Annotated in this window: 46 protein-coding genes (2 of these 46 only partly in view); 20 read left to right on the forward strand and 26 right to left on the reverse strand. The window is 73.0% G+C overall.

Features of this window, described 5'->3' with window-relative positions; all coding sequences use genetic code 11:
• On the reverse strand, positions 1-219 hold the 5' end (the start) of the coding sequence (locus tag PVK37_RS25405; RefSeq protein WP_275030329.1) for a serine/threonine protein kinase. The gene continues 1413 nt to the left of window position 1, outside the view; the window shows 219 of its 1632 coding nt (coding positions 1-219); the start codon lies at positions 217-219; the stop codon falls past the left edge of the window.
• Between the two features lie 461 nt (positions 220-680).
• Here PVK37_RS25405 and PVK37_RS25410 point away from each other — a divergent pair, with 461 nt between their 5' ends.
• Positions 681-1151 (forward strand): hypothetical protein, encoded by a 471-nt coding sequence (locus PVK37_RS25410; RefSeq protein WP_275030330.1) that lies wholly within the window; start codon positions 681-683, stop codon positions 1149-1151.
• A 16-nt stretch (positions 1152-1167) separates the two neighbouring features.
• On the opposite strand, the gene PVK37_RS25415 is transcribed toward PVK37_RS25410, so the two are convergent.
• Positions 1168-1899: a TioE family transcriptional regulator gene (locus tag PVK37_RS25415; protein ID WP_275035229.1), complete on the reverse strand. Its 732-nt coding sequence runs from the start codon at positions 1897-1899 to the stop codon at positions 1168-1170.
• A 54-nt stretch (positions 1900-1953) separates the two neighbouring features.
• Here PVK37_RS25415 and PVK37_RS25420 point away from each other — a divergent pair, with 54 nt between their 5' ends.
• On the forward strand, positions 1954-3531 hold the full coding sequence (locus PVK37_RS25420) for a DUF6194 family protein (protein ID WP_275030331.1): 1578 nt from the start codon (positions 1954-1956) through the stop codon (positions 3529-3531).
• 100 nt (positions 3532-3631) lie between these two features.
• Here the strand turns inward: PVK37_RS25420 and PVK37_RS25425 are convergent, their stop codons facing one another.
• The 11 genes from PVK37_RS25425 to PVK37_RS25475 all read right to left on the reverse strand — a co-directional run bounded on the left by PVK37_RS25425 (position 3632) and on the right by PVK37_RS25475 (position 17459).
• Positions 3632-4216, reverse strand: a complete 585-nt coding sequence (locus tag PVK37_RS25425) for a C40 family peptidase (RefSeq protein WP_275030332.1) — start codon at positions 4214-4216, stop codon at positions 3632-3634.
• Between the two features lie 169 nt (positions 4217-4385).
• Positions 4386-6086 carry a fucose isomerase gene (locus PVK37_RS25430; protein WP_275030333.1) on the reverse strand — a complete coding sequence of 567 codons (1701 nt, stop codon included), beginning with the start codon at positions 6084-6086 and terminating at the stop codon, positions 4386-4388.
• An 18-nt stretch (positions 6087-6104) separates the two neighbouring features.
• Entirely contained in the window at positions 6105-7583 is a 1479-nt protein-coding gene (locus tag PVK37_RS25435) for an FGGY-family carbohydrate kinase (protein ID WP_275030334.1), read from the reverse strand.
• Entirely contained in the window at positions 7580-9784 is a 2205-nt protein-coding gene (locus PVK37_RS25440; RefSeq protein WP_275030335.1) for an alpha-amylase family protein, read from the reverse strand. The genes PVK37_RS25435 and PVK37_RS25440 overlap by 4 nt, the downstream gene beginning before the upstream one ends.
• 133 nt (positions 9785-9917) lie before the next feature.
• Positions 9918-10901: a LacI family DNA-binding transcriptional regulator gene (locus PVK37_RS25445; protein WP_275030336.1), complete on the reverse strand. Its 984-nt coding sequence runs from the start codon at positions 10899-10901 to the stop codon at positions 9918-9920.
• Between the two features lie 62 nt (positions 10902-10963).
• Positions 10964-11632: a deoxyribose-phosphate aldolase gene (deoC, locus tag PVK37_RS25450; protein ID WP_275030337.1), complete on the reverse strand. Its 669-nt coding sequence runs from the start codon at positions 11630-11632 to the stop codon at positions 10964-10966.
• Complete coding sequence (locus tag PVK37_RS25455) at positions 11629-13413, reverse strand: SUMF1/EgtB/PvdO family nonheme iron enzyme (protein WP_275030338.1); 1785 nt, start codon at positions 13411-13413, stop codon at positions 11629-11631. Before PVK37_RS25455 ends, deoC begins: the two co-directional genes overlap by 4 nt.
• Entirely contained in the window at positions 13410-14333 is a 924-nt protein-coding gene (locus PVK37_RS25460) for a ribokinase (RefSeq protein ID WP_275030339.1), read from the reverse strand. The genes PVK37_RS25455 and PVK37_RS25460 overlap by 4 nt, the downstream gene beginning before the upstream one ends.
• Entirely contained in the window at positions 14330-15187 is an 858-nt protein-coding gene (locus PVK37_RS25465) for a carbohydrate ABC transporter permease (protein ID WP_275030340.1), read from the reverse strand. The genes PVK37_RS25460 and PVK37_RS25465 overlap by 4 nt, the downstream gene beginning before the upstream one ends.
• Positions 15184-16128, reverse strand: coding sequence for a carbohydrate ABC transporter permease (locus tag PVK37_RS25470; RefSeq protein ID WP_275030341.1), 945 nt, complete (start codon positions 16126-16128; stop codon positions 15184-15186). Before PVK37_RS25470 ends, PVK37_RS25465 begins: the two co-directional genes overlap by 4 nt.
• 8 nt (positions 16129-16136) lie before the next feature.
• Positions 16137-17459: an ABC transporter substrate-binding protein gene (locus PVK37_RS25475; protein ID WP_275030342.1), complete on the reverse strand. Its 1323-nt coding sequence runs from the start codon at positions 17457-17459 to the stop codon at positions 16137-16139.
• Positions 17460-18197: 738 nt separating this feature from the next.
• Here PVK37_RS25475 and PVK37_RS25480 point away from each other — a divergent pair.
• Genes PVK37_RS25480 through PVK37_RS25490 form a run of 3 tightly spaced genes read left to right on the forward strand, consistent with a single transcriptional unit; the run spans position 18198 to position 21689 of the window.
• Positions 18198-19673, forward strand: a complete 1476-nt coding sequence (locus tag PVK37_RS25480; protein WP_275030343.1) for an FAD-dependent oxidoreductase — start codon at positions 18198-18200, stop codon at positions 19671-19673.
• Positions 19670-20563, forward strand: a complete 894-nt coding sequence (locus PVK37_RS25485; protein ID WP_275030344.1) for a cyclase family protein — start codon at positions 19670-19672, stop codon at positions 20561-20563. The genes PVK37_RS25480 and PVK37_RS25485 overlap by 4 nt, the downstream gene beginning before the upstream one ends.
• A gap of 10 nt (positions 20564-20573) precedes the next feature.
• Positions 20574-21689, forward strand: a complete 1116-nt coding sequence (locus tag PVK37_RS25490) for a Gfo/Idh/MocA family protein (RefSeq protein WP_275030345.1) — start codon at positions 20574-20576, stop codon at positions 21687-21689.
• A 78-nt stretch (positions 21690-21767) separates the two neighbouring features.
• On the opposite strand, the gene PVK37_RS25495 is transcribed toward PVK37_RS25490, so the two are convergent.
• The 5 genes from PVK37_RS25495 to PVK37_RS25515 are packed head-to-tail and all read right to left on the reverse strand — an operon-like array spanning position 21768 to position 26167.
• Positions 21768-22463, reverse strand: a complete 696-nt coding sequence (locus tag PVK37_RS25495) for an ABC transporter ATP-binding protein (RefSeq protein WP_275030346.1) — start codon at positions 22461-22463, stop codon at positions 21768-21770.
• Positions 22408-23232, reverse strand: a complete 825-nt coding sequence (locus tag PVK37_RS25500; protein WP_275030347.1) for an ABC transporter ATP-binding protein — start codon at positions 23230-23232, stop codon at positions 22408-22410. Before PVK37_RS25500 ends, PVK37_RS25495 begins: the two co-directional genes overlap by 56 nt.
• Positions 23229-24107 (reverse strand): branched-chain amino acid ABC transporter permease, encoded by an 879-nt coding sequence (locus tag PVK37_RS25505; RefSeq protein ID WP_275030348.1) that lies wholly within the window; start codon positions 24105-24107, stop codon positions 23229-23231. Before PVK37_RS25505 ends, PVK37_RS25500 begins: the two co-directional genes overlap by 4 nt.
• Before the next feature lies 1 nt (position 24108).
• The gene (locus PVK37_RS25510) at positions 24109-24993 is read right to left on the reverse strand and encodes a branched-chain amino acid ABC transporter permease (RefSeq protein WP_275030349.1); all 885 of its coding nucleotides are present in this window, start codon (positions 24991-24993) and stop codon (positions 24109-24111) included.
• A gap of 7 nt (positions 24994-25000) precedes the next feature.
• A complete protein-coding gene (locus PVK37_RS25515) occupies positions 25001-26167 on the reverse strand; it encodes an ABC transporter substrate-binding protein (RefSeq protein ID WP_275030350.1) in 1167 nt (388 codons plus the stop codon).
• Between the two features lie 590 nt (positions 26168-26757).
• Here PVK37_RS25515 and PVK37_RS25520 point away from each other — a divergent pair.
• From PVK37_RS25520 to PVK37_RS25570, 11 genes are read left to right on the forward strand one after another with little or no spacing between them, the layout of a single operon-like run.
• Positions 26758-28020, forward strand: a complete 1263-nt coding sequence (locus PVK37_RS25520) for an ABC transporter substrate-binding protein (RefSeq protein WP_275030351.1) — start codon at positions 26758-26760, stop codon at positions 28018-28020.
• The gene (locus tag PVK37_RS25525; protein WP_275030352.1) at positions 28017-29432 is read left to right on the forward strand and encodes an aldehyde dehydrogenase family protein; all 1416 of its coding nucleotides are present in this window, start codon (positions 28017-28019) and stop codon (positions 29430-29432) included. The genes PVK37_RS25520 and PVK37_RS25525 overlap by 4 nt, the downstream gene beginning before the upstream one ends.
• A gap of 30 nt (positions 29433-29462) precedes the next feature.
• Positions 29463-30179, forward strand: a complete 717-nt coding sequence (locus PVK37_RS25530) for an SDR family NAD(P)-dependent oxidoreductase (RefSeq protein WP_275030353.1) — start codon at positions 29463-29465, stop codon at positions 30177-30179.
• Positions 30176-31072, forward strand: coding sequence for a branched-chain amino acid ABC transporter permease (locus tag PVK37_RS25535; RefSeq protein ID WP_275030354.1), 897 nt, complete (start codon positions 30176-30178; stop codon positions 31070-31072). The genes PVK37_RS25530 and PVK37_RS25535 overlap by 4 nt, the downstream gene beginning before the upstream one ends.
• Positions 31069-33087 (forward strand): branched-chain amino acid ABC transporter ATP-binding protein/permease, encoded by a 2019-nt coding sequence (locus PVK37_RS25540; RefSeq protein ID WP_275030355.1) that lies wholly within the window; start codon positions 31069-31071, stop codon positions 33085-33087. The genes PVK37_RS25535 and PVK37_RS25540 overlap by 4 nt, the downstream gene beginning before the upstream one ends.
• Positions 33011-33709, forward strand: a complete 699-nt coding sequence (locus PVK37_RS25545; protein WP_275030356.1) for an ABC transporter ATP-binding protein — start codon at positions 33011-33013, stop codon at positions 33707-33709. The genes PVK37_RS25540 and PVK37_RS25545 overlap by 77 nt, the downstream gene beginning before the upstream one ends.
• 10 nt (positions 33710-33719) lie before the next feature.
• Positions 33720-34751: an LLM class flavin-dependent oxidoreductase gene (locus tag PVK37_RS25550; RefSeq protein ID WP_275030357.1), complete on the forward strand. Its 1032-nt coding sequence runs from the start codon at positions 33720-33722 to the stop codon at positions 34749-34751.
• A 27-nt stretch (positions 34752-34778) separates the two neighbouring features.
• Positions 34779-35537, forward strand: a complete 759-nt coding sequence (locus tag PVK37_RS25555; RefSeq protein ID WP_275030358.1) for a FadR/GntR family transcriptional regulator — start codon at positions 34779-34781, stop codon at positions 35535-35537.
• Positions 35538-35555: 18 nt separating this feature from the next.
• Positions 35556-36998, forward strand: a complete 1443-nt coding sequence (locus PVK37_RS25560; RefSeq protein WP_275030359.1) for an amidase — start codon at positions 35556-35558, stop codon at positions 36996-36998.
• On the forward strand, positions 36995-37939 hold the full coding sequence (locus PVK37_RS25565) for a succinylglutamate desuccinylase/aspartoacylase family protein (protein WP_275030360.1): 945 nt from the start codon (positions 36995-36997) through the stop codon (positions 37937-37939). The genes PVK37_RS25560 and PVK37_RS25565 overlap by 4 nt, the downstream gene beginning before the upstream one ends.
• Before the next feature lie 41 nt (positions 37940-37980).
• A complete protein-coding gene (locus tag PVK37_RS25570) occupies positions 37981-38667 on the forward strand; it encodes a hypothetical protein (protein ID WP_275030361.1) in 687 nt (228 codons plus the stop codon).
• 129 nt (positions 38668-38796) lie between these two features.
• Here the strand turns inward: PVK37_RS25570 and PVK37_RS25575 are convergent, their stop codons facing one another.
• Complete coding sequence (locus tag PVK37_RS25575; protein ID WP_275030362.1) at positions 38797-40755, reverse strand: flavin-containing monooxygenase; 1959 nt, start codon at positions 40753-40755, stop codon at positions 38797-38799.
• A gap of 161 nt (positions 40756-40916) precedes the next feature.
• Between PVK37_RS25575 and PVK37_RS25580 the strand changes: the two genes are divergently transcribed.
• From PVK37_RS25580 to PVK37_RS25595, 4 genes are read left to right on the forward strand one after another with little or no spacing between them, the layout of a single operon-like run.
• Positions 40917-42500, forward strand: a complete 1584-nt coding sequence (locus PVK37_RS25580) for a class I adenylate-forming enzyme family protein (protein WP_275030363.1) — start codon at positions 40917-40919, stop codon at positions 42498-42500.
• Positions 42501-43286: an enoyl-CoA hydratase-related protein gene (locus tag PVK37_RS25585; RefSeq protein ID WP_275030364.1), complete on the forward strand. Its 786-nt coding sequence runs from the start codon at positions 42501-42503 to the stop codon at positions 43284-43286.
• 1 nt (position 43287) lies between these two features.
• A complete protein-coding gene (locus tag PVK37_RS25590) occupies positions 43288-44931 on the forward strand; it encodes an FAD-binding protein (RefSeq protein WP_275030365.1) in 1644 nt (547 codons plus the stop codon).
• A 5-nt stretch (positions 44932-44936) separates the two neighbouring features.
• Positions 44937-45716, forward strand: coding sequence for an IclR family transcriptional regulator (locus PVK37_RS25595; RefSeq protein WP_275030366.1), 780 nt, complete (start codon positions 44937-44939; stop codon positions 45714-45716).
• 21 nt (positions 45717-45737) lie between these two features.
• Here PVK37_RS25595 and PVK37_RS25600 read toward each other — a convergent pair whose 3' ends face one another.
• The 7 genes from PVK37_RS25600 to PVK37_RS25630 all read right to left on the reverse strand — a co-directional run.
• Positions 45738-47651 carry an ATP-binding cassette domain-containing protein gene (locus PVK37_RS25600; protein ID WP_275030367.1) on the reverse strand — a complete coding sequence of 638 codons (1914 nt, stop codon included), beginning with the start codon at positions 47649-47651 and terminating at the stop codon, positions 45738-45740.
• 4 nt (positions 47652-47655) lie between these two features.
• The gene (locus PVK37_RS25605; protein WP_275030368.1) at positions 47656-49578 is read right to left on the reverse strand and encodes an ABC transporter ATP-binding protein; all 1923 of its coding nucleotides are present in this window, start codon (positions 49576-49578) and stop codon (positions 47656-47658) included.
• Positions 49579-49583: 5 nt separating this feature from the next.
• Positions 49584-50558, reverse strand: a complete 975-nt coding sequence (locus tag PVK37_RS25610) for a hypothetical protein (protein WP_275030369.1) — start codon at positions 50556-50558, stop codon at positions 49584-49586.
• 31 nt (positions 50559-50589) lie between these two features.
• Positions 50590-54123 (reverse strand): AMP-binding protein, encoded by a 3534-nt coding sequence (locus PVK37_RS25615; RefSeq protein WP_275030370.1) that lies wholly within the window; start codon positions 54121-54123, stop codon positions 50590-50592.
• Entirely contained in the window at positions 54120-55931 is a 1812-nt protein-coding gene (locus PVK37_RS25620; protein ID WP_275030371.1) for a hypothetical protein, read from the reverse strand. The genes PVK37_RS25615 and PVK37_RS25620 overlap by 4 nt, the downstream gene beginning before the upstream one ends.
• A gap of 322 nt (positions 55932-56253) precedes the next feature.
• Positions 56254-56649, reverse strand: a complete 396-nt coding sequence (locus PVK37_RS25625; RefSeq protein WP_275030372.1) for a VOC family protein — start codon at positions 56647-56649, stop codon at positions 56254-56256.
• 76 nt (positions 56650-56725) lie between these two features.
• Positions 56726-57671: the 3' portion of an ABC-F family ATP-binding cassette domain-containing protein gene (locus tag PVK37_RS25630; RefSeq protein WP_275030373.1), read on the reverse strand. 689 nt of this gene lie beyond the right edge of the window; only the last 946 of its 1635 coding nucleotides appear in the window; its start codon lies off the right edge, out of view — the gene reads right to left on this strand; it ends in the stop codon at positions 56726-56728.

Consider the following 57671-nt stretch of genomic DNA (forward strand, 5'->3'; position numbering starts at 1 on the left):
GAACGGCGGGACCTGGCGGGCCCGGTTCACCTCGCTGCGGAACCGGCCCCGGAACTCGTCGTCGTGCGAGAGTTCCGGGCGGACGACCTTGACCGCCACCCGCCGTCCCTGCGGCGACCGGGCCAGGAAGACGCTGCCCATCCCGCCCTCGCCGAGCCGACCGAGCAGCTCGTACCCACCGAGCCGGGCGGGGTCGCCGGGACGCAGCCCGTCGTTCACGCCGGATCCCCGCAGGCCGCAGCCGCCCCGTGAACCGTTCCGCCCCTCACCCGTTCCCCCCAGGTCACTCGGACGCCGCCCGCAGCCTACCGTCCGCCGGTCCCACCGGATCGGGGGTGGACGGTGAGCCGGTCGGACGGTACGGAACCCGGGTGTCGGCGGCCAGGTGCGCTGCTCACGGGTCCGGTGGTGCCTACGATGGTGCTCGACCGGGCGGCGTCGTCCGGACCCGGACGATCGCGGACGCCGACGACGGCACCTCCCCTACGCCGAGCCGGAGGCGTCCGACCGAACTGCCGAGCCGGAGGCGTCGGACCGAAGCGTCGGACCGAAGCGTCGGACCGAAGCGTCGGACCGAAGCGTCGGACCGAAGCGTCGGACCGGAGCACCGCACCGAGGCGTCGGGCCGAGGCGTCGGGCCGAGGCGTCCGACCGAAGCGTCGCACCGATCGGAGGAGACGATGCGCAACCCCGAGATGGCGAAGCTCAGCGGGCTCGTCGGCGAGTGGACGACGACGATCTCGGACGCCTGGTTCCTCGAACCACCGGACACCGAGGTACCCGGCACCACCATCGTCGAATGGCTCGGGGAGTCGCTTCTGGTCGTCCGGTCGGAGTTCGGCGGGGGCCGGCACGCGCACTCCGAGCTGGGTCTCGTCCTCGGCCGCAGCGACGCGAACGACCGGTTCGTCGCCCTCTACCAGGACGACCGCGGCGTCTGCCGCGAGTTCGCCATGACCTTCGACGGCGGGCACTGGACGATGAGCCGCGCCGACCCCGACTTCCACCAGCGTTTCGTCGGCGACGTCGAGCAGGACCGGATCGTCGGCCGCTGGGAGGCGTCCGAGGACGGCGGCACGTCCTGGCGGAAGGACTTCGACCTCAGCTACGAACGCGTCCCCGGCCGGCGTCCGGTGGCGCAGCCGGCCTGAGTCCCGCACCGCCGCCCTACCCTGGTCCGGCCCGGCTGTCGAGGTAGTCGGCGAGCCGGGCGGCGCCGGTGAGCATGGCCCGGCCGCGCCCGGTGAGCCGGTCCCGCCACTGGCGTAGGGACCCGGCGAGCGGTTCGGCGCCGCCCGCGTCGCGTACCCGACGCAGCACGTCGGCGATGTGGTCGAGCCGGTACCCGCCGCGGCGCAGCAGGTGGGCGAGTTCGGCGTCCCGGACGTCGTCCGGCGCGTAGACCCGGTAGCGGGTGGCCGGATCGCGGGCCGGGCGCAGGATCCCGGCCCGTTCCCACTTGCGCAGGGTGGCGGGGCGTACGCCGAGCCGGTGCGCCAGGGCACCGATCGGCAGGGCGGTGCGACGCCGCGGTTCCGGTGGGCTCCCGGCGAGGACCGCGACGGCCGCCTGAACCGCGTCCAGGGTTTCCCGGTCCCGTTGCAGCAGGGCGTGACTGTGGTCGATCACGCGTAGCGCGGTGTCGGTCTCGCCCCGGTTGACCGCCCGCATGATCTCGCCGGCGGTCGCATGGCCGTGGCCCGCGATCAGCGCGAGGTAGGCGCTCAGCGCCCGGGCGTGCACCTCGGTGAACCGCCGGTAGCCGGCCGGGCTGCGCTCGGCCGGCGGCAGGACGCCGTCGCGCTCGTAGTTGCGCACGGCCTGGGCGGAGAGGCCGTGCGGGCGGGCCAGATCGGCCGGTCGGCGTACCCCGCTGTTGGAGGGTTTCACGGCTGCCACCACGCTCGGATCGGTGAAAGTCTCAACGGGCGGTTCAACGATACGGTCGATGGGATGACGTCCTTTTCCGACCTGTTCTCCGTACCACCGGCCCTGCTCGCGCTCGGCGAGCCCACCCATGGCGAATCCGCCTTCCTCCAGATCCGCAACCAGCTCTTCGCCTCGCTCGTCGAGCGCGGCTACCGGTCGATCGCGTTGGAGAGCGACCAGGCTGCCGGGCTGATCGCCGACGAGTTCGTCCGGGGCTCCACCGCCGTGCCCCTCGACCGCGCCCTCGCCGAGGGGTTCAGCCACGAGTTCGGGGCCCTCCCGGCCAACCGCGACCTGCTGCTGTGGATGCGCGAGTGGAACGCCGGCCGACCGGCCGCCGAACGCCTGACGTTCCACGGCTTCGACGCGCCGCTGGAGATCACCGGCGCGCCGAGCCCGCGACGCTTCCTGGTCCAGGTGGCCGAGTTCCTCGGCGAGGACCGGGCAGCGGAGATCGACCTGCTGGTCGGTGACGAGGCCCGGTGGAGCGAGCCGGCCGCGGTCTGGGAGCCCGGCCGGTCGGTCGGCCGCTCGACCGACGCCCAGCGGCTGCGGGTGCTCGCCGACGACCTGCTGACCGAGCTGTACCTGCGGGCACCGGAACGTCCCGAGGGTTGGCGGGCGGCCTTCGTGCGGGCGACGGCGGCGGTCGCGGTGCTGCGCTACCACGCCGCGGCCGCCGCGCCGCTCGCACAGCAGGAGCGTTTCAGCCGCCTGGTGGCGGTCCGGGACGCGCTGATGGCCGAGAACCTGCTCGCGATCCGCTCGGTCGAGCAGCACCGTGGGCCGACGCTGGTCTTCGCGCACAACCGGCACCTCCAGCGGCACCGCAGCACGATGACGATGGCCGGGACGGACGTGGCGTGGTTCAGCGCCGGCGCGATCGTCGGGTCGCTGCTCGGTGACCGGTACGCGGTGGTCGTCGGGAGCCTCGGGGCCAGCCCGGCGCTCGGCATCGACGCGCCCGACCCGTCCAGCTACGAGGGGAAGCTCTCCCGGGGGAGCGTCCTTCCCCGGTACGTCCGGGCCAGCGAGGTGGAACCGGCCGAGCAGCGGACGCACGACTACCGGTACTTCCCGCTCGACGAGGCCACCGTCGCGGACGCGGACGCGGTACTGCACGTCCCCACCGGCACCGGCCCGGCCATGCTCGCCGACCGGATCCTCGCGCTGTCCGGCACCGAGCAGCTCGTCGCGGGCGAGGAGCACGGGTCACCCCGGGCCGCCTGGGGTGACCGGTTCTTCTACGTCGGCCCGGACCGCCGCCAGCCGTTCGCCACCATCGTGGAACACGACGTGCCCGGCTTCGACGAGGCGTCCCAGCTGGACCGTCCCGGCGTGTTCCGGCTCAACCTCGACCTGGGGCGGGCCGAGTTCGAGCGGCTGTTCGGCTTCCCTCCCCGGGACTTCGAGCAGCACCGGCACGAGTTCGACTTCGCCCGCCTGGACACCGTCGTGCCGCACCCGGGGTACGCGCTGCACGGCTTCGGCAGCATCGTCATGCCGGGGCCGCAGCTGCTGCCCGAGGTCGACCGGCTCCTCGCGGTCGCCCACGCCCGCGCGGTCGCCCGCCACCAGCGGGCCGAGCGCCGGGGCGAGTGATCCGGCCGGCGACAGCGGCGGGGCGAGTGATCCGGCCGGCGACGGCGGCGGGGTGGTGCCGGGGGCGCGCGGCACGGCCGGTTCCCGACGTCGACTGTGCCTACCGGACGAGGGCCTCCTCGACCCGGTAGTACTTGGCCAGGTCGGCCGGGGACATGTGGGCCGGGTCCCGACTGAACAGGACACCGGTGCGTTCCTGGGCCCGGGCCACCAACCCGGAGCAGATGAGCTGTCCCTCGATGAAGAAGCTGAACTTCGCGCCGGTGAGCAGGGTCAGCGCCACGCTGGCGATGGTGGCGAAACCGTACCGGCAGTGCTGCTGGACCGCCCACTGGCCGAACTCCGCCACTTCGCGGCGGTCCTGCTCGTCCGCCCGGATCCGCACCAGATGGTACGCCCGGCCGTGGTACTTGCTGGCCGGGCTCACCTGGACGCCGGCCCCTAGGGCCTCGACCAGGAGTCCGTCCGCGCCGACGACCAGGGCGGCGTGGTTCCAGCAGGTGTACCTGCGGTCCTCGCCGTGGATGCGGAGCCGCTGGCCGAACCTGATCAGCGCCGCCGTCACGCTGTCACCCCGGGTGAGCAGGAAGTCCCCGGGCTGCCACCGGTCCGGCTGCACGCCTGCGGGATACAGCTCCACCCTGGTCCGCTCGACCGGCTGGAAGCCCGCACCGTTGCTGGTCACCGACGATCACCTTCCACCCACGCCACGCTCGGTCCCGTGGCCGGCCGGAGCCTCCGCTCCCGCGGCCACCACTGGTCTCCGGCTGGCTACCCGCGATGGGCCGGCGGTAACGTCACCGCCCCGGGTCGGCCGCCCCGTGGCGTCAGGGCTGGCCGTCGGCCCCGTCACGTCAGGGCTGGCCGTCACCCCCGTCGCCCGGGTACGACGCGGCAGCATTGCCCTGGTCCGCGCCCGCCCGGATCCGTACCTCGCCGCACAGGTGCACGGTGACGCCCAGGGCGTCGAAGAGCGCCGCCTTGGCCAGCAGCGCACGGTCGGCGGTCTCGGCGTCGGGGGCGTACGCGACGTTGAGATGGTTCGCCCGGTGCCGGGCCATGAACTGGTCGCGGCTGATCCCGTGCAGCACCGCGTGCATGATCGGCCAGGCGGGGGTGGTCGCCGTCGAGCGGCGTAGGGTCTCCTCGGCGGGCAGGGCGACGGCGGTGGCCCGGCCCAGGTCCACGTGCAGCCGACCGCCCTCGACGAAGACCCGGCTCCAGACCACGTCCCCCGGCCTGGAGACACCCTTGATGGTGGAGCCGCCCAGCGGGAAGTAGACCGGGTCCTGCCGCCAGCCCTCGGCGCCGGCGTAGCCCCCGTCGAGGTGGGACGGCGGGACCGAACCGGAGATCTCCCACACCCAGACGAACTCGTCCCCGTACCGCTCGCCCCAGCGCACGTCGTGGAGGGTGGTGGCCGGGTCGAGACCCATCGCGGTCCAGATCCGGTTGGTCACCAGGGCGTCCACCGCGACCCCCTCGTCCACCTCGTTGAAGTGCGGCAACGCCTGCCCCTCCCAGAGCACCCGGGAGCCGTCGCGGGACGTCACCGGTGGCCGGTCGACGTTGTTGAGCAGCCCCTCCACCAGGTCGGACGCGGGCGACAGATCCTTGAGCCCCTGCTGGTACTGGATGCCCACCGCGTCGAGGCCGAAGTCGTCGCTGATCCGCAGCGCCGCGACGTACATCTTGTACTGCCAGCGCAGCTGGGCCGGGGTGAGTTCGGTGGCCTCGTCGGTGCCGAGCCGGAACGTCATGCCCCGGGCGGTCAGCCACTCGCCGATCGCGTCGGCCTCGGTGTCGGCGACCGTCTGCATCTCGGCCCACAGGGCGCTCTGCGAGAGCCGTTCCTTGTAGATGCCGATCCCGTTGAGCAGTTCGTCGTCGATGATCGCGTTGTACATGCCCATGCAGCCCTCGTCGAAGACGCCGATGATGGCCTTGTCGGCGAGGAGCTGCCCGGCCAGCGCCCGACCCAGGTCCACCTCGGCGGTGGCGGGCAGGGCGGGCAGCGGGCGTACGTGGCCGGTGTCGTGGTCGATGCTGCCGGTCTCGATCCAGCTCCTGATCCCGGCCCGGAACCAGGCGTCGGTGAAGTCGACGCTCCACACCGTCGAGTAGGCCACGCCCATCTTCGCCATCCCGGCGTTGAGGCCGAGCAGCCCGACCAGACCCGGCCAGTCCCCGGCGAAGTTGGCGACGGTCAGGATCGGGCCCCGGTGGGTACGCAGCCCGGCCAGCACGTGGTGGCTGTACTGCCAGACCGCCTCGGCCACGACGAGCGGGGCCTCCACCGGGATGTTCCGGAACACCTCCAGGCCCATGCGCTGGCTGGAGATGAAGCCGTGACCCGCCTCCGGGTCGTAGGGGTGGACGCGCCGCAGCGTCCAGCCGAACTCGGCGAACACCCCGGCGACGGCCGCCTCCATCGCGACCTGGGTCGGCCAGCCCGCCCGGTTGGCGGCCGGCCGCAGGTCACCGCTGGCGATCAGGTAGGCCGTGCGGGGTTCGGCCTCGGGACGGGACACGGGAGCGGGCATCGCGTACGTCATCAGAGCCTCTCGGGGATGTCAGGATGCGGGGGATGCCCGTCGCCGCTGCCGGCGGGCGAGGGCGTGGGCGACCGGTCGGGTGGCCGGATACAGGTCGCGGTAGAGCCGGTAGAGCTCGTCGTGGTCCGCGCGTACCAGCGGGTCGGGCTCGACCACCGTCGACGGCGGGTTCCACCTCGTGATCGACGCCCCGGTGAGCGCGTACGCCGCCAGGTAGGCGGCACCGTAGCTGGCCCCGATGGTGACGGTCGGCACCACCTGGGCCAGTCCGGTGACGTCGCTGACGATCTGCGTCCACAGGCCGCCCCGGGTACCGCCGCCGACGGCGACGACCCGGCGGATCTCCACCCCGGCCGCGCGCAGGACGTCGACGTTGTGCCGTACGCCCAGCGCCGTCGCCTCCAGCACGGCCCGGTAGAGGTCGCCGGGCGTGTGGTCGAGGGTCAGCCCGGCGACGACGCCACGGGCGTCGGGATCCATGATCGGGGTGCGCTCACCGGCGAAATACGGCAGCACCAGCAGTCCCCGCGCACCGGGGCCGGAGGCGGCCGCCGCCGCGAGCAGCGACTCGTAGGAGGGGCTGCCGGACAGCTCCCGCAGCCAGCCGGTGATCGCGCCCGAGGTGGCCATTCCCCCGGCGAGGTTCCGGGTGCCGGGGAAGGCGCCGACGGTCCCCCACATGGCCGGTGCGGTGGTCGGGTGGTCGGTGGTGGCGACGAGGAACATCGTGGTGCCGTACATGAGCATGAGGTCGCCGGGGTTCTGCGCGTCGGCGCTGACCGCCTCGGCCCACGCGTCGATGGTGCCGGTGACGACCGGCGTGCCGGCGGGGATCCCGGCGACGGCCCGGGTGGTGGTGCCGGCGATGTCGGCGGGCCATCCCAGGCGGGGCAGTTCCAGGTCGGGGGCGAGCCGGTCGGCCCACGGGGCGTACCAGCTCAGGTCGTGGGTGTCGAACAGCGGCGTGCACTGGCTCGCGGAGTGGTGGTCCAGCACGTACCCGCCGGTCAGCCGGTACGCCAGCCACGAGGCGGGCATGAACAGCCGGCGGGCCCGCGCCCACACCGCCGGCTCGTGCTCGGCGATCCAGGCGAGTTTCGGTCCCACCGCCTGCGTGGACAGCGCCGACCCGCAGCGGGCCCGGATCCGTTCGGCACCGCCGAGGGTGTCGGTCAGCGCGGCGATCTGCGCGGTGGCCCGGGTGTCGACGCCGTAGAGGATCGCGGGGCGCAGTGGCCGCCCCGCCCCGTCGGTCAGCAGCACGCACGGCCCCATGCCGCTGACGCCGACCGCGGTGACCTGTCGTCCGTCGGTCAGCTCGGTGGCGATCGAGACGAACTCGTCCCACCACAGCTCACCGTCCATCTCGACGTGCCCCGGGAACGGCCGGTCCACGTCGTGCGGGCGTACCGCGGTGGCGAGCACCCGGCCGTCGGCGTCGACGAGGACGCCCTTGCTGCTCGAGGTGCCGATGTCCACGCCCAGGAAGAGGCTCATGACGCCGGCCCGCGCCGCACCACGACGGTCTCCCAGTCGTCCAGGTCACGCAGGCGTACCGTGCCGCCGGCCCGCACCGGCAGCGGCACGGTCCGCCCGCCCACCACCCGTACCGCCGAGACCGTGTCCGGCGGCAGCCGCAGATCGAGCGCGGCCACCGATGCCACGTCCTCGATCGCCGCGGGTTGCTGCGCGCCGGGCAGGTCCAGGCGGGTCACCGGTGCGCCCGTCACCAGGTGCACGATCAGTTCCCGGCCGCGCCGGGCGAGCACCAGCTCGGTGGCCCGGTGCCCGCCGTCGACGGTCACCGGCGGCTCGCCGCCGACCCGGCGGACCAGCACGTCGAGCATCCGGCGGTACGTCCAGTGCCCGAGCCGGGCATGGTTGTTGCCCAGCCGCGCGGCGGAGACGACGACCCGCCCGGCGCCGACCTGACGTTCGATGATCACCGGGAGGTCGGTGTGCGCGCCGGGGCCGGGGAGGTTGTTGTGCCAGAACGTGGTCTTGTCGGTCTCCAGCACGGGGTCGGTGCGCCAGGCGAGCACCCGCGCGCCGGCGCGGAGGCCGGTCAGTTCCGCGATCGGGCCGTAGTGCGGCACGAGCGGCTGGTCGCCGAGTTCGGGGTCGGCCAGCCGCAGGTAGGGGTAGGACATGTCGCCCGGTCGGCCGAAGTCGACCCCGAGCAGTCCGGCGAGCGCGGAGGTGGCCCGTTCCCGGCCGTGCCCGTCGCGTACGCCGACGGGACCGGTGACGACGAGCCCGCCTCCGGCGCGGACGAACCCGTCGATGGCGGCCACCTCGGCGGCGCCCAGCGACAGGACGTCGGCCAGCACCAGCACCCGGTACGCGCCGAGTCCCGCCAGCCGTTCCGGCCGCTCGTCCAGGAACGCCACGGGCAGGTGCGACTCGACCAGCGCCCGGTAGGTTCCGGCGACGGCGGCGGCGAGGTCGCTGGGGCCGGGTCGCCGGTCGCCGGGCGGGAACTGCGCGGACTGTTCTCCCACGCTGGGGCTCTCGGTGGTGCCGAGGAGGCTGTCGAGTTCGCGGGCCGCCTGGCCGGTCCACAGCGCCGCGTAGGGGTACGGGGTGGTGTCGTGCAGCCAGGGTGTCCGCTCGGCGATCCGCGCGAACACCGGCGCGAGCCGCTGGTAGACCTCGGCCTGTGGCGCTCCGCTGGGGGCGGGTTGGTCGTCGACGGTGACGGTGAGGCCGTGCGCGGCGACGGTGAACGCCTCGAAGCGCAGTTGGGCGACGGAGCGCAGGGTGAAATCCCAGGTGTGGACGAAGCGGCTGACCAGGACCTCGGCCGGGCGGTCGGCGACGGCGGCGCGGACGTAGCGGGCCGCGAAGCTGGGGAAGCCGAGGCCGTGCCAGTCGGTGTAGCCCTCGCTGGATCCGATGTCGGCCAGCGCGAGGTGGTCGGCGGTGAGGCCGATGACCGCGTCGACGAAGGTCGTCGCGTAGAAGTTGGGCACGAGGGCGGCGTCCGGTCGTTCGGCGCGCAGCACCTCCCGCTGCTCGGCCAGGTAGGTCCGCAGGGTGTCCTGGGAGAAGCGCACGAGGTCGAGCCATCCCTCGTCGGCGCGGTCCATCGGCATGTCCCGCCCGTACGCCGACCGGAAGGCGGCCTCGCAGCGTGGGCAGACGCACGGGCCGGCGGTCAGGATGTCGCTCCACAGTCCGTCGACCGGGTAGCCGCGGGCGATCTCGCGGACCTGGTCGAGGGCGTGCCGGCGGTAGCCGCTGCGCAGGCAGAGGGCGGGCCAGCGGCCGGTGGCGCCCCGGGCGGGCAGGGGCCGCAGGTTCCACTCCGGGTGTTCGCCCGCGGCGGTCACGTCCCACATGTTCGAGTAGTAGGCGATGACGCGTAGCCCGTGGCGGTGTGCCGCGCGCAGCTGCGCGCCGAAGAGGTCCCGGCCGGCGAGTGCCCCGTGCTGGCGGCCGATCCGGGTCGGGTAGTAGGCGTTGCCGTACTGGCACTTGGCGAAGAGCACCACCGAGTCGGCGCCGGACCGGGCGATCAGCTCCAGGTCGCGGTCCGGGTCGGTCTCGCTCAGTACGGGGTACGCCACCGGCACCGCGCCGCGCTGGTGCTCGTCGGTCCAGTCTGGGGTGTGCGCGTCGTAGAAGATCCGACGGCGCGAGGTGGACCACCAACTCCGGTCGGGTCCGGTGATCGGGTCGAGGGGGTTGGCAGTCACGGGAAACGGTTCCTCCGCTGGGTCAACCGGGCTGATGCTCGCCCAGTCAAGTCTCTGAAATCGATTTCGTCAAGATGTCGGCAGCTCCCGACGGGAGACCTGGCCAACTACTGCCCGGCAGCGGTGATATCGATTACACGCGCGGCGTAGGGACCGGCTGAAGCCCGGCCCGCAGCACCACGGTGCGGATCGGCTGCCGGTCGTCCGCGATGCGCTCGATGAGCATCGACATGGCCGTCCCGCCCAGGTGCCGCGCGGGCAACGGGACCTGCGCCACCGCGGCCGGCGCCAGGGTGGTGAACGGCAGGTCACCCACGACGGCGACGCCGAAGCCCTCGGTGGAGATGCCCTCCTCGGCGAGCACCTGCAACGCGCCCACCGCCATCAGGTTGTTGGTCGCCACGATCGCCTCGGGCCGCCGGTCCAGCCGCAGCAGCGCCTGCATCGCCGCCCGGCCGCCGTCCACCCGGAAGTTCGCGTGCCGCAACAGGTCAGGGTCGGTGTCACCGCCCCGGGCGGCCACCACGTGCCGCCAACCGAGCAGGCGGTCCTCGGTGGCCTCGATGCCGACCGGGCCGGCGACGCAGGCCACCCGGCGGTACCCCCGGTCGAACATGGCGGTCGTGGCGGTCTCCCCCGCCGCGAAGTTGTCGATCTTCACGGCGTCGACCGGATAGGGCGTCGTCCGGTCCACCGCGACCACCGGCCGGCCGAGCTGCGCGATCGCGCCCAGGTCCACCTCGTCCGAGGTGGGCGACAGGATGACCCCCGCCATGTGCTCCGACGCCGCGATCTGCAGGTACTTGCGTTCCTTGGCCGGGTCGTCGTCGGTGTTGCACAGCACCACCGAGAACCCGGCCTGTTGCGCGCGGTCCTCCACCCCCCGGGCGAGGGCCGTGAAGAACGGGTTCTCGATGTCCGGAATGAGCAGGGCGATGACCTCGGAGATCTGCCTGCGCAACCGCCGGGCCGTCTTGTTCGGGGTGAACTTCAGCTTGGCCGCCGCCTCGCGGACCCGGGCGGACTTGTCCTCCGACACCGCGAGTCCGTTGAAGACCCGCGAGACCGTCGCCGGAGAGACCTTCGCGAGCGCCGCTACCTCGTAGATGGTGGCCATGACCGGGTAACTCTAGCAACCCGGCCGGGCAGCGGAACCCGCCGAGCCCGGCCCCCGCCCGGTCAATACGACACCCCCGGTCGGCTCTCGACCCCGATGATCGACAGCCCCGCGCTGGTACCGACCAGGTCGGCGCCCGCGTCCAGCAGTTCACGTACCTGACCGGCGCTGGTGATGCCCCCCGACGCCTTCACCCTGATCCCGGCGGGCACCCGGGCACGCAGGTACGCGATGTCGGCCGGTGTCGCCACGCCCGCCGCACCGCTGCTGGCGTTCTTGACCCAGGCGACCCCGGCCTCGACGGCCAGGTCCACCGCGACGTCCCGCTCCCGCTCCGACAGCCGGGGCAGCTCCAGCATCACCTTGATCGGCACGTCCACGGCGCGGACCACGGCGGCGATGTCGTCGCGGTACTCCCGGTACCGGCCACTGCGCAGATAGCCGATGTGCACCCCGATGTCGATCTCGTCGACGCCGGCCCGCGCCAGGGCACGCGCCTCGGCAACCTTCCCCTCGGTCGTCGTCGCCCCGAAGGGGAAGTCCAGCGCCGACGCCACCTTCACGCCGGTCCCGGCGAGGGCGGCGCGGGCGTCCGGCACCCAGATCGCCGCGACCATCGCCGCGTCGAAGCCGTACTCGACGGCCTGCCCCCAGTGGCGGGCCATCTCCTCGGCGTCGGTGCCGATGTCGATCAGTGTGTGCTGGATGTAAGGGGCCAGGTCTGTGGTCATGGTGATTCTCCGGGAAGGTCTACGGCGCAACGGAATCCGACCGTCGCGCACCGGTCGAGGGCGGGCCAGGAGAGCACGAACTTGGTCGTCCACTGCGGTGGCCGGAGGCCGCCGTCGGCGTACCACTCCGAGCCCTCGGCCTCGAAGTCGGCACCGCCCTTGATGACGCAGGAGCGGGTGTGTCCGTCCGAGGAGTGGTCGCCGGTCCACTCCCAGACCCGTACCCGGCCGTGACCGGCCCGCCCCGACTCCAGGGCGTGCTGCCACTCGGCCTCGGTCGGCAGCCGGGCGCCGTGGAACGCGGCGTAGGCGGCGGCGTCCTCCGGGTCCACGTGGACCACCGGTTCGGGGCCCTGCTCCGGCGCCGGACCGTCCAGCGACGGCCAGTGCCGCAGGAAGTTCTCCGGCGAGGCCGGTCGGTAACCGGAGGCGTCGAGGAAACGCCGGTACTGGTCGTTGGTCACCGGCGCGGCGTCGATGGCGTACGCCGTCAGGCTCACCCGCCGGGTCTCCGTGACGACCTGGTGCAGCTCGGGAAAGGCCACGTCGACCAGCGGCGCCGGACCGTAGGTGCCCGACTCGCGCAGCCGGTAGCGCACGTCGAGATCCCGTTCGACACCGGGGAAACGCACCCGGTCCCCGGCGTCGGGGGCCGACCCGGCGAGGAAGGCGGCGATGCCCCGGGCCGGGATCGTGCCGGCGAGCATCCCGTCCGGCCAGGGCGCCCCGGTCAGCAGCTCGACGCCGTGTTCGCCATCGGCCAGCCGCTCGGGAACCAGCGTTCCGTGGACCGCCTCGTCGGTGGCGTTCACGATCGTCCAGAGCCGGACACCCGGTGCCTGCCAGCGGCTGGCGTACACGCCGTCCCGGGCGGTCGCCACGAACGGCGTCCACTCCCCCGTGGCGAACAGCCGGCCCCAGCCGCGCCAGACCGTACGCATCGCGCGCAGCATCGCCCGGTCCGTCTCCCGCCACGGATTCCACGAGCCGAAGACGTTCTCCCACACCACGACACCCGCGCCGTTGAGCCAGGCCAGATGCAGCTCGCCGGTGTGGTCGCGGTGCCAGCGGCGTACCAGGTGCTGCATCTGGCGCGGCTCGAACCACTTGTTGCGGAGCAGGTGCGGCCCGGGTGTCTCCGGCGGCCACTGCACCCACGAGATCTGGTGGTCGAACACCCGCTCCAGCGGCACCACGTGCTCCGACTGCAACACCACCGCGTCACCCAGCCGTTCCCGCAGCCCCGTCGCCGCCTCGCCCAGCGTGTCCAGGAAGACCCCGTCCGCGCCGACCTCGCGGACCAGCTCGGCCAGCGCGTCCAGCTCGCCGGCCGGCTCGGCGCGGGTACCGGTGTCCCACGGGTTGTAGTCGAGGATCACCCGCACCCCGAGTGCCCGGCACCGGTCCACCACCGACCGGAGACCCGCCAGCCCACCGGGCACCTGCCGGTAGAAGTCGAACTGGTTGCGGTCGTCGACGCCGATGCGCGGGTACGCGTGCCAGAGCACGACCGCGTCGAAGCCGCCGAACTCGGCGCGTGCCGTGGCGAGGTACTCCTCGACGGTGAACCGCCCGGTGGCGGCGTCGTAGAAGTCCTCGTCCCAGAGCATGACGACGCCGCAGACGAAGGACCGGGCGGCCCAGGCGAGGGCGGGGCTGGTGTAGCGGGCACCGTCGTAGCCGACCGCTCGCCGGGCGTCCGCGCGCCAGGCGCGCAGGTCCCGGTGCCAGCGTTCCCGGTCGGCGGGATCCGAGGGCATCGGTGGCAGGTCGGGGATCATCCGGTTCCCTCCAGCAGTCGGGCCAGCGGCAGGTCGGCGCGGTGGGCGAGCGACGGGACGACCTCGGCCGTGGCCACGCTGAAGGTGCCCGCCGAGACGGCGAGCCGCACCGCCTCCCGGACCGGTACGCCGGACGCCACCGCCGCCGCGAGCGCCCCGGTGAAGGCGTCCCCCGCGCCGGTGGTGTCCCGGACCCGGACCGGGGCGGGGGCCGGCACCCGGTACCGTTCGGTCCCGTCGTCCACGAGCGCCCCCTCCGGGCCGAGGGTGATCACGATGGTGCCGTCGCACCGGTCCCGCAGCCGGTCGGCGAGCACCCCGGCGGGGGTGTCGGCGGGGCTGCCGGTCAGCGCGCACGCCTCCGGCCGGTTGGGTGTCAGGATCGACACCCGCCGCAGGACCTCCGCCGGCAGCGGGGCCGGCGGGGCCGGGTTCAGCAGCGTCCGCACCCCGGCCGCGTGGGCCGCCGCCAGCACCGCGGCCGCCACCTCGGCGGGGATCTCGAGCGACACCACGCAGAGGTCCGCCCCGGCGAGCCGGGCCGCGAACGGCGCGACGTCGGCGGTGTCGAGGGCCGCCAGTGCCCCGGGCGCCACCACGATCCGGTTGTCGCCCGAGGGGTCGACGAGGATCACACCGAGCATCGTCGGGCCGGCCTTGGTGCGTACCGCCGTGGTGTCGATCTTCTCGTCGGCCCACAGCCGCCAGGCGCGCTCCGCGAAGGAGTCGTCGCCCACCGCGGTGAAGAGGGTGACCTCGACGCCCAGGCGGCTCGCGGCGACGGCCTGGTTGGAGCCCTTGCCGCCGGGGCTGATGCGCGCCTCGCCGGCCAGCAGCGTCTCGCCCGGCCCGGGAACGGCGGAGGTGGCGATGGTGATGCCGGTGCCGTACCCGCCGGCGACCGCTACCCGGCCCGTCACTTGACCGCCCCGCCCAGCAGGCCGCGGACGATGTGCCGCTCCGCGAAGATGATCACGAGCAGGGCCGGTACGCAGCTCAGCAGCCCGAAGCCGAGCAGTTGCCCCCAGGAGATCTGACCGACCTGCCCGATGAAGGTGTACAGCGCGACGGTGACCGTGTAGCGCGAGGGGTCGCTGAGCAGGATCAGCGGGTTGAGGAAGTCGTTCCAGGACATCAGGAAGACGACCAGTACGACGCTGACCATGCCCGGCCGGGTGAGCGGGACGATGACGTGCCGCAGGATGCGCCACTCACCGGCACCGTCGATCCGGGCGGCCTCCTCGGTCTCGTGCGGCACCTGGCGGATGAACGCGACCAGCATCCAGATGCTGAAGGCCGAGGCCGGGATGGTCTGCGCCAGGGACACGGCGAGGAGGGTGTCGATGAGGTCGAGCTGACGGAGGATCAGGTAGAGCGGGATGATCACGACGATCCCACCGACGACCTGCGCGACGCGCACCCAGCCCCGGACCACCGTGACCACCGCGTTGTGCTGCCGGGCCAGCACGTACGCGGCGGGCACCGAGACGGCCATGGTCATCGCGATCGTCATGGCCGCCACGGTCGCGCTGTTGCGCGCGTTGACCAGGAAGTTGGTCTGGTCGAGGGTGTTGTTGAACAGCAGCTGCCGGTAGTTGTCCAGGGTGGGATCGCGGGGCAGCAGGGTGGCGAAGCCGCCGTAGATCTCCCCGAGCTCCTTGAGCGACCCCGACAGCATGTACGCCAGGGGGTACAGCGTGAGCCCGACGAAGAAGACGACCCCCACGAGGATCACGAGCCGGTGGCCCAGGCGCTTACGGGACCGGTGCCTCATCCTTTCCGCTCCTCACGAAGGCTGATGTAACGGGAGACCAGGAAGGCGATCAGGATGACGGCCAGGATCACCGTGCCGGTGGCGGCGGCGCGGCCCGGCAGTCCCCGGGTGAGGTCGTAGTAGCCGTAGACCGACGGGACCAGCAACCCGGCCGAGCTGACGCTGCCCAACTGCCCGCCGAACAGCGCGAAGAACAGTTCGAAGGCGAGCATCTGCGCCGCGAACGACAGCGGCAGGATCGCGGCGAGCGCGCCCCGGGTGGCCGGGAAGGTCACGTACCGGAACCTGCCCAGCGGCCCGGCCCCGTCCAGGGTGGCCGCTTCCAGCAGCTCGTCCGGCACGTTCTGGATCGCGGCGAGCAGGAACAGCGTCGCGACGGGCAGCGCCATCCAGACCGCCGGAATGGCGATCCAGAACCACTTCAGGGACGACGACGGCAGGAACTCCGGCTCCCGGACCAGGCCGAGCGACGTGAGCAGGCCGTTGACGCTGCCGGTGCTCGGGTCGTACAGGTAGCGGAAGACCTGCCCGACGACCACCGGAGCCACCGCCATCGGCAGCAGCACGATCGTGCGTACCACCCGGCGGAACGGGAACTCCTGGTTGAGCAGCATCGCCTGCAGGTAGGCCAGGGTGTAGGTGGTGACGACCACGACGGCGGCGATGACCAGCATCAGGGTCAGTCCCTGGACGAAGGCCGCGTCACCGAAGATGCTGACGAAGTTGTCCAGCCCGACGAAGCGGGTCCGGGCGACGCCGTAGACACCGCCGGTGCGCTCGTTGGTGAAGCCGAGCCAGATCCCGCGGCCGATCGGATAGACCCCCAGCACGAGGGCGAGCAGCACGACCGGGATCAGCATCGCCAGGGCACCCCGGCGGACGCCGGAGCGCGTGGGCGCGCGCTCCGGCTTCGCCTGGGTGGGGACGGGGACGGTGGACACCGGTACGCCTAGCTGCCGGCTGCGGCCCGCACTGCGGCGGTACCGTCCTTGTTCACGACCTGCGCGAACCTGTCGTACGTCGAGGTGCCCTTGAGCACGGCGAACATCGCCGGGTTCCAGACCTTGCCGAGCATCGGCACCCAGCCCGGGCAGTAGGGCTGTCCCTGGAGTTCGGCCGTCTCGGCGATGGCCGCGTCCCAGTAGTCCTTGCCGTTGGTGCTGGACCTCAGCACGTCGAGGGCCGCCGTGTCGGGCGGGAGCTGCCCGGCCGCCTGGTTGATCTTCGCGATGTTCTCCGGCTTGCTCCACCACCTGAGGAACTCGGCCGCGGCCTCCTTGTTCTTGGCCGCCGCCGGGATGCTCAACGTCTGCGCCGCGCCGGAACCCAGGTTCGCCTGCGGGCCCTTGACGAACGGCATCGCCGCCCACTTGACCTTGGCGCCCTTGACGGTCGGGATCTGCGTACGTGCCCAGGCGCCCCGGATCAGCATCGCGGCCGACCCGGTCATGAAGTTGGCCACCACGTCGCCGTCGACGCCCTTCGGGTCGGCGATCTTCCTGCTGAACAGGTCGGTGAGGTAGTCGATGCTCGCCCTGGTGCCGGGGTCGTTGGCGTCGATCGTGAAGGTGTCGCCGTCCTTCTTGATCGGTGCCGCGCCGGCCTGCCAGGCCAGGCCGTTCTTGAACAGGATCTCGCCCGCCTGCCAGTTCGCCGACAGCCCGTACATCCCGTCACCCGGCTTGCTGAGCCGGGCGGCCGTGTCGCGCAGTTGGTCCCAGGTCCACCGGTTGTCGAGGGTGGCCGGCTGGATGCCGTTCGCCGTGAACAGTTCGGTGTTGTAGTAGATCAGCGGTGTCTCGGTCTCGAACGGCATGCCCAGCACGCCCTTGGTGGGCGAGGTCAACGATGACAGTGTGCCCGGGATGATGTTCTTCCAGCTGTCCTCCGGCAGCAGCGTCTTCAGGTCGGTGAGCAGGCCGTTCTCGCCCCACGGGATGAGACCGGCGTCGTAGTAGTGGAACAGCTCCGGCACGTCGCCGCTGGAGAAGGCGACGGTCATCTTGCTGTCGATGGTGCCCCAGCTCTGCTGGACGTACTGGACCTCGATGGTCGTGCTCTGCGCGTTGAACGCGTCGATGATCTGCCGGGCGGCGGCCAGTTCGTCCTGGAGGAAGAACAGGCCCATCAGGCGTACCCGGGTCTTGCCGCTGCTGGTGGTGGTGCCGTCCGAACCTGAGTTGCCGCAGGCGGCGAGGCCGACGGCGGCGGCGCCCAGCGCCCCGGCCCGCAGGAGGTGCCGGCGGCTCAGGCCGCCGAGGGACTCGGTCATGTCAAGGGGCTCCCTGTCTGGAGGATTCAGGCGATGTCAGTCGATGGCCGGCAGGCGGCCGGAGCGGCCCCGGCAGGGTGTTCACGGCGTCGGTGGCCCGGCGGAGGGGTCGGGTGGCCCGGCCGGGTGGCGGCCGGGCGCTGTGGTGAACGGGGTCGGCGTCGGGCCCGGGTGGTCGTGGTCCGTCCCGTCGAGGGGCTCCCGCACGCTCCAGCCGGCCAGGCCGCCGAGGGGCGGCGACGGGTGCTGCGGCGTCCTGCCCCCTCGGCGGGTGGCAACTGCCGGATCGTGCACATGGGCGGGGCCCTTCATCATCGGGGGGACGGTCCCGGGGCGATTCCGGTCGCCCCTAGGGTCCCGAGGCTCTGAAATCGATTTCTCGGACCATAGTGGCGGGCGTGCGGGCTGTCAACGCCCTTCGCGACGCGGCCGCCCGCACCGCGTCTACCCCCTCGTGACCTCGTCTGATCGATCCGATCCGGGCGGCATCGCAGGCCCGGCCCCCGGATGGCGTCAGCCGCCGCGACCGGCACCGAGTGAGGGCCATATCCTGCAATCGGTTTCTCAGCCGGACGACCACCGACCACCTCGGCGCCGATCCGGCAGAACGACCCCGGCCGGGCCGTCGGCCCGGCACACGCCGACCTCCGGGTTCTTCCATATTATGGAAGCTCTTTGTGCCTGGCGGGAACGCTGTTATGGTCACCTGACCAGGTCGGCAGCGGCGGAGGGGGCACCATGGACGCTACGGACGAGGTGTACGACGTCATCGTGGCCGGTACCGGGGCCGCCGGGCTGGCCGCGGCGCTGACCGCCATCGACACCGCCCGCGAGCTGGCGACCGGGGACCTCAGCGTCCTCGTCGTCGACCGGGCCCCCCGGGACCACGCCGGTGGAAACAGCTTCTGGAGTACGGCAGGGTTCCGGATGCCGGACACCACCCGGGTCAACGACCGGTTCGTCGAGTCGTTCGCCGCCGTGGGAGTGACCGCCCCCGACTACGTGGCCCGGCTGGCCGCCGACGCCCCGGCGGCGTTGCAGTGGCTGGCCGGCAAGGGCGTCCGGTTCCGGCCCCCGCGGATCTTCCTCACCTCCGACGACCCGAGGATCTCCCCCGAGGGTCAGGGGGCCGAGATCGTCACCGCGCTCCGCCGCGAACTCGAACGGCACACCAGTGGCGTGTTCTACGAGCGGGACGGCCAGAGCCACGCCGCCGGGGTCGAGATCCGGTACGCCACCGAGGCCACCGACCTGGTCCGGGACGACGACGGCACGGTGGTCGGGATGACGCTGCGCGGCCCCGACGGAGAGGTCCGCTCGGTACGGGCCACGGCGGTGGTCCTCGCCACCGGCGGGTTCGAGGGCAACCCGGAGATGATGCGCCGGCACGTCGGCTACGTCGTGCCCACCATCTGCCGGGGCGGGTCGTACAACACCGGGGCGGGCATCACCATGGCGCTGGCCGCCGGGGCCCGCCGCACCGGGCGGTGGGACAACTTCCATCCGCTCCCGGCCGACCCGCGCAGCGCCGGCGGCGACCGGGGACTGCTCACCTTCGCCGCCATCATGGAGACCGTCCCGTACTCGATCATGCTCAACCGCAAGGCCGCCCGGTTCATGGACGAGGGCGTCACGACGATGGACCTGCTCTACGACGAGGTGGGCCGGGCCGTGCAGGCCCAGCCCGAGCAGATCGCGTACGCGGTCTTCGACGCCAAGACCGCGGGCCTGCCACAGTGGCGGGAGGCGGTCTCCCGGGACCTGCTCGACGAGCCGTACTCGGCGGCGACGATCGGGGAACTCGCCGCCCAGCTCGGCATCGATCCCGAGGCGGCCCGGGAGACGGTGGCGGCGTACAACGCGGCGGCACCGGACGGTGGCGCGCGGTTCGACGCGATGCGCCCCGACGGGCTGCGTACCGCCCCGGGGCTCACCCCGGCGAAGTCCAACTGGGCGCAGCGCGTCGACACCGCCCCGTTCTACGCGTTCCCGGTGACCTGCGCCAACGTCTTCACCATGGGCGGCATCGGCACCAGCCCGGCGGCCGAGGTGGTCACCGAGGCCGGTGATCCGATCCCCGGCCTCTACGCGGCCGGCGAGATGACCGGGCTCTACCAGGCCAAGTACGTCGGCGCCACGTCGTACCTGCGGTCGCTGGTCTTCGGCCGGATCGCCGGCCGCAACGCCGCGACACGGGCGTTGGGCCTCGGGTGACCCCCGCCGAGGCCCTGTACCAGCGGCTACGGGCCGCCGCGCCCTGGGGGCCGGCCGACGAACGCGGCACCGTCAACCACGTCACCCCCGAACGAGTGGCGCGGGCCGCCGCGCTGGTACGTACCGGGCGGGTGGTCTCCGCCGCGCACGACCTGGACACCCGGCAGTCGGCCAAGAACTACCGGCCGGTGGTGCACCGGATGCTGTTCAAACGGTTCGCCGGCGGCGTCACCGTCACCGACGAGCTGACGGTCGCCCCGCACTCGTTCACCGTCACGCACCTGGACGCGGTGGCGCACAGCAACTTCGCCGGAACCGTCTACAACGGACGGTCCGCCGACGCGGTCACCACCGAACGCGGCCTGACGTTCGGATCCGTCCACGTGCTGCGCGACGGCATCGTGACCCGGGGGGTGCTGCTCGACGTGGCGGCGGCGACCGGCCGGCCGTGGCTGTCCCCCACCGACACCGTCGGGGTGGCCGAGCTGGAGCGGGCCGAACGGCACGCCGGGGTACGCGTGCGACCCGGCGACGCGCTGCTGGTCCGGGTCGGCCTGGCCGCCCGGGAGCGGGCCGAGGGCCCCGAGGACGTCACGGTACGCGCCGGGCTGGACCTCGACGCGGTCGAGTGGCTGTTCACCAGGGGCGTGGCCGTCTACGGCGGCGACTGCTTCGACCAGTTGCCGACGCCCCCCGAGGTCGGTTGTCCGTGGCCGCTGCACCAGGTCGGGCAGGCCGGCGGCGGGTTGGTGCTGCTGGACAACGTCGACGTCGAACCGCTCGCCGTGGCCGTCCGCGAGGAGGGCCGCGCCGAGTTCCTGCTCGTGCTCGCGCCGTTGCGGCTGCCCGGCGGCACCGGCTCCCCCGTCAACCCGTTGTGCGTGTTCTAGGAGGCGGCTCATGAAGCCACGATTGTGTGTGATCGGTGCCGGGACGTTCGGCGAGATGCATCTGCGGGCCGGTCTCCAGCTCACCCGGGAGGGGGTGGCCGACCTGGTGGGGTTCGCCGACACCAACCCGGAGCTGGTCCGGCTGCGCGAGGAACGGTACGGGATCAAGGGCTATCCCGATCTCGACACCATGCTGGACGCCTGCCGGCCGGACGCGGTGACCATCGCGACCCCGGACTTCCTGCACCGCGACCTGGCCGTGGCGTGCCTGGAGCGGGGCATCCACGTGCTCACCGAGAAGCCGATGGACACCTCGGTCGCCGGCTGTCTGGACATGATCGACGCCGCAGAGCGGGCCGGCTGTCTGCTCCAGGTGGACTTCATGAAGCGCAAGGACCCGTACCACCTCGACCTGGAGCGCCGGGTCCGCACCGGTCAGGTCGGGCAGGTGCTGTACGGGTACGCCTGGTTCGAGGACAAGATCGAGGTACCGACGAAGTGGCTGTCGAGCTGGGCGGCGCGGTCCGACCCGGCCTGGTTCCTCGGGGTGCACCTGTTCGACCTGGTCGGCTGGATCGTGCGGGGTCGGGCCGTGCAGGTCTCGGCGACCGGCGCGAAGGTGAAGCTGCCCACCCTCGGGATCGACACGTACGACTCGATCCAGACCCGGGTGGTCTACGACACCGGGGCCAGCTTCACCTTCGACCTGGCCTGGCACTTCCCGGAGGGCGGCGAGGCCCTCGTGCACCAGGGCATCAAGCTGGTCGGCAGCGAGGGCTGGATGACCGTGGACAGTCAGGACCGGGGTGCCCGGGGGTGTGTGGCCGGGCCGACCGCCGTCGGGGTCGGCGCGGACCGGGGGCAGGACGCGGCCCGGATGTTCACCCCGAACCTGGGGCTGTTCCAGGCCGACCAGGACCCGTCCGGTGGCGAGTGGTACCGGGGGTACGCCATCGACTCGATCGCCGAGTTCGGCCGCAACGTGCACTTCCTGGCCAACGGGGGTTCGCTGGCCGCGCTGGAGGGGCGGTACCCGTCCGGCGCGGACGGCCTGGAGGCGACCAGGGTGGCGGTGGCCGTGCACGACAGCCTCGACGCCGGTGGTCAGGTCATCTCGCTGGGCTGATCCGCCCCGACGACGGAAACCGCCCCGCTCGGTACGAGCGGGGCGGTTTCCGTCGTGCTGCGGCGACCTTGCCGGTCGTCAGCCGAGGTAGGCGGAGCGGACCTCGTCGGTGTCCATGATCTCCCGGGCCGGTCCGCTCAGCACCACCTCGCCGCGGCGCAGCACGTAGGCGTGACCGGCGATGTCCAGCGCGGCCTGCGCGTTCTGTTCGACGAGCAGGGTGCCGATGCCCGACCCGGCGATGGTGGCGACCGCGTCGAGGACCACCTCGGCCATCCGGGGCGACAGCCCCATCGACGGCTCGTCGAGCAGCAGCATCTTCGGGTTGGTCATCAGCGCCCGGCCCACGGCCAGCATCTGCTGTTCCCCGCCGCTGAGCGAACCGGCCCGCTGGGTGCGGCGCTCCTTCAGGCGGGGGAACAGCTCGTACACCCAGGTGAGCAGTTCCTCGTCCCGGCCGCGCCGCGCGAACCCGCTGAGCCGCAGGTTCTCGGTCACGGTGAGCGGGGCGACCACCATCCGGCCCTCCGGCACCAGGGCCAGCCCCATCCGCACCACCCGGTGCGGGGCGGTGCGGGTGATGTCCTGGCCGTCGAAGACGATGGTGCCCCCACCGGCCGGGTGCAGGCCGGCGATGGTGCGCAGGGTGGTGGACTTGCCGGCGCCGTTCGCCCCGATCAGGGCCACCACGCCGCTGGCCGGTGCCGCCAGGGTGACGTCACGAACCGCTTCGATCTTCCCGTAGCGTGCCGAGATGTTCGTCAGTGTGAGCATGTGCCCTGCCTAGGTATGCCTCGCGGACGGACTGGTCCGCCACGCACTCGTCGGGTGGGCCGCTGATCAGGAGTTTGCCGAAGTCCATCACGGCGGCCTGCTCGCAGTAGCGCAGCACCAGGTCGATGTTGTGTTCGATGAGCATCAGGGTGAGCCCGTCGTCGCGCAGTTCCACGAGCAGGTCACCGAGGTGGCGGGACTCGACGGTGTTCATGCCGGCGGTGGGTTCGTCCAGCAGCAGCAGGGTCGGGTCGGTGGCCAGGGCCCGGGCGAGTTCGACCCGCCGCTGCTCGCCGTAGGGCAGCGCGTCGGCGCGTACCGTCGGGTCGCCGGTCAGGCCGACCCGGGCGAGCAGCGCGCGGGCCTGGTCCTCGCTGCGTCGCCGTTCGGCCCGCTCGGACGGCAGGAAGAAGGCGGCGCCGAACGCCGTCGACCTCCGGTGGGTGTGCAGGCCGGCCAGCACGTGGTCGAGGACGGACAGTCCGGTGAACATGCGCAGGTTCTGGTAGGTGCGGGCGATGCCGAGCCGGCCGACCTCGTAGGTGGGTTTGGCGGTGATGTCGGTGCCGTCGAAGGTGACCGTCCCGGAGTCGGCGCGCAGGAACCCGCTGACCATGTTGAGCACGGTGGTCTTGCCGGCCCCGTTGGGTCCCATCAGGCCGACGATGGAGCCGCGCGGCACGTCCAGGTCGAGGTGGTCGACGGCGGTGACGCCGCCGAACCGTTTGGTGAGGCCGCGTACGGACAGCAGCGGCGGGGTGCCGGTCATGACGTCTCCGTCGCCGGGGTGGGGGCGGGTCGGCGGCGGCCGGGCAGCCGCCAGTTCCGGCCGGGGTCGACGATGCCCCGGGGCAGGAAGATCATGATGATGATGATCACGACGCCGCGCAGGATGTCGTCCACCACGGCGGGCGCCACGCTGCGGCTCAGCTCCGGGATGAGGGTGAACACGGCGGCCCCGACCACCGCGCCCGCCCAGTGGTACGCGCCGCCCAGGACCACTGCGGCCAGCATCAGGAACATGACCGTGGTGGAGTAGGTGTCCGGGTTGATGTACTGCACCACGTTCGCCATCATCACGCCGGCCAGGCCGCCGATCGCGCCGCTGACCACCATCGCGAACCGCTGCACCCGGGCGGGTTTGATGCCCAGGGTGGCGGCGACGGCGGCGTCCTCCCGGACGGTCTCGCAGGCGATGCCGATCCGGGACCGCCGGATCCGGGCCAGGAACAGGCAGGTCAAGGCGAGGACGACCAGCAGCATCCAGGTGGGGGTCTGGCGCAGCACCACCCGGCCGTTGGCCCCGCCGGTCAGCGGGTCGAGGTTGAGTACGAAGACCCGGGTGATCAGCACCAGGGCGATGGCCGCGAGGGCCACCCAGTGACTGGTCAGCCGGAGCAGCGGGAACGACACCACGAAGGCGCAGACCGCGCCGGCCACCGCGCCGATCACCAGCACCAGCGTCACCGGCAGGCCGACGGTCACCTGGAGGTACGCGCCGAGGAAACCGGCGACGGCGGCGAAGGTGACCGAGGCGAGGCTCAGCACGCCCGTCCACATCGCCACGAAGGTGCTCAGCGCGAACATCGCGTTGACGATCGCGAAGTCGAGCACGCTGCGGTAGGAGGTCAGCAGGCTGGACATGTCACACCCTCAGTTCCTGGCCGCCGAAGATGCCCTGCGGCCGGACGAAGAGGAAGAGGATGAGCAGCCCGAACGCGAAGGCGTCCCGGAAGGACCCGGAGACGTACTGGGCGCCGAGCACCTCGGCGAGACCGAGCACCAGACCGGCCAGCGCGGTACCGCGGATGTCGGTGAAGCCACCGATGATGACCGCGGCGAACCCCTTCAGCAGCAGGTTCTCCCCGAGCAGGAAGGACACGTTGGAGGTGGCGGCCCCGGCGAGCACGGCCGCCAGGCCGGAGATCGCCGAGGCCAGGAACGCGGTGGCGATGAAGACCGAGCGGGAGGCGACGCCGCTGAGCGTCGCCCCCTCGGCGCTGTGGCCGACGGCCCGGATCGCCGAACCCCAGCGGGCCCGGTTGAGGAACAGGTAGACGCCGACGACGAGCAGGGCCGCCACCGCGATGTTGACGATCTGGATGGTCGGGATGGCGAACTCGCCGATCCGGACCAGGCCGGCCGGGTAGCTGCCCGGCGGGAACCGGTCGACCTGGCCCTGGGTCGCCCGGGAGGCGATCACGGTCAGGATCTCCAGCGCCCCGATGGTGGTGATGATCGGGCCGAGGAAGCCGCCGCCGCGTTTGCGCAGCGGCTGGGTGGTGACCTGGTCGACCAGCGCGCCGATCGCGCCGGCCGCGAGGACCCCGACCATCACCACCAGGACGAACGGCAGGGGCTGCGCCTTGACGGTGGTGAGGGCGATCAGGGCGCCGCAGCTGGCGACCATGCCGAAGGCGATGTTGAACACGCCCATCGTGCTGAAGACGAGTCCGAAGCCCACGCCGAACATGGCGTAGATGGCACCGAGGGCGATGCCGTTGACGAGTTGTTCTCCGAAGACGATCACCGGCCGTTCACCCGGCCGGCTGCCAGAGCTGCTGCTTGCCGCCCGGGCCCCACTGCACGAACTCGAACCGGTCGCCCTGGGCCTGCCCGTTGGTCATGGTGATGGTGCCGACCAGCGAGTCGAAGGAGGTGACCTTGCTCAGCGCCTGGGCGAGGCTCTCCCGGGTGGGGTTGTCGCCGGCCGCCTTGAGCGCGTTGGCGATCAGGTAGACGGCGGTGTACCCCTGCACGGCGTCGTTGATCGGTGCCTCGCCGTACTTGGCGGTGTACCGCTCGACGAACTTCTTGCCGGCCGGGTCGTCGGTCAACGGGGTGAACGGCGCGGCGTAGACCAGGCCGTCGAGCGCGTCGCCGGCCACGTCGTGGTACTGCTGGGTGCCCATCACCACGTTGCCGAGGATCTGGCCGGTGTAGCCGCGGTCGCGTAGCGCGCGGATGAACGGCGCGGCGGTGGCGCCGAGCATGCTGTCCACGACGAGGTCGGGTTTCGCGCCGGACACCTGGGTGGCGACGCCGTTGAAGTCGGTGTCCTTGCTGCCGGTGTCGACGACGGTCACCGGGATGCCCTTGGCGTCGAAGACCGACTTCCACACGTCGGACTCGGCGCGCATGCCGTCGTTGTCGGCGGTGCGGACGATGACCACGGTCTTGGGCTGGAACACCTCGATGGCCTTCGCCGCGAGTTGCCCGTTGCCGCCCTCGGGGGTGTCGTTGAGCAGCGCCGACCGGTAGATGTAGGGCGGTTCGGGCAGGCCGGGCAGGACCGCGGTGGTGATCACCAGGGGCAGCTTGGCCTGCTGGAAGAGCGGCTTGAGGGCACCGGCGACGCCGCTGAGGCTGCAACAGGCGACGGCGAGCACGTTCTGGTCGCCGAAGAACTTGTTGGCGGCGCTGACCGAGGGCGCGGCGTCGGCCTTGCCGTCCTCCTCGACCATCTTCAGGGTCTTGCCCTCGCCGAGGAAGCCGCTGGCGTTGATGTCCTCGACGGCCATCCGGGCGGCCTGTACGCGGGGTACGGCGGTGGCGATCTGGGAGCCGGTGGCGTCGGTGATGTAACCGATCGTGTAGGTGTCGCCGCCGCTCCCGGAGGATTCGTCGGCGCTCTCGCCGCATCCCGCGACGAGCAGAGTGATCGTGGTGAACGCGGCCAGGGCCGCGGCGTGGTTCCGCCTCATCGGGTTGTCCCCTTGCTCGACGGCGAGTACTCGGGTGTCAGGTGCGCAGCGCGGGCTGCCCCGGGTGTTCGTGGCTCCGCCGGTGCTGGACGCGAGGTGCGGGGCGGAGCGATTGGGGGAGCATGCCCCATGACGTTTGACATCGCAATACCCTTCCGCCATACGGCAAGAGTGAGACCGTAAAGCACCGTTTCGCGGCTTTATGCGCGACTCGAAGCTCAGCAACCCCGCCGTGAACGGAAGTGGTTCCCATCTATCGGAAGGGTCGCAGGAGCTTCGATGGCCGCCGCCCCCGCCGAAACAATCCGTTGACAGCGGCAGAATTTTGTTGGAATCATCATGAGGAACAGCAGGAACCACGGGCCCTTGGCCCATCCCCGGTTCCCGGTCGTCGGAGTGTGAGTCCGACGGCGGCGTGCCCGGAGCTCTTCTCCCCGGCCGCACCACCCCGACACCCCCGACACCCCACACCCCGCCGGCCACCCGCATCGACCGGGTCCCGGCGGCGTCGACCTCAGCTTCGCCAATCGCCGTCGTCGAGCCGGCCGCTGACGCGTACCCGGCTCCCGTGCAACCGGGTGGGACCCCTCATGAACGAACTCCGCGCAACATCCCGTGGTCGCGACAACACACCGGCCCGTCACCGCCGTGCCCTGCTCACCGTCGGCGTCGTCGCCGCCCTCGTCACCGCCGTCGCCGGCTGCGGCGCGGACGGCGGCGACAGCGCCGGTGGCGAACAGGTCAGCGGCGGCAAGCTCGCCGCCGGCACCTACACCTTCGGGTACGTCACCGAGGAGACCGGCACCCTCGCCTTCGCCGGCAAGCCGGCGCTGTCCGGGGCGCAGCTCGCCTTCAAACAGGCCAGCGACAGCGGGGAACTGGGCGAGGGCGTCAAGTTGGAGCTCCTCACCGAGGACAGCGCCGGCGACCAGGCCAAGGCGATCGCCGCCGTGGACCGCCTGGTCGCCAACCAGAAGGTCCTCGGCCTGCTGTGCTGCACGTCCTCCACCGTCACCGGCGCGATCATGCCGATCGTCGACCGTCGGGAGGTGCCCACGTCGATCACCTCGGCCGTGCTGCCGTCGGCCACCCACGGCGCGGCCATGTACCGGGTCAAGCCCCAGCTCGCCGACTTCTACTCGGCGATCCTGCCGCCCGCCCAGAGCGCGTTCGCCCCGAAGACCGCCGTGGTCACCCGGACCACCGACAACGACGGCATGGCGCAGACCGCCGACGGGCTCACCGAGAAGCTGAAGCAGTCGGGCGTCACGGTCACCGTGGTCGACCTGCTCAGCACCGACAAGGACATGAGCGGGCTGGCCACCCAGATCATCCAGGTGAACCCGGACGTGGTGTTCCACGCCGAACTCGCCTCCACGATGGCCCTGTCGATCCGGGAACTGGTCGACCGGGGGTACACCAAGCCGCAGTTCGGCACCGACGCGATGGGCTCCCAGGCGACCTTCGAGGCCGCCGGCCCGGCGGCGGTCGGCGTCCCCTTCCCGATCACCTACTTCCCCGACAGCGACGACCAGGCCACCAAGGACTTCGTCGCCGCCGCGGCCTCGCTGGGCAGCCCGCCGCCGGTCTTCGCCGCCGAGGGCTACAGCGCCGCCCGGCTGCTCATCGAGGGACTCAAGAAGGCCGCCGAGCAGGTCGGCGACGGCGACCTGGACCGCAAGGCCCTCGCCGCCGGACTCGACGCGGTCGAGACGCTGACCGTGCCACTCGGCACCATCACCCTGAACGACCAGCACCAGGGTGCCGTGGAGAAGCCGTTCCTGCTCCAGTTCGACCCCGCCGGCAAGCTCGTCGAGTGGGACGGCACCGCCGCCGGACGGCTCAAGCCGTGACCGCAGCCCCGATCGTCCGCGAGGCCAACTACGTCGACGGCCGCTGGGTACCCCCGGCGGCCGGGCGGAGCCTCGACGTCGAGAACCCGTACACCGAAGGCGTCGCCGGACGGGCGCCGCTCAGCGACGCCACCGACGTGGCCGCCGCCGTCGCCGCCGCCGACCGGGCGTTCGACACCTGGTCGGCGACACCCGGCCCGGAACGGGCCGGGCACCTGCGGGCCCTGCACCGGGCGGTCGCCGACCGCGTCGAGGACCTCGCCGCGACCTGGACCGCCGAGGTCGGCATCCCGCTGACCGCCGCCCGCGCCGCCACCGCCGGGCTGCCGCTGACGGTGCTGGCGCAGATGGCCGACCTCGCCGAGAGCGCGGAGGCCGACCAGACGTCGGGACGGACCATCGTCTCCCGGGTGCCGATCGGCGTGGTCGGGGCGATCACCCCGTGGAACTACCCGCTGTCCCAGCTCGCCATCAAGACCGCGACCGCCCTCGCCGCCGGGTGCACGGTGGTCGCCAAGCCGAGCGAGATCGCGCCGCTGTGCGCGTACGCCTTCGCCGACATCGTCGACTCCGTCGGCCTGCCGCCCGGCGTGTTCAACCTGGTCGGCGGGGACGGACCCGCGGTCGGCGAGGCCATCGCCGGCGACCCCCGGGTACGGGCGGTGTCGTTCACCGGTTCCACCGCGACCGGCCGCCGGGTGATGACGCTCGCCGCCGGCAACCTCGCCCGGGTCTGCCTGGAACTGGGCGGCAAGTCCGCCTCCCTGGTCCTCGACGACGAGGTGCTGGAGCAGGCGGTCCGCGCCACCGTGGCGAGCTGCCTGCGCAACGGCGGCCAGACCTGCACCGCGCTGACCCGGCTGGTGGTGCCGCGCCGGCTCGCCGACCGGGCCGTGGCGGTCGCCGCCGACGAGATGGGCCGGGTGGTCGCCGGCGATCCGACCGACGAACGCACCACGCTCGGCCCGTTGGTCTCGGCCCGGCAGCGGGCCCGGGTGCTCGACTTCGTGGCCGGCGCCGACGCCGACCCGGTGTACCGGGGCACCGTGCCGGACGGCAGCGGCCACTTCGTCGCGCCCACCCTGTTCCGGCGGGTCGACCCCGGGTCCCCACTGGCCCAGGAGGAGATCTTCGGCCCGGTGCTCGCGGTGCTGGAGGTGGCCGACGAGGACGAAGCCGTCCGGGTCGCCAACGGCACCCCGTACGGCCTCGCCGCAGCGGTCTGGCACGGCGACCACGAGCACGCCCTGGCCGTCGCGCGCCGGATGGTCGCCGGCTCGGTGACGGTCAACGGTGGCGCGTTCGACGCCACCGCCCCGTACGGCGGGCTCCGGCACTCCGGCCTCGGCCGGGAGCTCGGGCAGGCCGGTATCGACGAGTTCCTCGAAGCACGCGCGATCTTCCGGGCATAGCGCACCCCACCGGACACAGGAGGCGAAGCGATGGGTCAGGACCGAAGTCTCGACGGCGTCACCGCGCTGGTCACCGGAGCCGCGCGCGGCGTGGGCAGGGCCGTCTGCCAGCGTCTCGCCGGCCTCGGCGCCCGGGTGGTCGGCACGGACGTCCTGCCGGTCGGCGACGACGTCGGCTGTGCCGTCACGGTACGGGCCGACCTCGCCGACCCGGACGACTGCGCGAAGGTCGTCGAGGCCGGGCAGGGGGCCACCGTCGTGGTCAACTCCGCCGGTCTGCTCCGGCCGCAGGCCCTGGAGGACATCTCGGTGGCCGACTTCGACCACGTGATGGCGGTCAACCTGCGGGCCACCTTCCTGGTCTGCCAGGCGTTCGCCCCGGTGATGGCGGCCGGCGGCTGGGGGCGCATCGTCAACTTCTCCAGCGTCAACGCGCACACCGGCGGCACCACCTCGGCACCGTACGCGGCGGCCAAGGCCGGTGTGCTGGGCCTGACCCGGGCCCTGGCCAAGCAGTACGCCCGCCAGGGGGTGACGGTCAACGCGATCGCCCCGGCGGCGGTCGACACCGAACTGAACGCGTTCCTCACCCCGGAGGGCCGGGCGCAGGTCGAGGCGGCCGTACCGGTCGGCCGGTTCTCCACCCCGGAGGAGTTCGCCGGGGTGGTGGCCTTCCTGGTCGGCGACTCGGCCGGGTTCATCACCGGGCAGACCATCGACGTCAACGGCGGATGGATCATGAGATGAGCCTGTTGCTCCAGCAGATCTGCAACGGCATCGCGATCGGCGCGGCGTACGGGCTGTTCGCGATGGGGTTCGGCCTGACCTTCGCCACCCTGAACGTGTTCAACGTGGCGATGGGCACGGTGGCCACCTGGGGTGCGATCGTGGCGCTGTTCGGGGTCTCCACCCTCGACCTGCCGCTCCCGGTCGCCGGCGCGCTGGCCGTGGTCGTCATCGGGGTGCTCGGCGTGGTCATCAACCAGGTGTGCGTCGAGCCGATCCGGCGTCGCCGCGACGGCGAGTTCTTCGGGGTGCTGCTGACCACCATCGGCGCCTGGATCGTGCTGCTGAACCTCGCCACCATCGCCACCGACGCGACCTTCCAGTCGTTCCCGCTCGGTTCCTTCCCGCGCGGCTACCACGACGTGCTCGGGGTGACCCTGTCGAGCATGCAGCTGATCACCATCGGCGCCGCCGCGGTGCTGGGGGTGGTGCTGTACGTCTTCGTGCACCGGACCCGCGCGGGCACCACCATCCGGGCGGTCGGCGCGGACCCGCGCTCGGCCAGCCTGGCCGGCATCAACCCGCGTCTGGTGCTGGTCGGTACCGCGTTCCTGTCCGCCGCGATCGTCGGTTTCTCCGGGCTGCTGTACTCGGTCACCACCAACAACGTCTCCTTCGAGATCGGCGAGAACCTGCTGCTCAAGGGGCTGGCCGCGGTGATCGTCGGCGGGTTCGGCGACATGCGCGGGGCGCTGCTCGGCGGGCTGCTGATCGGGCTGAGCGAGACGCTGAGCGCCCAGTACGTCTCGACCAGCTTCCGGGACGCCATCAGCTTCGGCCTGCTGCTGCTGTTCCTGCTGGTCCGTCCGCGTGGCCTGATCGCGCCCCGGCAGTACGCCCAGGCGGCGTCGTGATCGAGAACCTGTTCGCCCAGTACGGGACGATCGCCCAGATCGCGCTCATCTACGCGATCCTCACCCTCGCCGGTTTCGCCGCGCAGTGGGCCGGCCTGCTGAGCCTGCTGCCGGTGCCGGTCGCCGCGCTGACCGGATACTGCGGGGCCATCCTGGTCGAGCACGTCACCGACGTACCGGCGGTGGTGGTGCTGCTCGGGGCCGCGGTGCTCGGCGGGGCGGTGTCGCTGCTGCTGTCCTATCCCCTGCTGCGGCTGCGCAGCCACTGGATCGCGCTGGCCACCATCGCGCTGCTGCTGGTGACCCGGGTGGTGGTGCTCAACGTGCCGGCCACCGGCGGCGCGCAGGGCATGCCGGTGTGGCAGCAGACCGGCTGGGTCCACACGCTGGTGATCCTCGCGCTGGCGGCGTGGTGGCTGGCCCGGATCCGGCGGTCCCGGCTCGGCCTGGCCACCGAGGCGGTCCGCGCCGACCTGGACGTGGCGGGCTCGCTCGGGGTCGACCCGACCGCGATCCGCCGCATCGCGATGGTCAACAGCGGTGCCCTCGCCGGCCTGGCCGGGGTGCTGCTCGCCAACACCCTCCAGTACATCGGGCCCACCACCTACTACCTGGACCTGGGCTTCACCATGCTGGCCGCGCTGGTCCTCGGTGGACGTTCGCACTGGATCGGGGCGATCGTCGGCGCGGTGGTCTTCACCGCCATCCCGCAGGTGTCGACGAAGCTGCTCACCCACGGCGAGCACCTGCTCAACGGGGTTGCGCTGATCGCCATCATGCTCTTCCTGCCGGGCGGCCTGTTCGAGCCGGGCCGGCGGGCCCGGCGGCTCGGTGCCCGCGCGGCCCGCCGCGAGGCGGAGACCGAGGCGGAGACGACCGAGACCGCAGCTCCGCCGGACACCGCAGCCGCCAGCCGGCTGGACGGGGTGGCCGAGGCGCTGACCGGCGGCGACGCGGGCGCCGAGCCCGGCCGGCGCGACAGGGACAGCACCGACGCGGACACCGAGGCCGGCACGCGCAACGGCGACCGCATCGACGCCGCCGACGACGCGGCAACCCGGGCCGGCACCGACCACCCGGCCGCCGGGGCGGCGTCCCGGCCGGCGACCACCGCCACGCCACGCCCGGCGGCGGCCGGCGGCGGGGCGGTCCGGGCCGACGCCGACCCGGCGGCGCCCCCCGCGGTCGAGGTGACCGGGGTCGGCAAGAGCTTCGGCGGGGTCGCCGCCGTCGACGACCTCACCCTCACCGTGCCGACCGGACGCGTCCTCGGCATCCTCGGCCCGAACGGGGCCGGCAAGTCGACGGCGATGGACCTGATCGCCGGCAACCAGCGGGTCGATCAGGGCACCATCCGCATCTTCGGCCGCGACGTGACCCGGGCCCCCGCCCACCAGCGGGTCCGCACCGGCGGCATCGCCCGCACCTACCAGGAGGTACGGCTGTTCGACGGCCTCACCGTCCTGGAGAACATCATGGCCGGGGCGTACGTGCGCCGGAACTCGCGGGCCTGGCAGGCGGTGGCGCTGCTGCCGACCGAACGTCGGGAACGCCGGGTGGCCGAGGAGCAGGCCCGGGAGCTGATGGACCGGGTCGGGGTGATCGGCCGGCCCGACCAGTACGCCGGGACGCTCTCCTACGCCAACCAGCGGCGGGTGGAGATCGCCCGCGCGCTGGCGGCCGGGCCCCGGCTGCTGCTGCTGGACGAGCCCACCGCCGGCATGCACCACCACGGTTCCGCGGCGGTCGGTGAGCTGGTGCACCGGCTGCGCGACGACGGACTGACCCTGGTGCTCGTCGAGCACAACATGCGGTTGATCAAGGACTACTGCGACCAGGCCGCGGTGATGAGCCTGGGCACCCTGCTCGTGCAGGGCGACCCCGCTACCTGCCTGGACGACCCTCGGGTGAAGGAGGCCTACCTTGGCAAGCGCTCCGATGCTGAGCGTGTCCGCGCTCTCCTCGAACTACGGAAACATCCGGGCGGTGCGCAACGTCAGCCTCTCGGTCGCTGAGGGGCAGCTCGTCACCCTGCTCGGCGCGAACGGCTCGGGCAAGTCGACGACGATGAAGACGATCGCCGGCTTCCACCGGCCGGTCACCGGGACCGTGCTGTTCGACGGCACCGACATCACCGGCTGGCCGACCCACCGGGTGGTCCGGGCCGGGCTGGCGTTCGTCCCGGAACGGCCGACGTCGGTGCTGCTGCCGCTGACCGTGGAGGAGAACCTGCGGCTGAGCGGGTACGCCGGTCGGGGTTCGTTCGACGAGCTGCGCGACCGGGCCCTGGAGGTCTTCCCCAAGCTGGCCGACCGGCGGCGGCAGGTCGTCGGGTCGATGAGCGGTGGCGAGCAGCAGATGGTGGCCGTCGCCCGGGGCCTGATGACCAACCCGAAAATGCTGCTGATCGACTCGCCGGTGATCGGCCTGTCGCCGGCGATGGCCGACACGGTCTACGAGGCCATGGTCCGGCTCAACCAGCTCGGCATCACGATCCTGTTCATCGAGCAGAGCGCGGCGGTCGCGCTCGTGCTCGCCGACCACGCCTACATCCTCAACCGCGGCGAGAACGTGCTCAGCGGCGAGACCGAGGTGCTGCGCGAGTCCACCGACCTGATCAACACCTACCTGGCCTGAGGAGTACCTGATGAAGATCAGCTTTGTCACCAGTGCGTTCGGCACGGTCGACGGCCAACGACGCTTCGACATGCCCAGCTTCGTCACCGAGTGCCAGGCCGCCGAGCAGGCCGGCTTCTACGCCGCGTACACCGGGGAGCGGCGCGGACGCGGGCCGGCGTCCGGCCAGACCGCGGTCACCTTCAACCCCGACCTGCTCTGCATGTACGGGCTGGCGCACACCTCGTCGCTGGTGTTCGGCACCCACATCACGCTGCTGCCGCTGCACCACCCGGTCCGGGTCGCGCAGGACGCCACCCTGGTCAACGCGATGTTCCCCGGCCGCTACCGGCTGGGGCTGGGGGCCGGGTACACCACCGACGACTTCCGGGCCTTCGGCGTCGACCTGTCCGAGCGGGGCCGACGGATGACCGAGGGACTCAAGGCGATCAACGCCTACCGGGAGGGCCGCAATCACGAACTCGCCGGGGGATGGCAGGGCGTGGTGCCCGACCGCGACCCGGCGCTCGGTGACGACCCGCTGGAGATCTACCTCGGCGCCTGGTCCCGACCGGGCGTGCGGCGGGCGGCCCGGTACGGCGACGGCTGGTACACCGGCCCGATCCGCACCGTCGCCGCCGAGGCGGAGCTGGCCCAGGTCTACCGGGACGAGTGCGCCAAGGTGGGCAAGGAGCCGAAGGTGATCCTGATGCGGGAGGCCGGCCTGGGCGTCACCGACGCCGACGCCCGCGCGGTGCACGGCGACCTCCTGCTGGAGTACGCGCGGATCTACTGGTCCCGGGGCGGCACGTACGATCCACAGTGGGATCCGTGGGTGGGCCGGGTCGAGAAGGCCGAGGACATCACCCTGGACATGGTGATGCCGGACCGGTTCCTCTGTGGATCGATCGACACGTGGCTGGACACGATCGCGGGATGGAAGGAGACCATCCAGCCCGACGAGATCATTCTGCGGCTGCGGTACTTCTACGGGCCCTCCCTGGAGACCGCGATCCGCGAGATGGACCTGATCGGCAAGCACGTGATCCCCGCCCTTGCCTGACTCCCCCTCGTGAATCGAGTCCTCTCCATGACGCACCCATCCGACCAGCCGGTGGTCTGGTCCCGCCGCACCGGCAAGGTCTCCGACGTCGTCGCCATGCGGATCGTGCAGGACATCGTCGCCCGCGCCCTGCCGCCGGGCAGCCGGCTGCCCGGCGAGCCGGCGATGATGCAGCAGTACCAGGTGTCCCGCTCGTCGCTGCGGGAGGCGCTGCGCATCCTGGAGGTGGAGGGACTCATCGCGGTCAAGACCGGGCCCGGCGGCGGGCCGGTCGTCCGCAAGGTCAGCAGCCGGGACTACGGGCGGATGAGCAGCCTGTTCTTCCAGATGGAGCAGGCCCGGCTGGCCGACCTGGTGGCCGCCCGGCAGGTCATCGAGCCGGTGCTGGCCCGGCTGGCCGCCGAGGTGCGCAGCGAGGCCGACTGCGCGCGGCTGGCGTCGGTGGTGGAGGCCGGGCAGTGCCCACCGACCGGCGAGACCCCGGACAGCGCGGTGGCGATCACCGAGTTCCACGAGGTGGTGGTCGACCTGGCCGGCAACCCGGTGCTGGGGTTGTACGCCAACGCGCTCAAGCACATCTTCACCGACCGGGTCGTCGGTAGGGTCTTCCCGCCGGAGTCGCAGGACCGGGCCCGGGACGCGCACGCCCGGATCGCCGCCGCGATTGTCGCCGGTGACGGCGCGAAGGCCGAGCAGTCGATGCGGGAGCACCTGGCGGACTTCGCGTGCAGCTACCGGCAGAACTACCCCGGGCTGCTCGACGAGGTCGTGAGCTGGGCCATCTGACTACACGAAAGGCACGACATGCAGGAGAGCGAGTATCTGGCCCACGACGCCACCGGGCTGGCCGCGCTGGTCGCGGCCGGCGAGGTCAGCCCGGCAGAACTGCTGGACGCGGCGCTGGCCCGGACGGCGGAGGTCAACCCGGTCGTCAACGCGGTGGTCCACCCGATGGAGGCGCAGGCCCGCGCGCAGCTGGCCACGGTGACGCCCGGGTCGGGGCCGCTGGCCGGCGTGCCCTACCTGCTGAAGGACCTCACCGCGATGTACGCGGGCGTGCCGACCAGCCACGGCAGCCGGTTCCTCGGTGACGTGCTGCCCGACTACGACACCGAGGTGGTGGCCCGGTTGAAGGCGGCCGGGCTGGTCATCTTCGGCAAGACCAACACCCCGGAGCTGGGTGGCGCGCCGACCACCGAGCCGCAGCGGTTCGGCCCGGCCCGCAACCCGTGGCACACCGGCCACTCCACCGGCGGGTCCAGCGGCGGCTCGGCGGCGGCGGTGGCGGCCGGCATCGTGCCGGCCTGTCACGCCACCGATGGCGGCGGGTCGATCCGCATCCCGGCGTCGTGCTGCGGGGTGTTCGGGCTGAAGCCGTCGCGGGGACGCAACCCGGCCGGGCCCCGGCTGGGCGAGATCTGGGCCGGGATGAGCGCCGAGCACGCGGTGACCCGCACGGTACGGGACAGCGCGGCGCTGCTGGACGTGACGTCGGGGCCGGCGGTCGGTGACCCGTACGCCTGCCCGCCGCCGGTGCGGCCGTTCGCCGCCGAGGTGGGGCGGGACCCGGGCCGGCTGCGGATCGCGGCGTCGGCGGCGGTGGCCGACGGCATCACCGTGCACCCGGACGTGCTGGCCACCTTCGCCGAGGCGGTGGCGCACCTGCGCGGGCTGGGCCACGAGGTGGACGAGGTGGCCCCGGCGTACGACGCGACGGCCACCTCGGCGGCCGTCGTGAAGATCATCGCGGTGAACTACGCGCGGTCGATCGCCCGGCACGCCGCGGTGAAGGGACGCGAGCCGGAACCCGGTGAGCTGGAACGGGTCATCGAACGCCGGCGGGCCGTCGGGCGGGCGGTACCGGCCACCGAGTACGTCGAGGCGGTGGAGACGATCCACCGGGCCGGCCGGGACGTCGGGGCGTTCCTGGGGACGTACGACGTGATCCTGCGGCCCACCGTGGCGCAGCCGCCACCCCCGCTGGGCTACCTGGACATGAACGCCGAGGACCTGGACGGCTTCCTGACCCGGCTGTGGTCGTACATCCCGTACACGTCGGTGTTCAACGCGACCGGGCTGCCGGCGGCGTCGGTGCCGTTCGGCCGGTCGGCCGACGGCCTGCCGCTGGGCATCCAGCTCGCCGCCCGGTACGGCGACGAGGCCACCCTTTTCCGGCTGGCCGCGCAGATCGAGGCGACCCGCCCGTGGTCGTTGCCGCCGATGACCGTCGGGGCGGTGCGCGCGTGAACCGGGTCCGCGAGTGGACGGTGCCGATCGGGCGGCAGGTGGACGGGTCGCCGTGGCCGCTGCGGTTCGTCGAGATCACCGCTTCGGCGCCCGGCCCGACCACCGGGTTCGTGGCCGGCCTGTGGGGGGACAAGCCGCTCGGCGTGCTCACCCTGCACGAGCTGGTCGACACCCTGACCGAACTGCCGCTGGCCGGCACGGTGCTGCTCTGCCCGGCGGTGAACCTGCCGGCGCTGGCCGCCGGCACCCGGGTCAGCCCGGACCACCACCAGCTCAACCGCCGCTTCCCGGGCAGCCCGACCGGTTTCCTCACCGACCAGATCGCGCACGCCCTGCACGCCACCCTCACCGAGCACTGCTCCACCGTCGTCGACCTGCACTCGGGCACCCCGACGATGGCGCTGCGCTACACGTACGACTTCGGTGACCTGGACCTGTCGGTGGCGTTCGGGCAGTTGCCGGTGGTGGTCGACCACGCCTACCCGACGCAGCTCAGCGCGGTGCTGGCCCGGGGCGGGGTGCCGTCCTGCCTGCCGGAGTTCGGCGGCGGGCCGTTCCGGGAGTCGACGGCCGGCATCGCCGGCTGCCTCAACGTGCTGCGCTACCGGGGGCAGCTCGACTCGCCCCTGACCGGGCCGCCGACCGTGCCGGTCATCCGGGACCTGCACCTGGTGCTGCCGTCGACGACCGGGGTGCTGGTCGGCACGCTGGGCCCCGGCGACGTCGGCGCGACGGTGCCGACCGGGGTGCTCGGCTGGGTCACCAACGTGCTGACCGGCGAACGGGTCGAGGAGTTCGTGGTGGAACGGCCCGGCGGCATCCTGCTGATGGCGAGCGCGTCCCCGGCCATGGTCGCCCCGGGCGCGTACGCCTTCATGATCGGCTTTCCGTTCCAGGAGCGGCCCCTGCCGGCGACCGGCTCCGCCCCGTCCGTCCCGTGAGGGGCGACCGGCTCCGCCCCGTCCGTCCCGTGAGGAGTGCCGTGAACGCGTTGCCCACCGTCTATCTCGCCCGGATGGACGTCGATCCGGCCATGCTGCTGGACTTCATGACCTGGTACACCCACCAGCATGGCCCGGATCTGATCGCGGCCGGGTTCTACAGCGTGCAGGGCTACCAGTGCCGGGCCGGCGAGCCGTACATCCTGAACGTGTACGAGATCCCCGGCAGCGACATCTTCTACTCCGAGGAGTACACCCGGCGGCGTACCCCGGAACACGACCGGCAGCGGCCGGCCATCCTGGCCGGGGTGTCGAACCGGTCCAACACGCCGTACGAGCAGGTCGCCACGCTCGGGGTGGAGCTGCCCGCGCGACCCTGGGCGGACGGGGACCGCACCGGCCGGATCGACGCCACGACCGTGACCACGCTGGGGCTGGCCGCACCGGAGTCCGCCGACGACGCGGTGCTGGCCTGGTTCCGGCAGGGGTGGGCGTCGGCGCTGGCCGGCAGCGGTTTCCTGCGCGCCCGGCTGTGCCGGCGGGCCGGACGTCCGCACCCGGCCCGGGTGTCGACGCAGCCCCGCTGGCTGGTCCTGGTGGAGTGGCCCGACCTGGCCTCGGCCGCCGACGCCGAGCCGGTCGAGTTGGCCGCCGTGGCCGCCGCCGAGGTGCCGTTCACGGAGGTCGCCTACAACCGCGCGGTACGCGTCCTCGACCTCAGGAACTGACCGCCCGGCCCGGTCGGGGCCGGCGGCCGGCCCCGACCGGGACCAGCGTCAACCCTCGACCGGCGGCGGCGCGCGACCGGCCGGTCCGGTCCGGGCCCGGGGTTCCCGGGCCCGTACCGCCGGTCGGGCTCAGGCCAGGTGGTAGTCGGCGAGGTCGGGAGAGCGGGTCAGCTGCCAGTAGTCGAGCAGCCGCCAGGGCGACACCCCGATCACCCGGCCGGCGGCGTTGCGGTACCAGTTCGTCATGCCGGGATGACTCCAGACCAGACGGGAGTGCAGGTCGTCGATCTGTTTGACGTACGCGTCGTGCACGTCCTGGCGGACGTCGACCGCGTCGACGCCCCGCTCCACCAAGGTCATCAGCAGGCTGACGATGTACCGGGACTGGCACTCGGCGTGGAAGATCACGCTGCCGCCGTGGGCCAGGGCGGTGTTCGGGCCGTGCATGAGGAACAGGTTCGGGAAGCCCGGCACGGTGATGCCGAGGTAGGCGGTGGCGTTGTCGTCGGCCCAGACCTCGGCCAGCGACCGGTGGGCCACCACCTCGATCGGGGCGACGAACCGTCGGGCGTGGAAGCCGGTCGCCATGATGATCACGTCGGCGGGGTACCGGTCCCCGGCGGTGGTGACCACGGCGTCGGCGTCGATCCGGGCGACGCCGTCGGTGACCAGGTCGACGTGCGGACGGCGGATGGTGGTGAACCAGTCGTTGTCGACCAGCATCCGCTTGCCGTACGGCGGATAGTCGGGCAGGCACTTCTCGACCAGGTCGGGGCGGCCGTCGAGCTGTTCCAGCAGGTACTTCGTCAGGTAGCCGCGGTGCCGGTCGTTGTTGGCGTTCATGGCCCGCTCCGGGTGCGGCCACTCGGGGTCGCGGAACAGCGACTTGTGCAGCCCGTCGCCGTACCGCCAGAACCGCACGAACCGGTACCACTGCGCGTAGTGCGGCACGTTGCGCAGCAGCCAGAGCTTCTCCCCGCTGACCCGGCGGTGGTAGTCGGGGTTGGGGGCGACCCACTCCGGGGAGCGCTGGAAGATGGTGAGCTGGGCGGCCTGGTCGGCCACCGAGCGGGCGACCTGCATCGCGCTGGCCCCCGCGCCGATCATCGCCACCCGCCGGTCACGCAGCTCCACGTCGTGCCGCCAGCGGGCGGTGTGGAAGACCTCGCCGGTGAAGTCGACGAGTCCGGGGAAGTCCGGGATCGACGGCTGGCTGAGCTGGCCGACGGCGAAGATCACCGCGCCGGCGTCCAGGGTGGCCGGGCCGTCCCCGGTACGCACGTCGAGGGTCCACCGTCGCCGGTCGGCGTCCCAGGTGGCCCGGGTGACGGTGGTGGAGAAGCGGATGTGGTCCCGGATGCCGAACCGGTCGACGGTACGCCGGATGTAGTCGAGCATCTCGGGCTGCTTGGAGAAGTACGACGTCCAGTCGAGGCTGGGGAAGAACGAGTACGAGTAGAAGTGGTTGGGGGTGTCGACGCCGCTCTCCGGGTAGGTGTTGTCGTACCAGGTGCCGCCGACCTCGGGGTTCTGTTCGAGCACGGTGAACGGGATGCCGGCGCGCTTGAGCCGGATCGCCGCGCACAGGCCGGACAGTCCCGCGCCGACCACCACGACGTGCGTGGCGTCGAGGCGGGCGGGTTCCGGCGGGGTGGCCCAGGTCGGCTCCCAGGGGCGGACGCCCATCTCCTCCAGCAGCAGCGGGGTGTAGGCGTCCGGGACCGGTTCGCCGACGCAGACGGACATCATCTCGGCGTACCGGTCGGGGTCGACCGGGGCGATGTCGGTGCGGCCGTACGCCTGCTCGATCGCGGTCCGGGCGGCCTCGCGTACCGTCTCCTGGACCTCCTCGGACAGTCCGCCGGACTCGTGTGGGAAGAGCCGGACGTCGCGCTTGGGGCGGAACGGCTCCTCGATCCACTTCCGGTCGCCGGTCAGGTGGACGAGCACCATGAGCAGCACCGGGATGTCGGCGTCGGCGAGGCTGGCCCGCAGCTCGTCCCGCCACTGCGGGGGTGGTCCGGCGGCGGGGACGGCGTCCTCGGGGGTGCCGGGACCGCGTTCCCCGGCCGGTTGGTGGTGGCTCATGGCAGCGCTCCTGGCTTCCAGATTATGGAACCGACTTCCACATCGTGCAGAGTGGGCGAGGCGACGTCAAGCGGCTGATCACATGGGAGAGATCACGCCCTCCTTGCGCCAGGCAGAAGCGGAATCCATAATATGGAAGCTCTTGCCAGGAGAGGAGACGCGTGACCCCCACCGAACGGCACGCCGACCGGCAGCCCCCGTCCGACCCGGCCGACGTGCGCAGCACCCCACTCGGCCGCGCCACCCTCGGCGACCAGCTGCGACGGCAGGCCCGCCGGCAGCCGGACAAGACCGCGATGATCACGTACACCGGTACCGGCGACCGGGTCGAGATCAGCTACCGGGAGCTGCACCGCCGCGTCACCGCCACCGTCGACCTGCTGACCGGCCTCGGCGTCCGGCACGGCGACGTGGTCGCCACCCTGCTCCCCGCCTCCGTCGACCTGGCCGTCACCTACTTCGCCGCGCTCAGCATCGGCGCCCCGTTCACCCCGGTGAACCCGCGCCTGACCGACGAGGAACTCGACCGGCAGCTCCGCCACGCGACACCCCGGGTACTGGTCGTCGACGACGCCGACCGGCCCCGGATCGCCACGCTGACCGACGACGCCGCCCCGCCGGTCGTGCTGGACCGCACCCGGCTACCCGAACCGACCGGTGCCGACAGCCACGTCGACCACCCGGTGCACGAGAACGACGTCGCCGCCATCATCTACACCAGCGGCACGGAGAACGCCCCCAAGGGCGTCATGCTCAGCCACCGCAACTTCCTGATCGGCACCACCCCCGCCTGGGTGTACGCCAACTACCTGGTGGAGAACGACGTCTTCCTGCTGCTCGCCCCCGGCTACACGATGGCCGGACTGGGCACCGTCACCAACGTGCTGTCGGTGGGCGCGACGGTGGTGATCGCCGCCGACGCCGACCCCGCCTCGGTGCTCGCCGTCGTGGCCCGCGACCGGGTCACCGTGACCTCCCAGACCCCGACCTTCTACCGCCGGCTCGCCGCCGCCGCCACGCCCGGGCACGACCTGCGGTCCCTGCGGCAGATCCACGTGTACGGCGGAGCCATCCCGGCCGCCGCGGTGGACCGGTTCGCCGCGCTCGCGCCGCAGGTGGAGTGGGGCACCTACTGGGGGCAGAGCGAGCTGTCCCAGTTGGGCAGCGTCGGCTACTTCCGGACGCTGGCCGACATCCCCGACGGCAACCTGCGCTGGATCGGCCGGCCCATGCCCCACCTGGAGGTCCGGGTGCTGGACGAGTCCGGCGCCGACGCCGAGGTCGGCGAGTTGGTCTGCCGCTCCCCCGCCACCATGCTCGGCTACCACCGGGACCGGGACCGGACCGCGGCGGTCCTCGGCGACGGCTGGCTGCGCACCGGCGACATCGTCCGCACCGACCGCGCCGGCAACCTGTTCTTCGAGGACCGCCGCAAAGACATGATCAAGACCGGGGGGATGAACGTCTCGGCCGGCGAGGTGGAGGCGGTCATCGCCCGGCACCCGGCCGTCGAGACGGTCGCCGTCCTCGGGCTGCCCGACGAGGAGTGGTCGGAGATCGTCGTCGCCGTCCTGGTCACCCGGCCCGGCCAGCACACCGACGAGGCCGACATCCGGGCCTTCTGCCGCCGGCACCTGGTCGGCTACAAGGTGCCCAAGCGGGTCGAGTTCGCCACCGACCTGCCCTACGACGCGCAGGGCAAACTCCGCAAGCGCGAACTACGCAGCCGGATCGAGGCGAGCTGAGTGGACGAGATCCTCGTCGACGACGTCGACGACGTACGGTGGCTGACGTTGAACCGCCCGACGGTGCACAACGCGCAGAACACCGCCATGCTGGAGGCGCTGCTCGCGGTGCTGGAGGACACCCACCGCCGCGACGACCTGCGGGCGCTGGTGCTGCGCGGCGCCGGGCCGTCCTTCAGTTCCGGCCACGACCTGCGGGAGAGCGCCGTCAACCCGGCGTTCGCCGAGGCCATCCGGACCGCCGACGGTCGACGCCGGTGGGAACGCCGGCTCTTCGTCCGCCCGGTGGAGCTGCTGGAGGACCTGCCGATCCCAACGGTCTGCGCGGTCCAGGGACACTGCCTGGGCGCCGGGGTGATGTTCGCCGCCGCCGCCGACCTGGTGGTCGCCGCCGACGACGCGGTGTTCGGCTCACCCGTGGTCACCGCGCTGGCGGTCAACGACGCGGAGGTCCCCTCGTTCGCCTGGGAACTGGGGGTACGCCGGGCCAAGCAGGCGCTGTGGTTCGACGAACGCCTCGACGCCGCCGAGGCGCACCGGATCGGCTTCGTCAACTGGGTGGTGCCCGCCGACCGGCTCACCGCCACCGTCGAGGACGTGGTCCGGCGGCTGCTCGCCGTACCGGCCGAGACGCTGGCCCTGTCGAAGGCCACCTTCGCGTTCATGCAGGACCGGTTGGGCCGCCGGGACACCGCCCGCTACCACTTCGTCAACCACGTGCTCAGCCACCAGACCGAACCGGCGCAGGCCGCCGCGGCGGCCCGGCGGGCGGGCCGGGCCGGCTGACATGCGCTGGGACGAGGAGTACGACCTGGTCTGCGTCGGTGGCGGCATCGGCGGGCTGGCCGGCGCGATCCGGGGTCACCACCTCGGGCTGTCCACGGTGGTGCTGGAGAAGTCGCCGTGGCTCGGCGGGGTGGCGTCGTACAGCGGCGGGAACTGCTTCCTCCCCGGCACCGCGCTGGCCCGCGACGCCGGCTACCACGACGACCCCGACGACGCCGAACGCTACCTGAGCTGGGTCGCCGGGGACGGCGTGGCCATCGACCGCCGGCTGCTGCGGGCCTTCCTCGCCGCCGTACCCGAGGCGGTCGCCTTCTTCCACGACACCGCGCGGGTGCCGTTCCGGGTCATCGCATACCTGCCCGACCACTACTACCCCGCCGGCCCCGGCAGCCGGCCCGGTGGCCGGCTGTTCGAGGTGGCGGTCGACGAGGCCACCCTCGGCGAGTGGGCGGCGGCCTGCTGGCCCAGCCCGCACTTCCCGTTCGAGGAGGGCGCCAGCCGCAACGACCTGTACGAGGGCGGCGACCGGGTGTTCCACCCGGACCAGCCGCCGGCCGGCCGGCTGCGCACCTTCGGCCCCGGGCTGGTGGCCGGCTTCGTCCGCGCCGCCTGCGTCGACCGGAACATCCCGGTGCACCGCCGCACCCGGGTCCGCGAGCTGGTCCAGGCCACCGACGGCACGATCCTCGGGGTACGCGCCGACGGCCCGGACGGGCTCCGGACGCTGCGCGCCCGACGGGGCGTCCTGCTCGCCACCGGCTCGTACGGCAACGCCCCGGACGTCGCCCGCACCGAAGGGCTGCCGGAGCTCATCGAGTGCTCCCCGCCGGTCCTCGACGGGGACCACCTGACCCTGACCGACCCCACCCGGGCGGCGCTGATCCGGGCCGGTGAGGCGTTCACCGCCCTCGGTTTCCACACCCCGGGCGAGACCCACCCCGGCTCGGACGTGCCCCTCTACCGGCAGGCGTTCGCCTCGATCGGCTTCCCGCACTCGATGGTGGTCAACCGGCGCGGGGAACGGTTCGGCGACGAGTCGCACATCAGCTACCTGGTCAACGCGATCAAGGCGTTCGACGTCGGGGAACGGCGGTTCCGTAACCATCCGTGCTTCCTGGTGGTCGACGACCGGTTCCGGCAGCGCTACCCGCTCGGCCCGTTCCCGCCCGGCGCGGCCTGGCCGGCGGACCTGCCGCACGCCGACGACCTCGGGTCGCTCGCCGACCTGCTGGGCGTGGACCGGGCGCTGGTCGACACGGTCGCCGCGTTCAACGCGCACGCCCGCGCCGGCCGGGACCCGGAGTTCGGGCGCGGCGACTTCCCGCACGCCCGGATCGTCAACGGCGACCCCGCGTACCCCAACCCCAACCTGGGGCCGATCGAGCAGCCGCCGTTCTGGGGGATCCGGCTGTCCCTGCTCGGGGTGGGCATCTACTCCCTGGGCCTGGCCATCGACCCGCAGGCCAGGGCGCTGACCCGGGCCGGCGAGCCGGTCCCCGGCCTGTACGCCACCGGCAACGCGGTGGCGCACGCCGAGCTGCCCCGCTACCACGGCGGGTTCGCCAACGCCCGCAACATCGTCTACGCCTACCTGGCGGCCGGGCACGCCGCGCGGCGGGCCGATCCGGTGACGACGCTAGGATGACCGTTGTGACCTCGGAGAACGGCTCGCAGGCGGTGGACCGCGCGTTGGCGCTGCTGCACCTGTTCACCGGGCCCACCCCGTCGTGGACGCTGACCGAGCTGGCCCGGGAGGCCGGCCTGACCGTCTCCACCACCCACCGCATCCTCAAGTCGCTGCTGGCCAAGGAGTTCGTCACCGTCGACCCGCGCACCCGCCGCTACTCCGTCGGGGTGGAGGTGATGCGGCTGGCCAGCACGGTGCTGGAGAACGACGCCACGCACCGCCTCCAGATGGTGGCGCAGGAGCCGATGGAACGGCTCCGGGCCGCCTCGAAGGAGACCGTCGGCCTGCACGTGCGGATCGGCCGCAGCCGGGTCTGCGTCTCCGAGCTGTCCAGCCCGCACCCGATCCGGATGGCCACCACCATCGGCGGCGTGCAGCCTCTGCACGCCGGCGCGGCCAGCAAGGCCCTGCTCGCCTGGCTGCCCGCCGCCGAGTGGCGTGACCTGCTGCGCGACCAGCCGCTGGACCGGCTCACCCCGCTGACCATCACCGCCCTGGACGCCCTCGACGCCGAGCTGGCCGAGGTCCGTCAGCGCGGCTACGCCACCAGCTACGGCGAGTCCGTCGCCGGGGCCGCCGCGCTGGCCGCGCCGATCTTCGGTCTCCAGGGGCGGCCGATGGCGGCCCTCAACGTCACCGGTCCGCTGGAGCGCTTCGACCGGTCCGCCATCGCCGCCACCGTGGCCGACCTGCGTACCGCGTCGGCGGAGATCTCCGCCCAGCTCGGCCACGTCGCCCGCTGACCCGGTGCGGCCCCGGCGGGCTCAGCGGTAGGCGGCGGCCTGGGTGCCGTACAGGGCGGCGTACGTGCCGTCGAGGCGGATCAGTTCGTCGTGGGTGCCCACCTCGCGCACTCCCCCGTCGCCGATCACGATGATCAGGTCGGCGGTACGGACGGTCGAGAAGCGGTGCGAGACGAACACCGTCACCCCGCCGCTGTCGGCGGCGACCCGAGCCGCACCGTCGGCGTACCGCTCGAACAGCCGGTGCTCGGCCTCGGCGTCCAGCGCCGACGCCGGTTCGTCCAGCACCATCAGCAGCGGGGCGTCCCGCATCATCGCCCGACCGAGCGCGAGCTGCTGCCACTGGCCGCCGGAGACGTCCACGCCGCCGTCGGCGTGGCTGCGGCCCAGCCGGGTGTCCAGCCCGTACGGCAGCCGGTCGACGACGGTGCTGTGCGCGCGGGCCAGCCCGGTGCGTACCGCGTCGTCGTCGACGGCGCGGGGCAGGTCACCGATGCCGACGGCCAGCCCGGCGGTCAGCTCCGGGCGGGCGTAGTCCTGGAACGCGGCCGTGGTCCGCGCCCGCCAGGCCGCCAGGTCGAGGTCACGCAGGTCGACGCCGTCGACCAGGATCGCCCCACGGTCCGGTTCGTAGAACCGGTTGAGCAGCTTGACCAGCGTGGTCTTGCCCGCGCCGTTCTCGCCCACGATCGCCACGGTGCTGCCGGCGGGCAGCAGCAGGTCGACGTCCCGCAGCACCGGCCCGGCCGCGCCGGGGTAGGTGAAGGTGACCTGCCGCAGCCGGATGCCCTCCAGCAGCCGCGCCGGCGGGGCCAGCAGCACGCCGGACGCGGCCGGCGGAACACCGGGCGCGGCCGGCGGAACACCGGGCGCGGCCGGCGGAACACCGGGCGCGGCCAGCGGCGCGGCAGGAACGCCGGGCGCGGCCAGCGGCGCGGCAGCCTCGGCCGGTGGCGCGGCGGGGGGCGGGGTCGGCTGTGGGACCAGCGCACGGACCTCGTCCAGGCGACGCAGGGAACGGCCGCTGCGCACCAGTTGCTGGGTGATCGTCACCGCGCTGGCGACCTGCTGGTTGAGTTGCGAGGCGAGCACGATCGCCAGCACCACGTCGCCGACGCCGGCCCGGCCGCGTACCGCGTCCCGGACGACCAGGACCAGCGCGGCGACGTAGCCGAGGGCGAACACGGCCTGCCCGGCGGCGCGCCACAGCCCGGCGGTCAGCTCGCCGCGCCAGATCCGGGCGGTGGCCCGCCGCCAGTGCGTGGCGTACCGCTGCTGGAGGTGGCCGACCAGGCCCAGCAGGCGCAGTTCCTTGGCCGAGGCCGCGTCGGTGGTCAGTTCGAACAGGTGCCGGGCCTGCCGGGTGTCGACGGTGCTGTCCTCGCGGGCCCGGTCGGCGGCGGCCTGGGCCCGGCGACCGGCCAGCAGCGGCAGCGCGGCCAGTAGCGGCAGCACCACCAGCGCCGGGTGGGCCAGGGTGAGCAGCACCGTGGTCAGCAGCAGGCTGACCGCCAGCGAGCCGCCGGTCAGCAGCGCCTGCAGGCCCTCGCCGATGCGTTGCAGCTCGTCCTGGGCCAGTGCCATCCGGTCGGCGTGCTCGGGCCGCTCGTGGTGGTCGAGGTACGGCGTGCCGTTGCTGATCTCGATGAGTTGCTCGTCGGTGCTGAGCACGTTGAGTTCGGACACTTCGAAGTACGCGATGTGCGCGAAGTGCGCGCAGGTCAGCGCGGCGATCGCGGCCACCGTGACGGCCACACCGGACCAGGCCGCCGTCCCGGCGTCCCCGGCCGCCGCCGCGTTGGTGAGGTGTTTGAGCGCCAACGCCGCCGCCGGCACCGCCACCGCGTTGCCGGCCATCAGCGCCAGCGCCACGATCATCTTGCGCCGGTCCTGCCGCCAGGACAGCCGCAGCAGCCCGGTGATCGCCGTCAGCACCGTCTCATCCCACCTTCTGCGCGAGCGGCTCGCCGCCTGCGGCACCGGGGCCGGCGGCGCTGTCGTCGGCGGCGCTGTCGTCGGCGGCGAAGCGCTCCGCCTGGAGGGTGAACATGGTGGCGTACCGGCCGCCCGCCGCCATCAGCTCGTCGTGGCTGCCCTGCTCCACGACCCGGCCCTGTTCGAGCAGGACGATCCGGTCGGCCAGCCGGACGCTGGACAGCCGGTGCGAGATGAGGATGCTGGTCCGGCCCCGGGTCAGCTCGGCGAACCGGGCGAAGAACTCGGCTTCGGCCCGTACGTCCAGCGCCGCGGTCGGCTCGTCCAGCACCAGCACGGTACTGCCGTGGTAGAGCGCGAACAGGGCCCGCGCGATGGCGATGCGCTGCCACTGCCCGCCGGAGAGGTCCACCCCGCCGTCGTAGGCCCGCGACAGCAGCGTGTCCAGACCGTCCGGCAGCGCGTCCAGGGTGTCGAGCAGCCCCGCCGCGTCCGCCGCGCGGCGGATCCCGGCGCGGTCGTCGAGGTGCTCGACCGCGCCGAAGCCGATGTTGGCCGCCGCCGACAGCTCGTACCGCACGAAGTCCTGGAACACCACGGCGATCCGGCGCTGCCAGTCCCGGGCGGGCAGGTCGGCGACGTCGACGCCGTCGGCGCGTACCGCACCGGCGTCCGGCGAGTAGAGCCGGGCCAGGAGTTTCACCAGGGTGGTCTTGCCCGCGCCGTTCACCCCGACCAGCGCGGTGCACCGCCCGGCGGGGATGTGCAGGTCCAGGCCGTCGAAGACCGGACCGGCCGCGCCGGGATAGCCGAACCGTACCCCGGTGAAGTCGATCGCCGGGGCGGCGGTGCCGGGCGGCCCGGCCCGGCCGGTGTCGGCGGGTTCGGCGTACCGGGCCATGGCCCGCTCGAACGCGGTGATGGCGGTCTCGGCGTTCATGCCGTACTGGGTCTGGGTGTCGGAGTCCGGGTAGAACTCCCCCAGCCGGATCAGCGCCATCACCGCCTGGAGCACCAGCGCCAGCCCGGCCAGGTCGAACGCCCCGTCGGCGGCGCGGACCCCGGCCAGGGCCAGCACGGCGGCGACCCCGACCAGCCCCACGGTCGTGTACAGCAGGTAGGGCCGCAGGTAGATGCGGCGGCGCTCGGCCCACACCGGGGCCAGGGCCCGGCGGTAGACCTGCCGGTACCGTTCGGTCAGCCAGCCGGTCAGCCCGAAGACGCGCAGCTCCTTGGCCGCCGCCGGGCCCATCGCCAGCCCGCGCAGGTAGCGGCTCTCCCGGCGGATGGCCGCGACGTCGCGGATGACGCGGGCGTAGCGGCGCAGCCCGCCGCGCTGGCCGTGCCGGAACAGCAGCACCACCGTCAGCATCGCCAGCGCCGCCCACGGGCCCAGCACCACGGCGAGCACCACCGTGAACCCGGCGACCTGCGTGTACGGCCCGACCAGCGCGATCAGCCCGGCGTAGGCCGCGCCGGGGGTACGGAACGCGAACCGCAGCTCGTGCCCGGCCTCGCCCAGCTCGTCCAGCACCGCCGGGTCCTCCAGCGGGGTGATCTCGCGGGTCGACAGCGACGCCGAGATGAGCCGTCGGTACATGTGCCCGTCGACGCGTCGACTGAGCTGCTCGCCGACGGCCTTCTGCGCCGCCTCGGCCAGTTGCAGCGCGATCAGCGCCGCGCCGGCGGCGGTCAGCGGCCCCCACACCCGCTCCGGTGCGGCGGTGCCGTGCAGCACCGGGCCGATCCGGCCGACGGTGGTGCTCACGGCGATCGCGAAGACGACCGGCAGCACGCCACGGGAGACGCTGAGGGCCAGCGCGACCGCGCTCCAGCCGGGTCCGGCGGCGGGCCACTGCCGGGCGATGCGCAGCCGGGCGGCGGCGGCCTCGCGCAGCTGCCCGGCGCTGGTGGTGGACGCGGTCATCGCGGTCAGCCGAAGATCTCGTCCCGCAGGGCCACCGGCAGGCCCAGCTCCTCGGTGCAGGAGCGCACCGAGATCCGGTACGACCCGACCACCTCGGCGCTGTCGGCCACGGCCCGCTCCGGTTCGGTCAGCTCCGTGATCGCCCGGTCCCGGAAGCGGTACTCGTCGGCGTTGCCGTGCAGGCCGGGCACCACGTACGGTTCCGGCTCCACCGGGTGGTGGATCTTCGACTGGTCGGAGTTGAGGTCGCCGGCCGCCCCCCAGCCGGTGAGCATCTGCGGCCGGTACAGGTGGCCGATGCCGAGCCGGTCGAACAGCCGCGACACCGTCTCCTGCGGGGCGCGGCTGCACTCGTACGGGAAGTGCGTCACCGCCACGCCCTCGGCGGCGGCGTAGCGCCGCATCCGGGCGTAGGTGAGGGTGCTGAGCACGAAGTTCTGCACCACCCGTTCGCGGCCGATCTTCCCCGCCCACTTGGCCAGCCACGAGTCGAGCGAGGCACGCGGTTCCCGGTCCAGCACCAGCAGGCGCAGCCGGTCCACCGGCCAGCCGGCCTCGACCAGGCAGCGGGCCGGGTTGAACAGCGCCTCGAACGGCACGTACGGCCCGGCCATCTCCTTGGCGAACAGCACCGGCTCACCGTCGGGCAGCTTCCACGGCGAGCCCTCGCCGCCGGTGAGCGCGAACCGGCCGATGGTCTTGACCGGCTGGTAGTAGGCCGCCGCGCCGGCCATGCCGAACAGGTTGGTCACCGCCGTCGAACCGACCCGGCAGCGTCCCCAGCCGAGCACCAGCAGCGGGTAGTCGGCCGGGCCGCGACCGGCGAACCCGTCGCGCAGGGTCCGCACGATCTGGGCGGTGACGTCGTCGACGGTGGTGGTGACGACCTGGTACCGGCCGTCGGGCGGCAGCGGGGTGCCGGTGAGCGCGTCGTCGTCGGCGGCGGCCAGCCGGTGCAGCAGTGGATAAGGGTCGGTCATCGAGGGCTCCTGGCGGTCGGGAAGGAAGGGTTCAGCCGAGGTCGAGCAGGGCGGCGACGTCCCGGACAGGCACCGGGCGCAGCGCCGCCTCACACAGCAGCGTCTCGATGCCGCGCAGGGCCCGCACGCTGACGGTCGCCGGCACCCGTCGGGTGTCGGCCAGCAGGTGCAGCGCACAACCGCCGGCCAGGTGGGGCATGGCCAGGAAGAAGGTCATGTCGTGGCGGGCGACGGCGGCGACCTGCCGTACGGTGGTGCGCGCGGCCAGTTCGGTCAGCGTGGCCCGGTCGGGGGTGCCCGCCGGGACGTCGAAGTCACGGCCCATCCGGGAGTCGTTGAAGTACACCGACAGGTCGGCCCGCCCGCCCTCGGCCGCGATCAGCTCGTCCAGCGCCTCGGGCGGGTAGGTGGCGTGGAAGTAGGACTCGGTGGAGTCGCGGTAGCAGCGCCGGACGGCGTCGTCGACGTCGCCGGTACCGACGTCGAAGACCAGCAGCGCGTTCTGCGCGATGCCGGTGGCGAGTTGCCGCTGGCGGGGCGTGTTGCGGTTCCCGGCGATCAGCTTCACCACGGCCCGGTCCCGGCCGGTCAGCGCCGCCTGGACCAGCAGCGCGGCGGTCAACACCACGGTGGACGACGACGTTCCGGTGCGCTCGGCCAGCGCGGCGGCGGCGACGGCCACGGCGGTGGACTCCATCCGCCAGGTGACGACCGGCAGCGGGCCGCCGTCGTGCTCCGGCCCGTCGAAGATCCGCTGCGGTACCGCGGGCAGCCGTTCCCGCCAGTACGTCAGGGACTGCCGGGCCCGGCGCTGCCCGGCGGGCGACGCCTCGTAGCCGGCCTGGTCCAGCGGCTGCCAGCCCGGCGCGGGCAGGGCCCGCTCGCCGTCGACCAGGGTGCGCAGTTCCGCCAGCAGCAGTTCCAGCGACCAGCCGTCCAGCGACACGTGTGAGGCGGCCACCGCCACCGCCTCGACCAGGCCGTCGACGCGCAGCAGCGCCCACCGGACCGGCCATTCCCGGTCCAGGTGGAAGGCGGTGGCGGCCAGTTCGGCGGCGGTGGCGTCGGCCGTCTCCGACAGTTCGGCGGCGGTGGTGTCGCGGACCAGCGGCAGGTACGCGCCGTCGGCGCACAGGTGCTGGCGGGGGCCGTCGGGCTCGTCGGTCGTCAGGGTGCGCAGCACCTGGTGCCGCAGTACCAGGTGCGACCAGGCCGTGGTGACCCGGTCGGCCGGGACCGGGGTGGTCAACCGCAGCACCCGTTTGATGTTGAAGTCCCGGCTGGCCTCGCCGAACCACTGCATGGGCCGGTACATGGCCGCCTGGCCCCAGGTCAGCGGCGCGGAGCCGACGGACGCTCCGGAGAACCGCGCCTGGACCGCCTGGCCGGCAGGATCGCCGGTGCGGGCCGGCGGGACCGTGGCGGCGGGCGTCGGCTGTCCGCTGGTCGGGTGCCCGGTCAGCGTGGCCGCGGGCGTCGCGGGTCCGCTCGTGACGGCGAGCGTCGGCTTCCCGGTCAGCGCGGCGGGTGTCGGGTGTCCGGTCAGCGCGGCGGCCAGGGCACGGACCGTGCGGTGGTCGAACAGGTCGGCGATGCCCACCGGCAGGCCCAGTTCCTCGTCCAGCCGGGTGACGACCTCGACGACCTGCATGGAGTCGCCGCCGAGTTCGAAGAAGTCGTCGTCGACGCCGAGCCGGTCCACCCGCAGCACCGCGCCGACCACCGCCGCCACCGCCGTCTCCAGGTCACCGGAGGGCGCGACGTACGCGGTGCTCAGCGCGGGCCGTACCGTCGGCGTGGTGGGCAGCCGGCGGGTGTCGACCTTGCCGTTCGGGGTGAGCGGGTACTGCGCCACGTACAGGAACCGGCTCGGCACGGACGCCTCCGGCAGCAGGCCGGCGGCGTGGGCGCGCAGCTGCGCCTCGGTGGGGCGTGGCTCGTCCTCGGACCTCAGGTAGGCGACCAGGTGCAGGTCGTGGCCGTCGGGTTCGGCGATCACCACCGCCTCGGCGACGCCGGGGCAGCGGCGCAGCGCGTCCTCGACGGCGGGCGGCTCGACCCGCTGGCCCCGGATCTTCACCTGCCGGTCGGCCCGGCCGAGCACGTCCAGCACCCCGTCGGGGCCGAGCCGGCCCAGGTCCCCGGTACGCAGCAGCCGCGCTCCCCCGCCCGCCGGGTGCGGGATCCACCGCTGGGCGGTCAGCACCGGCTGACCGTGGTAGCCCCGGCCGATGACGGCCCCGCCGAGGCAGATCTCACCGGTCTGCCCCAGTGGCACGGGCCGGCCCTGTTCGTCGAGGATGTGCACCTCGGCGTTGGGGATGGGCGCGCCGACCGGCAGCCGCCGCCCGACGGTACGGTCCGTGCCGATCCAGTACCAGGTCGCGCCGACGGTCTCGCTCATGCCGTAGTGGTTCCCGAAGCCGGACTTCGGGCTGCCGGTGATCCACGCGTCGAACTCGGGGGTCAGGTACAGCGGCTCGCTGCCGATCATGACCTGGCGGGCGACGTCGTCGACGCCACCGAGGGCGGTCATCGCCCGTACGTGCGACGGGGTGAGCTTGAGGAATCCGCACGGCGCGGCGGCGGTCAGCGCGATCAGGTCGTCGAACGCGACCGGCTCCGGCGCGACCTCCAGTTCCCAGTCCGCGACCAGCGCCGTGAACAGGGTCATCACCGACCCGACGAAGTACAGCGGGGCGTGCAGTACGGCGCGTTCCCCCGGTTGGAAGGCGAACTCCCCGGCACACCAGCGCACGTAGTTGACCAGCTGCCGGTGGGTGCCGAGCACCCCCTTGGGCGCGCCACTGGTGCCGGAGGTGTACATGACGAACGCCAGGTTCTCCACCCGGCAGCCGCCGTCACCGTCGTCGCCGAGGGTGTCGGGCAGGTCGGTGACGTCGAGTACGGCCGCCGGGTAGCCGGCCGGTACGAGCCCCCGGTGGTCCGGCCCGGTCAGCAGCACCGGGTCACCCGCGTCGGCCAGGATCCGGGCCCGCCGATCCGCCGGGTCGTGCACGGCCAGCGGCAGGTACGCCGACCCGGCCGCCAGCACCGCGAGGATCGCCACCACCGCGTCCACCGACCGGGGCAGCAGCACCGCGACGGGCGTCTCCGGGCCCGCGCCGTGGGCCCGCAGCACCCGCGCGGCGTACCGGACCCGGGCCCGCAGCTCCCCCGCGGTGACCTCGACGCCCGCGTCGCGCACCGCGACGCGGCCGGGGTCGGCGGCCAGCGCCCGGTCGACGAGGACGTGCAGTGGCGTCTGGTCGACCGGGCGGCGCGGCCCGGTGGCGACCGACCGGGCGGCGTCGACCGTGGCGGGTTCCTGCCCTCCCGGGTCGCGCCCGGGACCGGCGACGGATTCCGGGTCGGGACCGGCACCGCCGGCCGTGCGGAGCGAGGCGGGCCGCAGGTCGGTCCAGTGCGCGGCGACGTGCTCCAGGCACGCCTCGACCGGGCCGGTGAACGCCGTCGTCCAGCCGTCCGGGACGGGTCGGTCCGTCGGCCACAGGGAGTACTGGTCCTCGGCGTTGACGACGACCTGGTGCGGGCCGGGGCTCACGCGGGCGCCCCGACCGTCTCCCCGGCGGTCTCGCCGACCGGCTCCCCGGCTGCGGTCAGCCGCTCGACGGGTGCCCGCCAGCCCTCCCCGGTGTACCAGTCGCCGCCGAACGAGGTGATCGTCGGGGTCCAGCCGCCGTGGGCGTCGGCGTAGGCGGCGATCTCGCGCCAGAACACGTCCACCAGGGCCGAGTAGCGGCAGGCGGTACGCATGTCGTCCAGGGTGAACGGCGGGCCGTCCATCCGGACCAGCCGGATGTCGAACGCGCCCCGGTACTGCCGCCCGCCGACGGTGAACGGCTGCTTCCACATCGCCGCGCCCGGCGCGCGCAGCGTGTAGCGGACGCGGGCGGTGCTGTGGCCGCCGTGGCGCAGGTCGCCCCACTCGCCGATGTCGGGCACCAGCGGCGGGAAGAAGTAGTGCCGCTGCCGGGGCACCTCGATCCGGTCGAAGTTCCCGGGTACGAAGTGCCAGCGGTTGTACATCATCCGCTGCGCCACCTGCCACAGGATGTCGGTGACGGCGGCGGCGGGCAGGTCGGCGGCCATGTCGGGGCTGGGCAGCACGCAGCAGAAGAAGTCCGGCTTCTTCAGCGCCGCCACCTCCTCGCCGTACTCCCCGGCCGGTCCGTGCAGCCGGGACAGGTCCCGGACGCCGCTGGACATGCCGTAGTCGGCGCGGCCGTCGACGACCGCGCCCAGCACGATGCCCTCCAGGATCCGGGTCAGGTCCCGCTCGTCGCCGCCCGCGTGCGCGGCGCGCAGGGCGGTGGCGGTCGCCCGACGCACCCAGCCGGACGCGTCCTCGCCGTCGACCGGCTCGGGCAGCACGCCGGTCGGCGGGTGCAGCGTCGGGGGCAGCTCGGCCTGGCTGCGCTGGCCCTGCTCCCACGGCAGCAGGTACTCGTCCTTGGCGTAGGTCAGCCCGTTGACGCGCCGGTAGCGCATGTGACCGCCGCCGTCGACGCGTTCGACCAGGTCACCGGCGAGCGCGGCCAGTTCGGCCAGGGTCGCGGTGCTCAGCTGCCCGGTGACCTGTTCGCCGAGCGCCCGCAGGTACGCCGCGCAGCGGGTGGTCAGCACCCGCCGCAGGCCCACGGCGCTGAGCTGGCGACCGTTGAACTCCTCGAACCGGACCGCCCGGCCGGTCCGGAACAGCAACTGGATGGCGGCCACGAACAGCCGCTCCTCGGGGCTCCAGTCGGCCGGCGGGCGGTCCCGCAGCGCCGGCAGCACGCCGTCGCGGATCAGGGTGCTGGAGCCGGAGTCGGACCGGGAGAACACCCGGCGCTCGATGTAGATCAGGACGGTCTCGACGCGCTCGACCCAGTCGACGACCTCCTCCAGCCGCTCCGGCAGGCTGCCGTCGGCGTGCCAGGTGTACAGCATGTGGTCGAGTTCGTGCCGTTGGTACTCCTCCTCGGCCTGGGCCGGCAGGCACTCCTCGTCGACCATCTCGATCATCCAGTCGGGCAGCGCGAGTTCGGCCACGACCGGGTCGGCCGGCAGGTCGCCGCGCGCCGGTTCGTGCACGGTCAGCTTGCCGAGCGCCGAGTGGGCCAGCACGAACTGGGCGGGTGGCGCGTCGGCTCCCGGCGCGGTCAGCCGGAGCTGCTGCCGGCCGAGCACGTGCCGGACGATCGCCTGCTCGCGCAGGGTCAGACTGTCGAAGGCGGAACGGAAGGGCACCTTGCCCGCCATGGTGAGCAGACGCAGCACCGCGGTCTGGGCGCTGCCGCCGAACAGTGCGGTGGGGTCACGCACCTCGCGTAGTTCCTGGCTCCACTGGTCGGACTTCGTACGTCGCACGTTCCCGCCTTTCGCGACCGGGCAGGCCGCGGCGTACGCGGGATGCGGCCCACACGACGACGGCCACCGCGCGGTGGTCGTTCAGGGCGCGCAGCGACCGGTAGCCGACCTGGAGAGTGGAGGGTCCGTGGCGGTGCCACGGCTAGGGCCGGAGACGTTCCACCCCGGTGTGGGAACGCTCCCGACAGCGAAGTCTTGCCGACGCCGGCAGATGTGTCAATATCGTTAACTGTGATCTATCCATGATGGATCGCGCACCAGGTGGGATGCCTGAAGTGTCCCTGGATCGGGGCCTCGTCCCGGTGCCGGTGACGGCCGGTCCTCAGCTGGTCGACGGCCGCACGCCGGAGCCCGGCACGCCGGAAGCGGACACCCCGCCGTACGAGATCTCGTTGCCGTCCGGGTCCGCGTAGACGACCTTGCGCATGCCCCCTCCGTACTCCTCGACCCGGTCGGGTTCGAGGCCACGCCGGGTGAGCCCGGCAACCGTGGCGTCGAGATCCGCAGCCATGATCATCAGCATCGCGTGGCCGGCCCGGTCGGGCCGGCGTTCGATGTAGACGTAGCTGTGCGCGCCCACCGCCCACACCGCCTCGGTGTCGTGCGGGTGGAAGCTCGGCTCGCCGCCGAGGAACGTCCGGTACCAGGTCAGCGCGCGATCGAAGTCGGCGACCGGGACACCGGCGAACAGGTCGGTTGCTGGTGGCGTACCGGTCATGATCGTTCCTTCCCCGCGTGGACCCGCTACCGCCCCATCATCCCGCCCCGGCCCCCGACCCGGGCGACGGGCGCCGTCACCGCTGCGGCGGTCCGGTCTCGGTGAGCCGGCCGTCGGCCAGCCGCAGCCAGCGGTCCACCCCGATCCCGGCGAGGAAGCGGTCGTCGTGACTGACCACCACGAACGCCCCCTGGTACGCGGTGAGCGCGCTCTCCAGTTGCCCGACGCTGACCAGGTCGAGGTTGTTGGTGGGCTCGTCGAGCAGCAGCAGCTGCGGAGCCGGCTCGGCGAACAGGATGCAGGCCAGCGTGGCCCGCAGCAGCTCACCGCCGGAGAGCACGCTGACCGGCAGGTGCGCGCGGGTGCCCCGGAACAGGAAGCGGGCCAGCAGGTTCATCCGCTCCGCCTCGGTCAGCGCCGGGGCGGAGGCGGCGAGGTTCTCGGCGACCGTGCGGTCCGGGTCGAGCAGGTCGAGGCGCTGGGACAGGTAGGCGGTCCGGCCCTCGGCCCGCACCGCCGTACCGGACACCGGCTGCTGGTCGCCGCCGACCAGGCGCAGCAGGGTCGACTTGCCCGCCCCGTTGGGGCCGGTGAGGGCGATCCGTTCCGGGCCGCGGATGTCCAGGCCCACGCCGTCGCCGGCGAAGACCGGCCGGTCGTCGTACGTGGCCTGGAGGCGTTCGCCGTGGAAGACGGTACGCCCCGCGGGCACCCTGGTGCCCGGCAGTTCGAGGGCGATGTGGTCGTCCTGGCGGGCCGCCCGGCTCGCCTGGTCCAGCCGGGTCTGGGCGTCGCTGACCCGGGAGGCGTGCACCTCGTGGGACCGGGCCGCCGACACCTGCGCCTCGCGCTTGAGGTTGCCGGCGACGATCCGGGCCAGCCCCGCGTCGGCCAGGTTGCGCGAGGCGGTGGCGGCCCGCCGGGCAGCCCGCTCGCGCGCCTGCTGGAGTTCGCGCTTCTGCCGTTTGACGTCCTGCTCGGCCTGGCGTACCTGCCGCTCGGCGACGTCCCGCTCGCCCCGC

The sequence above is a fragment of the Micromonospora cathayae genome, from assembly GCF_028993575.1.
Classification (GTDB): domain Bacteria; phylum Actinomycetota; class Actinomycetes; order Mycobacteriales; family Micromonosporaceae; genus Micromonospora; species Micromonospora cathayae.

What these genes read in the sequence shown, in the direction of transcription:
- PVK37_RS25410 (WP_275030330.1), top strand. Translation starts at nt 681, where the DNA reads ATGCGCAACCCCGAGATGGCGAAGCTCAGCGGGCTCGTCGGCGAGTGG.
- PVK37_RS25420 (WP_275030331.1), top strand. Translation starts at nt 1,954, where the DNA reads ATGACGTCCTTTTCCGACCTGTTCTCCGTACCACCGGCCCTGCTCGCG.
- PVK37_RS25430 (WP_275030333.1), bottom strand. Translation starts at nt 6,086, where the DNA reads ATGACGTACGCGATGCCCGCTCCCGTGTCCCGTCCCGAGGCCGAACCC.
- PVK37_RS25435 (WP_275030334.1), bottom strand. Translation starts at nt 7,583, where the DNA reads ATGAGCCTCTTCCTGGGCGTGGACATCGGCACCTCGAGCAGCAAGGGC.
- PVK37_RS25445 (WP_275030336.1), bottom strand. Translation starts at nt 10,901, where the DNA reads ATGGCCACCATCTACGAGGTAGCGGCGCTCGCGAAGGTCTCTCCGGCG.
- deoC (WP_275030337.1), bottom strand. Translation starts at nt 11,632, where the DNA reads ATGACCACAGACCTGGCCCCTTACATCCAGCACACACTGATCGACATC.
- PVK37_RS25455 (WP_275030338.1), bottom strand. Translation starts at nt 13,413, where the DNA reads ATGATCCCCGACCTGCCACCGATGCCCTCGGATCCCGCCGACCGGGAA.
- PVK37_RS25465 (WP_275030340.1), bottom strand. Translation starts at nt 15,187, where the DNA reads ATGAGGCACCGGTCCCGTAAGCGCCTGGGCCACCGGCTCGTGATCCTC.
- PVK37_RS25475 (WP_275030342.1), bottom strand. Translation starts at nt 17,459, where the DNA reads ATGACCGAGTCCCTCGGCGGCCTGAGCCGCCGGCACCTCCTGCGGGCC.
- PVK37_RS25480 (WP_275030343.1), top strand. Translation starts at nt 18,198, where the DNA reads ATGGACGCTACGGACGAGGTGTACGACGTCATCGTGGCCGGTACCGGG.
- PVK37_RS25490 (WP_275030345.1), top strand. Translation starts at nt 20,574, where the DNA reads ATGAAGCCACGATTGTGTGTGATCGGTGCCGGGACGTTCGGCGAGATG.
- PVK37_RS25495 (WP_275030346.1), bottom strand. Translation starts at nt 22,463, where the DNA reads ATGCTCACACTGACGAACATCTCGGCACGCTACGGGAAGATCGAAGCG.
- PVK37_RS25500 (WP_275030347.1), bottom strand. Translation starts at nt 23,232, where the DNA reads ATGACCGGCACCCCGCCGCTGCTGTCCGTACGCGGCCTCACCAAACGG.
- PVK37_RS25505 (WP_275030348.1), bottom strand. Translation starts at nt 24,107, where the DNA reads ATGTCCAGCCTGCTGACCTCCTACCGCAGCGTGCTCGACTTCGCGATC.
- PVK37_RS25515 (WP_275030350.1), bottom strand. Translation starts at nt 26,167, where the DNA reads ATGAGGCGGAACCACGCCGCGGCCCTGGCCGCGTTCACCACGATCACT.
- PVK37_RS25520 (WP_275030351.1), top strand. Translation starts at nt 26,758, where the DNA reads ATGAACGAACTCCGCGCAACATCCCGTGGTCGCGACAACACACCGGCC.
- PVK37_RS25530 (WP_275030353.1), top strand. Translation starts at nt 29,463, where the DNA reads ATGGGTCAGGACCGAAGTCTCGACGGCGTCACCGCGCTGGTCACCGGA.
- PVK37_RS25535 (WP_275030354.1), top strand. Translation starts at nt 30,176, where the DNA reads ATGAGCCTGTTGCTCCAGCAGATCTGCAACGGCATCGCGATCGGCGCG.
- PVK37_RS25545 (WP_275030356.1), top strand. Translation starts at nt 33,011, where the DNA reads ATGCTGAGCGTGTCCGCGCTCTCCTCGAACTACGGAAACATCCGGGCG.
- PVK37_RS25550 (WP_275030357.1), top strand. Translation starts at nt 33,720, where the DNA reads ATGAAGATCAGCTTTGTCACCAGTGCGTTCGGCACGGTCGACGGCCAA.
- PVK37_RS25555 (WP_275030358.1), top strand. Translation starts at nt 34,779, where the DNA reads ATGACGCACCCATCCGACCAGCCGGTGGTCTGGTCCCGCCGCACCGGC.
- PVK37_RS25560 (WP_275030359.1), top strand. Translation starts at nt 35,556, where the DNA reads ATGCAGGAGAGCGAGTATCTGGCCCACGACGCCACCGGGCTGGCCGCG.
- PVK37_RS25575 (WP_275030362.1), bottom strand. Translation starts at nt 40,755, where the DNA reads ATGAGCCACCACCAACCGGCCGGGGAACGCGGTCCCGGCACCCCCGAG.
- PVK37_RS25590 (WP_275030365.1), top strand. Translation starts at nt 43,288, where the DNA reads ATGCGCTGGGACGAGGAGTACGACCTGGTCTGCGTCGGTGGCGGCATC.
- PVK37_RS25605 (WP_275030368.1), bottom strand. Translation starts at nt 49,578, where the DNA reads ATGACCGCGTCCACCACCAGCGCCGGGCAGCTGCGCGAGGCCGCCGCC.
- PVK37_RS25610 (WP_275030369.1), bottom strand. Translation starts at nt 50,558, where the DNA reads ATGACCGACCCTTATCCACTGCTGCACCGGCTGGCCGCCGCCGACGAC.
- PVK37_RS25625 (WP_275030372.1), bottom strand. Translation starts at nt 56,649, where the DNA reads ATGACCGGTACGCCACCAGCAACCGACCTGTTCGCCGGTGTCCCGGTC.